Source organism: Shewanella saliphila, assembly GCF_014648295.1.
GTDB classification, from domain to species: Bacteria; Pseudomonadota; Gammaproteobacteria; order Enterobacterales; family Shewanellaceae; genus Shewanella; species Shewanella saliphila.
In genome coordinates this window covers 1-57671 of the sequence record NZ_BMQV01000021.1, presented here as the reverse complement: position 1 = coordinate 57671, position 57671 = coordinate 1, and the positions used below count along the sequence as shown (strand labels likewise).

Annotated in this window: 49 protein-coding genes (1 of these 49 running past the window's edge); 14 read left to right on the top strand and 35 right to left on the bottom strand. The window is 43.3% G+C overall.

What is annotated here, in order from left to right; all coding sequences use genetic code 11:
- The 20 genes from IEY48_RS11455 to yceD all read right to left on the bottom strand — a co-directional run.
- Positions 1-518, bottom strand: the 5' portion of a protein-coding gene (locus IEY48_RS11455) for a curlin (RefSeq protein WP_188920404.1). It extends 19 nt beyond the left edge of the window; 518 of the gene's 537 nt are visible here — the first part of the coding sequence; its start codon is at positions 516-518; its stop codon lies off the left edge, out of view.
- Between the two features lie 290 nt (positions 519-808).
- Positions 809-2596 carry a bifunctional protein-serine/threonine kinase/phosphatase gene (locus IEY48_RS11450; RefSeq protein ID WP_188920402.1) on the bottom strand — a complete coding sequence of 596 codons (1788 nt, stop codon included), beginning with the start codon at positions 2594-2596 and terminating at the stop codon, positions 809-811.
- A 41-nt stretch (positions 2597-2637) separates the two neighbouring features.
- Positions 2638-4104 (bottom strand): NarK family nitrate/nitrite MFS transporter, encoded by a 1467-nt coding sequence (locus IEY48_RS11445; protein ID WP_188920400.1) that lies wholly within the window; start codon positions 4102-4104, stop codon positions 2638-2640.
- Between the two features lie 11 nt (positions 4105-4115).
- Positions 4116-4442: a nitrite reductase small subunit NirD gene (nirD, locus tag IEY48_RS11440; protein WP_188920398.1), complete on the bottom strand. Its 327-nt coding sequence runs from the start codon at positions 4440-4442 to the stop codon at positions 4116-4118.
- Positions 4439-7039: a nitrite reductase large subunit NirB gene (gene nirB, locus IEY48_RS11435; RefSeq protein ID WP_188920396.1), complete on the bottom strand. Its 2601-nt coding sequence runs from the start codon at positions 7037-7039 to the stop codon at positions 4439-4441. The genes nirD and nirB overlap by 4 nt, the downstream gene beginning before the upstream one ends.
- 218 nt (positions 7040-7257) lie before the next feature.
- On the bottom strand, positions 7258-7971 hold the full coding sequence (locus tag IEY48_RS11430) for an ANTAR domain-containing response regulator (protein ID WP_188920394.1): 714 nt from the start codon (positions 7969-7971) through the stop codon (positions 7258-7260).
- The gene (locus IEY48_RS11425) at positions 7959-9122 is read right to left on the bottom strand and encodes a glycosyl transferase (protein WP_188920393.1); all 1164 of its coding nucleotides are present in this window, start codon (positions 9120-9122) and stop codon (positions 7959-7961) included. Before IEY48_RS11425 ends, IEY48_RS11430 begins: the two co-directional genes overlap by 13 nt.
- A complete protein-coding gene (gene cobA / locus IEY48_RS11420) occupies positions 9115-9972 on the bottom strand; it encodes a uroporphyrinogen-III C-methyltransferase (protein WP_188920391.1) in 858 nt (285 codons plus the stop codon). Before cobA ends, IEY48_RS11425 begins: the two co-directional genes overlap by 8 nt.
- A complete protein-coding gene (locus IEY48_RS11415; RefSeq protein WP_188920388.1) occupies positions 9972-12779 on the bottom strand; it encodes a nitrate reductase in 2808 nt (935 codons plus the stop codon). The genes cobA and IEY48_RS11415 overlap by 1 nt, the downstream gene beginning before the upstream one ends.
- 289 nt (positions 12780-13068) lie before the next feature.
- Positions 13069-13401, bottom strand: coding sequence for a tetraheme c-type cytochrome CctA (gene cctA / locus IEY48_RS11410; protein ID WP_188920440.1), 333 nt, complete (start codon positions 13399-13401; stop codon positions 13069-13071).
- Between the two features lie 421 nt (positions 13402-13822).
- Positions 13823-14698, bottom strand: coding sequence for an NAD(P)-dependent oxidoreductase (locus IEY48_RS11405; RefSeq protein ID WP_188920386.1), 876 nt, complete (start codon positions 14696-14698; stop codon positions 13823-13825).
- Between the two features lie 14 nt (positions 14699-14712).
- Positions 14713-15201, bottom strand: coding sequence for an acyl-CoA thioesterase (locus tag IEY48_RS11400; RefSeq protein ID WP_188920384.1), 489 nt, complete (start codon positions 15199-15201; stop codon positions 14713-14715).
- Positions 15202-15311: 110 nt separating this feature from the next.
- Positions 15312-16553, bottom strand: coding sequence for a beta-ketoacyl-ACP synthase II (fabF, locus tag IEY48_RS11395; protein WP_188920382.1), 1242 nt, complete (start codon positions 16551-16553; stop codon positions 15312-15314).
- 163 nt (positions 16554-16716) lie between these two features.
- On the bottom strand, positions 16717-16950 hold the full coding sequence (gene acpP / locus IEY48_RS11390) for an acyl carrier protein (RefSeq protein WP_011496723.1): 234 nt from the start codon (positions 16948-16950) through the stop codon (positions 16717-16719).
- Between the two features lie 163 nt (positions 16951-17113).
- Positions 17114-17860 carry a 3-oxoacyl-ACP reductase FabG gene (gene fabG / locus IEY48_RS11385; RefSeq protein ID WP_188920380.1) on the bottom strand — a complete coding sequence of 249 codons (747 nt, stop codon included), beginning with the start codon at positions 17858-17860 and terminating at the stop codon, positions 17114-17116.
- Positions 17861-17870: 10 nt separating this feature from the next.
- On the bottom strand, positions 17871-18797 hold the full coding sequence (gene fabD / locus IEY48_RS11380; protein WP_188920378.1) for an ACP S-malonyltransferase: 927 nt from the start codon (positions 18795-18797) through the stop codon (positions 17871-17873).
- A 30-nt stretch (positions 18798-18827) separates the two neighbouring features.
- Positions 18828-19787 (bottom strand): beta-ketoacyl-ACP synthase III, encoded by a 960-nt coding sequence (locus IEY48_RS11375; protein ID WP_188920376.1) that lies wholly within the window; start codon positions 19785-19787, stop codon positions 18828-18830.
- Positions 19788-19795: 8 nt separating this feature from the next.
- The gene (gene plsX / locus IEY48_RS11370; protein ID WP_188920374.1) at positions 19796-20824 is read right to left on the bottom strand and encodes a phosphate acyltransferase PlsX; all 1029 of its coding nucleotides are present in this window, start codon (positions 20822-20824) and stop codon (positions 19796-19798) included.
- A 15-nt stretch (positions 20825-20839) separates the two neighbouring features.
- Positions 20840-21010, bottom strand: a complete 171-nt coding sequence (gene rpmF / locus IEY48_RS11365; RefSeq protein WP_011496728.1) for a 50S ribosomal protein L32 — start codon at positions 21008-21010, stop codon at positions 20840-20842.
- Between the two features lie 18 nt (positions 21011-21028).
- The gene (yceD, locus tag IEY48_RS11360; RefSeq protein ID WP_188920372.1) at positions 21029-21553 is read right to left on the bottom strand and encodes a 23S rRNA accumulation protein YceD; all 525 of its coding nucleotides are present in this window, start codon (positions 21551-21553) and stop codon (positions 21029-21031) included.
- 249 nt (positions 21554-21802) lie between these two features.
- Between yceD and IEY48_RS11355 the strand changes: the two genes are divergently transcribed.
- Positions 21803-22405 carry a Maf family protein gene (locus IEY48_RS11355; protein ID WP_188920370.1) on the top strand — a complete coding sequence of 201 codons (603 nt, stop codon included), beginning with the start codon at positions 21803-21805 and terminating at the stop codon, positions 22403-22405.
- 51 nt (positions 22406-22456) lie between these two features.
- Here the strand turns inward: IEY48_RS11355 and IEY48_RS11350 are convergent, their stop codons facing one another.
- Both IEY48_RS11350 and rluC read right to left on the bottom strand, forming a co-directional pair.
- Positions 22457-23110 (bottom strand): HAD-IA family hydrolase, encoded by a 654-nt coding sequence (locus tag IEY48_RS11350; RefSeq protein WP_188920368.1) that lies wholly within the window; start codon positions 23108-23110, stop codon positions 22457-22459.
- 57 nt (positions 23111-23167) lie between these two features.
- A complete protein-coding gene (rluC, locus tag IEY48_RS11345; RefSeq protein ID WP_188920366.1) occupies positions 23168-24124 on the bottom strand; it encodes a 23S rRNA pseudouridine(955/2504/2580) synthase RluC in 957 nt (318 codons plus the stop codon).
- 626 nt (positions 24125-24750) lie between these two features.
- Between rluC and rne the strand changes: the two genes are divergently transcribed.
- A complete protein-coding gene (gene rne, locus IEY48_RS11340; protein WP_188920364.1) occupies positions 24751-28128 on the top strand; it encodes a ribonuclease E in 3378 nt (1125 codons plus the stop codon).
- 254 nt (positions 28129-28382) lie between these two features.
- On the opposite strand, the gene IEY48_RS11335 is transcribed toward rne, so the two are convergent.
- A complete protein-coding gene (locus tag IEY48_RS11335) occupies positions 28383-29294 on the bottom strand; it encodes a bifunctional methionine sulfoxide reductase B/A protein (RefSeq protein ID WP_188920362.1) in 912 nt (303 codons plus the stop codon).
- Positions 29295-29450: 156 nt separating this feature from the next.
- Here IEY48_RS11335 and IEY48_RS11330 point away from each other — a divergent pair, with 156 nt between their 5' ends.
- Both IEY48_RS11330 and ylqF read left to right on the top strand, forming a co-directional pair.
- A complete protein-coding gene (locus tag IEY48_RS11330; RefSeq protein WP_188920360.1) occupies positions 29451-30290 on the top strand; it encodes an isopenicillin N synthase family dioxygenase in 840 nt (279 codons plus the stop codon).
- A 140-nt stretch (positions 30291-30430) separates the two neighbouring features.
- A complete protein-coding gene (gene ylqF / locus IEY48_RS11325; protein WP_188920358.1) occupies positions 30431-31372 on the top strand; it encodes a ribosome biogenesis GTPase YlqF in 942 nt (313 codons plus the stop codon).
- Between the two features lie 41 nt (positions 31373-31413).
- Here the strand turns inward: ylqF and IEY48_RS11320 are convergent, their stop codons facing one another.
- From IEY48_RS11320 to hdfR, 3 genes are all read right to left on the bottom strand, one after another.
- The gene (locus tag IEY48_RS11320) at positions 31414-31908 is read right to left on the bottom strand and encodes a low molecular weight protein-tyrosine-phosphatase (protein ID WP_188920357.1); all 495 of its coding nucleotides are present in this window, start codon (positions 31906-31908) and stop codon (positions 31414-31416) included.
- Between the two features lie 59 nt (positions 31909-31967).
- On the bottom strand, positions 31968-32816 hold the full coding sequence (locus tag IEY48_RS11315; protein ID WP_188920354.1) for a DNA ligase: 849 nt from the start codon (positions 32814-32816) through the stop codon (positions 31968-31970).
- A gap of 602 nt (positions 32817-33418) precedes the next feature.
- On the bottom strand, positions 33419-34279 hold the full coding sequence (gene hdfR / locus IEY48_RS11310; protein WP_188920351.1) for an HTH-type transcriptional regulator HdfR: 861 nt from the start codon (positions 34277-34279) through the stop codon (positions 33419-33421).
- Between the two features lie 108 nt (positions 34280-34387).
- On the opposite strand from hdfR, the gene IEY48_RS11305 reads away from it, so the two are divergent.
- The 3 genes from IEY48_RS11305 (at position 34388) to IEY48_RS11295 (ending at position 37333) form a co-directional block, all read left to right on the top strand.
- Positions 34388-34816, top strand: a complete 429-nt coding sequence (locus IEY48_RS11305) for a MaoP family protein (RefSeq protein ID WP_188920349.1) — start codon at positions 34388-34390, stop codon at positions 34814-34816.
- Between the two features lie 444 nt (positions 34817-35260).
- Positions 35261-36172: a DUF481 domain-containing protein gene (locus IEY48_RS11300; protein WP_188920347.1), complete on the top strand. Its 912-nt coding sequence runs from the start codon at positions 35261-35263 to the stop codon at positions 36170-36172.
- A gap of 135 nt (positions 36173-36307) precedes the next feature.
- A complete protein-coding gene (locus tag IEY48_RS11295) occupies positions 36308-37333 on the top strand; it encodes a GGDEF domain-containing protein (RefSeq protein WP_188920345.1) in 1026 nt (341 codons plus the stop codon).
- A 91-nt stretch (positions 37334-37424) separates the two neighbouring features.
- Here the strand turns inward: IEY48_RS11295 and bioD are convergent, their stop codons facing one another.
- Genes bioD through bioB form a run of 4 tightly spaced genes read right to left on the bottom strand, consistent with a single transcriptional unit; the run spans position 37425 to position 41199 of the window.
- A complete protein-coding gene (bioD, locus tag IEY48_RS11290) occupies positions 37425-38156 on the bottom strand; it encodes a dethiobiotin synthase (protein WP_373293725.1) in 732 nt (243 codons plus the stop codon).
- Between the two features lie 7 nt (positions 38157-38163).
- Entirely contained in the window at positions 38164-38922 is a 759-nt protein-coding gene (locus IEY48_RS11285) for a methyltransferase domain-containing protein (protein ID WP_229786413.1), read from the bottom strand.
- A 30-nt stretch (positions 38923-38952) separates the two neighbouring features.
- Complete coding sequence (locus IEY48_RS11280; protein ID WP_188920339.1) at positions 38953-40140, bottom strand: aminotransferase class I/II-fold pyridoxal phosphate-dependent enzyme; 1188 nt, start codon at positions 40138-40140, stop codon at positions 38953-38955.
- Between the two features lie 6 nt (positions 40141-40146).
- Positions 40147-41199, bottom strand: a complete 1053-nt coding sequence (bioB, locus tag IEY48_RS11275; protein WP_188920337.1) for a biotin synthase BioB — start codon at positions 41197-41199, stop codon at positions 40147-40149.
- Positions 41200-41313: 114 nt separating this feature from the next.
- On the opposite strand from bioB, the gene bioA reads away from it, so the two are divergent.
- Complete coding sequence (gene bioA, locus IEY48_RS11270; RefSeq protein ID WP_188920335.1) at positions 41314-42648, top strand: adenosylmethionine--8-amino-7-oxononanoate transaminase; 1335 nt, start codon at positions 41314-41316, stop codon at positions 42646-42648.
- Here bioA and IEY48_RS20550 read toward each other — a convergent pair.
- Positions 42635-42769: a hypothetical protein gene (locus IEY48_RS20550; protein ID WP_268244301.1), complete on the bottom strand. Its 135-nt coding sequence runs from the start codon at positions 42767-42769 to the stop codon at positions 42635-42637. The genes bioA and IEY48_RS20550 overlap by 14 nt on opposite strands.
- A gap of 145 nt (positions 42770-42914) precedes the next feature.
- A complete protein-coding gene (locus IEY48_RS11265; RefSeq protein ID WP_188920333.1) occupies positions 42915-43454 on the bottom strand; it encodes an Lrp/AsnC family transcriptional regulator in 540 nt (179 codons plus the stop codon).
- A gap of 221 nt (positions 43455-43675) precedes the next feature.
- Here IEY48_RS11265 and IEY48_RS11260 point away from each other — a divergent pair, with 221 nt between their 5' ends.
- From IEY48_RS11260 to IEY48_RS11250, 3 genes are all read left to right on the top strand, one after another.
- Complete coding sequence (locus IEY48_RS11260; RefSeq protein ID WP_188920331.1) at positions 43676-45835, top strand: TonB-dependent receptor; 2160 nt, start codon at positions 43676-43678, stop codon at positions 45833-45835.
- A 77-nt stretch (positions 45836-45912) separates the two neighbouring features.
- Positions 45913-47229 (top strand): cytosine permease, encoded by a 1317-nt coding sequence (locus tag IEY48_RS11255; RefSeq protein WP_188920329.1) that lies wholly within the window; start codon positions 45913-45915, stop codon positions 47227-47229.
- Between the two features lie 61 nt (positions 47230-47290).
- Complete coding sequence (locus IEY48_RS11250) at positions 47291-48427, top strand: S-methyl thiohydantoin desulfurase family protein (RefSeq protein WP_188920327.1); 1137 nt, start codon at positions 47291-47293, stop codon at positions 48425-48427.
- A gap of 3 nt (positions 48428-48430) precedes the next feature.
- Here IEY48_RS11250 and IEY48_RS11245 read toward each other — a convergent pair whose 3' ends face one another.
- Together IEY48_RS11245 and IEY48_RS11240 are read right to left on the bottom strand one after the other, a co-directional pair.
- Positions 48431-49030, bottom strand: a complete 600-nt coding sequence (locus IEY48_RS11245; protein WP_188920438.1) for a glutathione S-transferase family protein — start codon at positions 49028-49030, stop codon at positions 48431-48433.
- Positions 49031-49058: 28 nt separating this feature from the next.
- Positions 49059-52478, bottom strand: a complete 3420-nt coding sequence (locus tag IEY48_RS11240; RefSeq protein ID WP_188920325.1) for a hybrid sensor histidine kinase/response regulator — start codon at positions 52476-52478, stop codon at positions 49059-49061.
- A gap of 256 nt (positions 52479-52734) precedes the next feature.
- Between IEY48_RS11240 and acs the strand changes: the two genes are divergently transcribed.
- Positions 52735-54687: an acetate--CoA ligase gene (acs, locus tag IEY48_RS11235; protein WP_188920324.1), complete on the top strand. Its 1953-nt coding sequence runs from the start codon at positions 52735-52737 to the stop codon at positions 54685-54687.
- A gap of 108 nt (positions 54688-54795) precedes the next feature.
- Here the strand turns inward: acs and IEY48_RS11230 are convergent, their stop codons facing one another.
- Positions 54796-55191, bottom strand: coding sequence for a hypothetical protein (locus IEY48_RS11230; protein WP_188920322.1), 396 nt, complete (start codon positions 55189-55191; stop codon positions 54796-54798).
- 268 nt (positions 55192-55459) lie between these two features.
- On the opposite strand from IEY48_RS11230, the gene radD reads away from it, so the two are divergent.
- Entirely contained in the window at positions 55460-57187 is a 1728-nt protein-coding gene (radD, locus tag IEY48_RS11225; RefSeq protein ID WP_188920320.1) for a DNA repair helicase RadD, read from the top strand.
- Positions 57188-57266: 79 nt separating this feature from the next.
- Complete coding sequence (locus IEY48_RS11220; protein ID WP_188920318.1) at positions 57267-57527, top strand: GrxA family glutaredoxin; 261 nt, start codon at positions 57267-57269, stop codon at positions 57525-57527.
- Positions 57528-57671: the final 144 nt, after the last annotated feature.

Genomic DNA, 57671 nt, shown 5'->3' with positions numbered 1-57671 from the left:
TGGGTTACAACAACATGTTGTGATACTCCCCATTGGGTCACGCCTACAGCATTTCCGGAACCGTACTGCTGGATCCAAATCGCATTTTCATTACCGGTTTGATTTACAACAGCTAGGTTATCCGCTCCAATTTGATCAACATCAACCATCAAACTTGAACCAAATTGATTAAGTAACAGAACATTATTAAAACCAGCTTGAAGAATATGAGCTTCAATATCACTTCCCGATTGATTAGCAATGGCATAATTATTTGTACCCTGCTGTAGCGCGAGAATTTGATTATTAAAACCTGATTGAGTCGATATATAACGATTATTAACACCTTGTTGAGTTAAACTAAGGCCAAGCTCATCACCCACTTGATTGATATTAGCAATATTCCCAATAGTCATTAATTCATCAATTTCACTTATATCTTGGCTCAAGCTTGGAAAGGATAAAGCGCACACTGTTAATGCAATTGTGGCTGCCATAACCGTAAAATGATTTTGCTTTGTACGCTTTTTGAAGGTCATGCTTAAACCCCTTGTGTTTTGGAATCACTATCATCAATAGTTTTTCAAAACCTTTTTCCTTTGATAGTGTCAAAACTATGACACTTCAACGACAATAAAACATCACTCCACAGTATTAAACGATAATAGACATTTTGGCTAAAAGCTTAGGCACCCCCTACCTTTTTACTACGACTATAAAAATAGATAATATTAACAAAGAATTAAATAGTGCTAACAATGTAAACTCTTAATAGTTTGGGGTTTACAGACAAAATAAACGATTTTAATCTTGGCTTATATGAGATTGCTTAAACCAATAAGCTGGTCATTAATGCCAAGAATAGGACTATCGAGGTGACTTGCCAAAACCTGACGGGGTTACGGCTAATAAGAGGGACAAAATGTTGCGGGCGTTGATGAGCGCTGGCGGTAGTTAATTGGTGGATAAGTTCGCACGTGTCAGCTTGGCGAAGATTAGGTTCAATGTTTAAGGCTTTTTTTAAAGCATCATCAATCCAGGTGGGCACCATGGGATTAAGTTTATGAGCATTAACATATTCTAGGCGTAAAAAAGCTTGTCTGGTATTACATTTAGCCAATTTACCATTAAAAGGTAACTCACCGGCTAACATTTCATAGGCAATCACCGCTAATGAAAATAAGTCGGCTCTACCGTCTGCTTGATAACCTAATATGACCTCGGGAGCGGTGTAATCGGCGGTACCTAAAATATGGTCTCGGGTTAATGGGGTACTGATTTCAGCAACACCTTTGATAAAGCATGAACCAAAATCGATAATTTTAACCACGCCATCACGGGTAATAAAAATATTATCGGGTTTTAAATCTTGATGTAGTGTTTCTCGGCGATGAAATGCCCTTACACCTAATTCGATTTGTTTTAGCAGTAATAGAACCTCTTCTACCGGGGCTCTTTTATGCTGAACCAACCATTGCGCCAAGCTCACCCCAGGAAGGAATTCAGTCAAATAATACAATGCCGATTTAGGTTTATGTTGTTCAACCACGTTAACCACATGGGCACTGTTGATCCGTTGACCAATCCAGCTTTCAAGCATAAAACGTTCAATGTAGGCCGCGTCATCAATGTAATTAACTGATGGGGTTTTCATGCAAAATGCTTGTTGCTGATCATTCTCAACACGATACACCTGGCTACGTTGCGATTGATGAATAATGTGGGTGACTCGATAACCATCAAGCTTCATCCCTACACCCAGGGGAGGCGGAAATGGCCGTTTAGATAAGCTTAGATATACATCATCAATGGCTTGTTTCGGTAAGTGACTAACACACAAAAGTTGCGCGCTGAGGTTGTCTTTACTGCCTAAATCATAGGCTTTTTTTATTAATAATTGGCAAAACTGTTCGCACAGTTCATCTGATAATTGAGGGTGCTGCTGACAAAAAGCGGCTAATTTTTGTTGTAATTCAAACTCTGTCAATTGATCGTGTATACCGTCTGTGGTTAATAAATACAGATCATCTTGCTCGACACTCAGCGCTTTGTAATCAACATCGAGTTTAACGTCCATCCCCAATGCGCGGGTTAGATATTGATGTGATGCGTTTATTTTTGTGCTGTGGTCATGGGTTAATTGGCTTAATTCTGCGCGGCGAAAACGATAAATACGTGAATCACCCACATGTAACATGTGCACAGTGCATGACTTAAATACTAATGTACTAAAGGTACACACATAACCTCGCCGAGCATCACGATAATCTTGCCCTAACCCATAAAGCCAACGGTTTAATGCAGTTAATACTTTGGCGCTCGAAGTTTGCACACTCCAGCTATCAGGGGTGGAATAATAATCAGCTAAAAAATTACTCACGCTAATGGCTGAAGCTTGTGCGCCTCCCTCTGCCGTACTGACACCGTCGCTGATAACACTCACAATCCCTTTAGTCATCAGGGAAACGCCACTGGGGATGCGGATCCCTATCGCATCTTCGTTTTGCGATTTACGACCTTTTTCAGAGGCTTGCCCCACTACCAATTGCAAGCTGGTTGCAAAAGGCAGCGTGTCATCTATCACAGGGCTGGCATGTGTATCTAACTTAAGAGGCATAGGTTTCCTGCTGTAATAACGATCCCACTCGAACGGTTCGCCTAACTGACGCTTATTAAGGTGACTTCGCCGTCTTCATTCACTTCGGCGATATGACCTTTAGGCTCATTCATAAAAAATAAGGTAATAAAACCAAATACGGCACTCACTGCAATCACATAGAAGAACGTTTGCGTCGATACCATTGAATATACCGTTAAGAAAAACACTGCGCCAACATTTCCGTACGCGCCTGTCATACCGGCAATTTGGCCCGTCAAACGGCGCTTAATGAGTGGCACGGCCGCAAATACTGCACCCTCACCGCCTTGAACAAAGAAAGAACATGCCATCACCACAACTACCGCAAGGGGAAGTGACCAGCTTGAGTCTATTTGAGCGACGGATAAATACCCAATTGCTAAGCCTGCAGTTAAAATCAATAGCGTGGTCTTACGGCCAAACTTATCACTTAACCAACCACCGCCAGGGCGAGACATCAGGTTCATAAAGGCATAGCTTGATGCCACCATACCTGCTTGCGCCATGCCTAAGGCAAAGGTTTCGGCAAAAAATAGCGGCAGCATAGACACCACAGCCAGCTCAGAACCAAAGGTGGTAAAGTACAGCACATTTAATACAGCCACCTGTTTAAACTCGTAGCGCTCAAACTCTGGTACTTCAACAGAAAAAAGATGCTTATTAACTTGATAGGTTTGATAAAAATCAATTAAAAATACAAACACTAAACCGGCGTAAATCAAGTTTGTGACATCTTGGGTAAACATGCTGACACCCGCTGGCGACAACTTCCAGCCCAATAGGGCTAGCGTTGCGTACATGGGCACTTTCATGACAATCAGTAACACTAAATCACTTTTACTGGTGACTTCTAAACCACCGCCTTTTTTAGGCTTAAAATAGGTCGACCCCTTTGGAGTATCTGTTACGTTAAAATAATATACAAAGGCAAATAGTAAACTCATTAAACCTGTTAACCCAATGGCATAACGCCAGCCATCAGGGCCACCAAATGTCAATGCAATTGCCGGTAATGAAAAGGCCGCGGCGGCAGAGCCAAAGTTACCCCAACCACCGTAAATGCCCTCTGCGGTGCCTAACTCTTTGGCTGGAAACCATTCACTGACCATACGGATACCAATCACAAAGCCTGCACCAATAAAACCAATTAAAAAGCGGGCTAATGCGAGCTGCTCAAATGAGTCGGCAACGGCAAACATAAAGCACGGGATTGAACAAATCGCCAAGAGTGCAGAATACGTAATACGCGGACCATATTTATCGGTCACCATCCCAATGATGATTCGCGCCGGAATCGTTAATGCCACATTGAGGATCAACAAAGTTTTAATTTGCGCGGTGGTCAGCCCCAAGCTGTCAGCAATCACACTCACCAACGGTGCGGCGTTAAACCACACAACGAAGGTGATAAAAAAGGCCATCCAGCTTAAATGCATAACTTTCATTTTGCCGCTAAAAGAAAACAGCTTAAATTTTTCAGCACTCATAGCAATACTCCCTATGCCTTAGCCAATACAAGGACCTGGCCTTGTTCGGTTTTAATATCAAATGGACTGGCTATTAAGGTATTGTCTTCAATACATACACCTGTCGTTAAACGATAATGTTGTTTATACAATGGCGAAGCCACACACAACTCCCCTTCCATTTCACAAATTAACCCACGCGCCAATAACCCTACCCCAGTTGCAGGATCAATATTATCGATGGCATACAAACCGTCTCTACCCAGATTAAAAATAGCAACGGGATTGCCCGCAACCCACGCGGCTATACCTGTACCTAATGGTAAATTGGCTTCATTACACACATTTATCCAGCTCATGCTAGTACCTCATCTTTCGTGGTTTGTTGCTCGGTAATATCTTTTATTGCAATGGTGCCTGCACCTGCATCTTTAATATTAGGAAAGCGCTGTTCGCGTACACGTTGGTATGCATTAGCGTCAGCGACTGGCGCATCACTCGGATTAACAAATTCATTAAAACGCGCTAAGAATGCGGGTTGTTCGAGGCTGGTTTTCCATTCACATTGATAGGTTGCAGCAATCAAATCCATTTGTTGTTCTAGGGTTGAGTTGATCCCTAATGCATCATCAATCACCACCGATTTTAAATACGCCAAGCCGCCTTCTAATGAATCCATCCAGGTAGAGGTGCGCTGCAGTTTGTCTGCGGTTTTGACGTAAAACATCAAAATGCGGTCGATGTATTGATAAAGCGCTTCAGAAGATAAGTCGGTAGCAAATAAGTCGCCATGACGTGGGCGCATGCCGCCATTACCGGCAACATAGAGGTTCCACCCTTTGTCGGTTGCGATTACGCCGATGTCTTTACTTTGTGCTTCGGCGCATTCACGGGTACAACCCGATACGGCAAACTTCAATTTATGCGGGCTGCGTAAGCCCTTGTAACGATTTTCTAAATCGATGGCAAAACCCACCGCATCTTGCACGCCATATCGGCACCAGGTACTGCCCACACAAGACTTAACGGTACGCAGAGATTTGCCATAGGCATGGCCGGTTTCAAAGCCTGCATCAATGAGCTTTTTCCAAATTTCAGGTAATTGTGACAAGGTTGCACCAAACATATCGATACGTTGGCCACCAGTAATCTTGGTATACAAATCATAGTCCTGAGCAATTTGCCCCATTGCGATTAACTTGGCAGGAGTAATTTCGCCACCAGCAACCCGTGGCACAATAGAATAAGTGCCGTCTTTTTGAATATTGCCTAAATACGCATCATTGGTGTCTTGCAGTTGCACATGGCCGCTGTCTTGATTTAATACATATTGGTTTTGTAAGCTGGCAAAAATAGAGGCCGCTGCGGGTTTGCAAATATCGCAACCATACGTGTGGCCACTGGCGGAAGGCTTGCCGTGTTGACGCATTAGCGAGTCAAAATCATTAATACCTTCCACTTGGCATAGGTGGTACAAGGCTTGTCTGTCGTGCTCAAAGTGGGCACAAATCCCGGCATTAAAATCCACACCTTCAGCTTGCAAAGTCTGATCAATAATTTTTTGCACGACAGGCGCACAACCACCACATCCCGATGCTGCACGAGTACAGGATTTAATCTCAGCCATTTTGTGGCTGCCCGCTTTAACCGCATCAACAATGTCGCCTTTCGTCACTTGGTGACAAGAACACACAATAGAAGTGTCTTTTAAATCAGCCTCATCTTCAGCACCAGCAAGCAATAGTTCAACTGCCGAGCCTGCAATTTCATCCTGCGATAAGTACAAATCAAGTAGGCGGCTGTAATCACTGTTGTCGCCAATCAGCACCGCCCCCTTTAATAACGTGCCGCTTTCATCTAACCAGAGTTTTTTGTAAATGCCGGCCTGATTATCAGACAGTTCAACGAATTGGGCATTGTCAAAACCTCTGCTTGCGCCAATCGCGGCTACATCGACACCCAGTAGCTTTAATTTGGTGCTCATGTCTGCACCAGTAAATGTTTGGGCTTTGGTATCAGACACGCTTGATGCAATATGAGAGGCAGCAACTCGAGCCATTTGATACCCCGGCGCCACTAAACCAAAGATTTTTTGTTCCCATAACGCACATTCACCAATGGCATAGACATCCGGTGCAGAGGTTAAACACCAATTATCAATTTCAATCCCCCCTCGTTCGCCGATGCTGATATTTGACACTCTTGCAAGCTGATCTTGTGGGCGAATACCGGCGGAAAAGACAATCATGTCAGTTTCAAGAAACGACTCATCATTAAATGTCATGCGGTGCAATGCGGCTTCGCCATCAATAATTGCCGTTGTGGCTTTAGATGTATGAACACTGACACCTAATTCTTCGATTTTACTGCACAGCAATTCACCGGCTTTATCATTTAGCTGAACGGGCATCAATTGTGGCGCAAACTCAACAACATGGGTTTTAACACCCAGTTGTTTCATCGCATTGGCGGCTTCTAGCCCCAGCAATCCACCACCCACAACGACTCCAACTTTACTGTTTGCTGCAGCAGCTTGAATGGCCTGTAAATCTTCAATGGTACGATAAACCAAACATTGATCGCGTTCGTTGCCGTTAATCGGCGGCACAAAAGGAAATGAACCCGTTGCCAACACCAATTGTTCGTATACGTAACTTTGCCCTTTTGCACTGGTGAGGGTTTTATTCGCCGTATCAATCGCAGTGATCTGCGTATTTAAATGCAGGGAAATCCCCCAATCTTGATAATCCTGCGCACTGGTTAGCATTAACGGATCAGCACTGCCAGTCTCAAAGTATTTAGATAACTGTACCCGGTCATATGCAGGACGAGGCTCTTCACCAAACACATGTACATCAAATATTTTATTAAGCCCTAAACTACACACCTGCTCAATAAAGTGATGACCTACCATGCCATTACCAACAACCATTAATTTGGGTTTTGAGACTGCCATATCTAACTCCTTCACGCCTTATTCTGTAAAAAACAAAAGGCGCCAACTCCACTTAAAGAGTTGGCGCCATTGCCAGTTACAATCCGAATGTAAAATGTTACTGCTTAAGAATATACGGCTGTAAACCCTTATCCTCACTCAGTATCTTAATAAGCTGTTGCAGGCTCCATGCCAACAACAGGTAAAACATAAAATCTTGATTTCTATATAAAAACCAATCAACAACCTTTGTGTGACATGACCGACATGTCCACCTTAGACGCAGCCGCACCATAATGAGGCGCACCACTTTTGCTCACTGCTGAATGAGCTTGTTTTTCTTGGGTTGTTGAGTGTGTTGTTGAATGTGTCGTGCGACTCACAACGGCAATAATTTGTGCTGACATTTGCGCCAATGTAACGCCTTTTTGCATTGCTTGTTGCTGAATAATTTGATGTGCTTTTGTTTCATCAAAACCTTGTTGCATTACAATTAACTTTGCTTGGCTAAGCAATTTTATGCCGCGAATTTCTTCATCTAGTTTTTTGAATTCGGCAATCGTTTTGCTTGCCGCACTGAAACGGGCTTGCGCTAAACTCACCACGCTGGTTAACCGGTTAACCGTTAACATTTCAGGTATAAATGTGATGCGACCACAGTCAAGTAAATGAGTCAGTTCGGTTTGTTGCCATGTTTTAGCGTTAACAATTATCACTAAGGGCTTACTGGCTAAAATACGTTGGATTAGCCCCAAAATATGACCTTGTAAAGAATCCGTTAGCACCAATAAGGTATCAAAATGTTGCTGCTGCAAACGCTGTTCAATTTTGGTAACTGAAGTTAATATAGTGACAGGACCAAAGGCGGTTAAACAGGCTTGATATTGTGCTATGTCGCAATCAGCAACCGGTACCGCCGAAAAGCTAGTGTCACAAAAAATTAAACTGCGCATAACCACTCCTTATTAACCATTGAATCCGTTTTATCTGTGACGATTAATCGCGCAGACCAATATTGTAGACTCAATTTTTTTAATTGTTCTGCTGTTAAACCAGATATGTAATCTTCTGATTTGTAATGTAATAAATATAAAATAGCCATCAAAGTCGCTTGTACGCTGCTCAATGCTTGCTCAATCATCGAACATGACATCAATGCCTTCATCGCTTTGCTGTCAAAAGGCGTCATTTCGTGCCACAACAGTGCAAGTGCTTGCGAAGACAGCTCTGCCTGGCCGACTTTTGCACCAGAAAAAGCCGTTAATAATGTGGCAATATCGACATTCGACATTGCGATATCACTTTGTAAACCATTAACGATACTCATTGAGGTTTCTACGCGTGGATTCAGTTCGGTTTCGCCTTGCAAACCTTTAAAAATGGCGACTACACCCGGTTGATAACTGTGTTGTTTAAATAACATTTGGCTCACGCCTTGATGAATTTTATCGATGCCTGGATGAAAATAACTGCGTAAGCTCAGTGGCGCATTGCTCGGGTTAATACAACGAACAGCGATTTGAATTAAACTGCGTAATCCTAGCTCTTGGTGTAATTGACGACATTCATCGAGCACTGGTGCTATATCACCGGCTCGCACATACACTATGCCTGAACGGTCTAATTCAGATTTAGCGGTTAATGGATCTTTACAGCGCACAATATCAAGTGCATCAATACATGACTCAACATGTCGACGATGCGGTAACGCTTGGCTATCTCCGTGCAGTAAGACTCGGACACCATGATTAGCCAGTAATTTTGCCACCAATAATAACCAGGGTAATTGCTCACGTTTACCGGCATATACTGGCCAGTCAATTTCAACGTTTAATTGGCTCCACCCCATATCAATGGTGTGACGTAACCCAGCGACCACACCCGCAACTTCTGCCACCGTTTCGCCGCGAACCCGCATTAACATCATCGCACTGGCCATTTGCACCGGCGTCACTTTAGCTTGCGCAAAGCCTTGTATCAGCAAACTTGCCTCGGCGAACGTTAAACTGCGTGAACCTTTTTCACCTTTACCTAAGGCTTTGATCAGTAATCTAAAGTCAAATTCAGCCACTGAGGTTAAGGTTAACTCACCTATTTTAGGCATACATGGCCTCATACTGAGTTGAGTTATCAATATCTGTTAATAACGTGGCTAATTGTTGTCCGACGCTGACAACCTCACCGATAATAATCAATGTTGGCCCCGCATCGCGTATCGACATTGCTGCATGTGCCATTGAAGATACCGTTGCATACGTGATGATTTGATTCGTGCGGCCGCCGTTAGTGATAAATGCCACCGGCAATGAGCCCTGACAATTGGCTTCGAGCAACCCTGTTGCAATGCGATTGGCTTGCTCTTTGCCCATATAAAACACCAGGGTCGATTGAGCGGCTAATAATGCTTGCCATTGCGTTGGAGCGCCAGCATTGTCGGCATCCGTCATTTTTGTGCCAGTAATTAAAGTGACGCTGCGCGCCATACCGCGAAATGTCAGTGGGATCCCAGTACTCGATGCACTCCCAAGCGCCGCTGTAACGCCGGCAATAAATTGCGATCTGACATTGTGCTCGGCTAAATAAAGCGCCTCTTCAGCTCCGCGGCCAAAAATATGCGGGTCACCACCTTTTAGGCGCACCACTTTACGGCCTTGTTTAGCAAGCTTAAGTAATAATGCGTTAATGTCTTCTTGTTTAATGCTCGGCTGGCCGCAACGTTTGCCGACAAAATGACGCTGACAATGACTACTGACTAAAGTCAAAATGTCACTGCTGACTAAGCTGTCGTACACTAATGCATCAGCTTGGGCGACAATGCGCGCCGCTTTAATCGTCATTAAATCAAGCTGGCCACATCCAGCACCTACAATGGCAACTTCACCAGGGTGTAACGCGGTAACAGAGTCGCCGCCAATAGGCTCAACACGTTGGATTAATCCATCAAGGGTATTCATTAGGCGACATCCTCTTCTGTTACATTAGGGTATTGATAATCGGTATACGATAAAGCCTCTTGCCAATGTGACTGCGCGCACTGCTTTACTTCACTGTTGCAGCTGCCGCATTGACGACCACAACCCAGTGTGGATTGAGTAATATCCAAGGCGTTGGCAAAGCTCAGCTTTTGCAGGCCGTCATTAAACATTTGTTGATCAAATTGCGCGTTAATCTCATCTGCGATTTGTGCTTGAGTCACCCCAGTACAAGCACAGACGAGTGGACTATTACCCGCTTGAATTTGTTGGTGTAACTGCTTTATAAATGCAGAGTCTAGTTGTTTACCAATAAATCCATTTAGCGGCTCTAGAGCCAATGCGATTTGGCTTGAAGAGAGGATTTTAAGCGCGGTAACACTGTTTTTAACCATGTTACATTGAATATAAAAACATTGATTATTGTAGGTAAATGACCATGACAATGAGTGAGGCGTTGCCTGATATGTAAAGCTTTTTTCAGAGTAACTAAAGCCCACATGATGACAAACTCCGCTAGACAAGGTTTGTGCAACTTGCCAGCATAGGCCGTCTGCGGCGGGATCATGCAACCCAAATACCACGCCCTGCAATGCCAGTTCGATGCGCGTTAAGTTCACCGGTTGGCATTTAAACCCAGGTTGTTGTGATAAAGGATCGACACGGTTATCAATAGCCTGGTTAACTCCTTTACCCAATGAAAACTGGGCCGACCAATGCATTGACATAAAAGCGATATTCGCAGGCATATCTTCATCGGCGACGACTCTGGCTGTTGCCTTATTCTGCTCAGTATTTTTTTGTGCTGTACAATTTTGTGCAGAACGATTGGCTTGCATATCATTGATAGCGTCAATACGGACTAAATCACCGTCTGATAATAATAACGAGGCGAGCTTGTTTGGGTTAAGTTGAATGATTGGTTCTGGGATACTCGCGCGTAAGCTGGCAATATGACCAGTGCGCGTCATGGTATGCCATTGATCGCGACTGCGGCCACTATTGAGTAATACGGTCGTTTCTGCTGTGTCAGTTGTTTCTGCTGTATTGAGGCCCCTAGGTACGATAAATTGCGCTTTAGCGCTTGGCGTGGCAAACATACCTTGGCTAAATAAACGTAAACCGGTTTGGCCAATATGCTCTGCTGAAGCGATGGGCCATTGAGTCGGAGCTAAATGATCATATTCTTGCTGGGTTAAATTCGCTAATCCACTGATGTCGAATACTTTACCGGCAAAAGTTTGCTTAACTTGAGCAGACAAACGGGCAAATTCATTAAACACACTGGCATTAGTTTTAAATTCAAATCCCTGAAAACCCATTTTTTGTGCAACCTGGCTTATCGCCCACCAATCAGGTTTACTTTGGCCTTTTGGCACGATAAAACCACGTTGGCGGCTTATTGTGCGTTCACTATTGGTTACTGTGCCACACTTTTCCGACCACCCTTGTGCAGGTAATAAAACATCTGCCAGTTTTGCGGTATCTGAATCTGGAGTGATTTCTGACACCACCACAAAGGGGCAATCAGCCAATGCTTGAGCAATCTTATTACTGTTTGGCAATGACACCACAGGATTAGTCCCCATGATCCAAATGGCTTTTATTTTACCTTCAGCAAGCGCATCAAACATATCAACGGCGGCTAAGCCTTTTTTGTCTGCTACGGCATCGACTTGCCAGAAGTTAGCTAATAATTGTTGTTCTGGCGTAGAAAATCCCATATGACACGCCAATTGTGTTGCTAAGCCTCCCACCTCACGACCACCCATTGCATTGGGTTGCCCTGTCAGTGAGAAAAAACCGCATCCCGCCTGGCCGATGTGGCCTAGCGCAAGATGACAATGAATAATCGCTTGGGTTATTTCAGTACCAATGACCGACTGATTAACGCCTTGGCATGAAGCAGTAAGCACTTTATTGTCATTAATAAACAGCTGATAAAATAGAGTTAATGCAGCTAAAGACACGCCAACTTGTTTAGCAAGGCTAGCTAGATTGCAACTTAATTGCTGGGCGCTTTCAATAATCTCGTTATAACCCTGAGTGTGAGCAGCAATAAAGTCATGATTGACACTGTTACTGTCGGCTAAAAAGCCGAGCAAGCCATGAAACAAGGCTAAATCTGCACCTGGTTTAATGGCTAAATGAATATCCGCTTGTTTGGCTGTTGCTGTTGCAATGGGGTCGATAACCACTAACTGGCTGTGATTAGCCTTTTGGGCCGCTAAAATGCGTTGAAACAATACTGGGTGGGTCCAGGCTGTATTTGCACCAATCAATACTATAACGTCTGCGTGCTCAATATCATCGTAACAACCTGGCACTACATCCTCACCAAAGCTGCCCTGCATCGCACTCACCGCAGATGACATACAAAGGCGTGAATTAGTGTCAACGTTAGCTGTCTTTAAATAGCCTTTGGCAAATTTGTTTGCGACATAATAATCTTCAGTAAGTAGCTGTCCAGAAAGGTACAGTGCGACTGAATCTGGGCCAAATTCGGCAATGGTATTGGCAAACTTATCGGCAATTAAGCTGCTTGCGTCATCCCAATTTATCGGCTTTCCAGAGCGTAACATCGGATACCGAAGCACATTAGGTTGGGCTAAACTATCGAGGAGTCGCTCACCTTTAGCACATAAATGTCCATGGTTGGCAGGATGGTTAATGTCACCTGTAAGCGTTAAATTTGCGCGTCCAACATTTTCCCAATCAGCTTGAGTTGAGGACACACTAACCCCGCATCCGACACCACAATAAGCACAAGTTGATTGGATAACTGACATACTTTGACCCTTTCGCATTCATCATTTATTGATGTTAGTACTGCGAAAGCTGTGCCAAAAAATTAACTTACTGATTTAACGTAGAATTAGAAAATATAATATTGAGTTTGCCCCAACATTTGCGCAACAAAAGTGCAAGGCAGCACAACTAAAGTGCGTATCTACTTGAAAATAATGGCATTTATATACCTACAAAGAGGTATACCAGTACTGAGGAGAGACTATTTTTAACTCGTTAAAAATAAAAATACCGACGCTAAGGTCGGTATTTTCTACTTAATCTTGTAGATTATTCTGCGGTACGACCATCATCATGACAAGTGTCACAAGTTGGCTTTTCGCCTACAACGGCATCGTGAGGTGCGTGACAATCTGCACACATTAGCATGCCGTCATGCGCTTGGTGAGTAGCGTCCATTTCCTCAAGAGAGCCGTGACAACTTTGACATTGTTCGAACTCAAATTCTCCATCAGCTGATGGCTCGCCGTCAGCGTGACAGCTTTCACAGCCACCCATTTCAACGTGAAAATCAGCAAGATTTTCATCAGCAGCGAATGATGCTGAAGACATCATTACAGCAAATCCAGCGGCAAACAAAGCACTAAGTAGTTTATTGCTCATCATTTATTCCTCCATTATGTGTGTATGTTCGCATTCTTTTTAACCGATGCGGAACAGGCACAGCAGCACGATACTTTACTTAAAAATAGCTCAACTTTTATAGATAGTATTAATCAATATCAATAGAGTTATAAAAGTAGTTAACCAATTAACTTTAAGCAAAATTAATTTAGATTTGGTAATAATAGCAGTCTTATCCACCCAAATATGTGCGCTACATCATGTAACTCGATGGTTTTTCGTCAATAAATTCAAGTTAACCGCAACCAATTTGCAGTGTTGAATTGTTAACGTTGCAATCAAACACAACGACGATGAGTAAAATATGCTCGTTTAGTGTAGTATTTCACGCAGCAAAATTAGCATAATAAAAAGCCCCAACATATTGGGGCTAAAGTAGTGATGACAAATATAACTAGTATTAATCGCGTGTCTTTTCGAGGCGTGCGAGTAGGCTCGATGTGTCCCAGCGGTTACCTTTCATCGATTGTACTTCAGAATAAAACTGATCAACTAATGCGGCCACTGGCAAATGACTGCCATTTCGACGCGCTTCATCTAATGCAATACCTAAATCTTTGCGCATCCAATCAATAGCAAAACCAAAATCATATTTACCTTGCCACATAGTTTGATAACGATTTTCCATTTGCCAGCTTTGCGCTGCACCTTTACTGATAACTTCAATCACTTTAAGGCCATCTAAACCGGCACTTTTGGCAAAGTGAAGCCCTTCTGCTAAACCTTGAACCACGCCAGCAATACAAATTTGATTAACCATTTTGGTCAGTTGCCCTGAGCCCACCGGCCCTAGAAGCTCGGCGCAGCGGCTGTACGCAGCAATCACAGGTTTAACGCCATCAAAGTCGGCAGGCTCGCCGCCCATCATCACCGTTAACACACCATTTTCGGCCCCGGCTTGACCACCCGACACTGGCGCATCTAGAAAGGCAATATTAAGTGGCTTAATATGCGCAGCTATCTCACGAGCAACATCCGCAGAAGCCGTTGTGTGATCGACCAACACTGAACCTGCATGCATGCCGTGAATCACACCTTGTTCACCCAACACCACTTGGCGAAGGTCATCATCATTACCGACACAGGTAAACACAATATCCTGGCCTTTCGCAGCATCTTTTGGTGTCGCGGCAGATTGACCACCATATTGCTCAACCCACTTAGCGGCTTTTGCGGCGGTACGATTGTAGACGGTGACCTCATGGCCACTGTTAACTAAATGCCCTGCCATCGGGTACCCCATAACGCCTAAACCAATAAATGCGACTTTGGCCATGATGTTTTCCTTATTTATTCAACTGAAGGTTTAACGTGAGCTTCCATTTCTGCGCCAATACGCTTGCGCATATCCATCAAGCGTAATGCACTATCGCGTAAGCGAATGTCATCGGCATTAGCTGGGATCCATTCAGGTACTGACGTCGGTTTACCATCATCATCGACAGCGACCATAATCACAATACAATGCGTGGTTAAATGACGCTCTGAATCTTTAGGATCGCCCGCTTTAACATCGATGCCAATATGCATTGATGTTGTACCGGTATAAATCACTTTACCCGTCACTTCAACAATATTACCCACATGGATGGGTTTAACAAAACGAATGCCGCCCGCATAAACAGTAATACAATACTTACCACTCCATCCGGCTGCCGCTGCATAAGCCGCTAAATCGATCCATTTCATTACCGCACCACCGTGCACCTTACCGCCGAAATTAACATCTGCAGGTTCGGCCAAAAAACGCAATGTAAGCTGTCTATCTTTACCGGCCATAAAGCCTCCAATTCATTCGATGGTGTACCGCACGTCATTAAAATCGACAACGATACACTGAGTACTTTTACAAAAAAAGCGCACTAGGCGCTTTTTTTAAATGATGTACATTAATCAGCTTTTTTGAACAACAACGAGCCGTTTGTGCCACCAAATCCAAATGAGTTACATAAGGCGTAATCAAATTGATGACGACGAGAGGTGTGCGCAACAAAGTCTAAGTCGCAACCTTCATCAGGGTTATCTAAGTTAATAGTTGGCGGCACATGTTGGTCGCGCAGTGCAAGCAAGGTAATGATGGCTTCAATAGCACCTGCTGCGCCGAGTAAATGCCCGGTCATTGACTTAGTTGAGCTCACTAACAAATCATAAGCGTGAGGACCAAAGACCGCTTTAACCGCGGCAGCTTCCGCTTTATCACCGGCATTAGTTGAAGTGCCATGGGCATTAATATAACCCACTTGCTCTTTTTGAATTTGTGCATCGTTAATCGCGTTAACCATTGCAGCGGCAGCACCTGCGCCATCACTTGGCGGTGATGTCATGTGAAATGCATCGCCACTCATGCCAAAGCCCACTAATTCGCCGTAAATTTTGGCACCACGTGCTTTAGCACGTTCGTACTCTTCCATCACAATCACACCTGCGCCATCGCCAATCACAAAGCCGTCACGGTCTTTGTCCCATGGACGGCTTGCTGCAGTGGGATCATCATTGCGTGTCGACAATGCTTTAGCGGCACTAAAACCGGCTACGCCTAATGGGCTGGTCACATCTTCTGCACCGCCAGCAACCATCACATCGGCATCGCCGTAAGCAATTGTGCGGGCAGCAAAACCAATATTATGCACCCCAGTAGTACAAGCAGTGGTCACAGCAAAGTTAGGGCCAGTCATGCCATACATAATCGATAAATGTCCGGCAATCATGTTAATAATGGTGCTTGGTACAAAAAATGGTGACACTTTACGTGGTCCACCATTAAGTAATGCTGAATGGCCTTGTTCAATTAACCACATACCGCCCATGCCTGCACCAATTGCAGTGCCAACACGCGATGGGTTTTCTTGACTCATATCAAGACCTGAGTCTTTAACGGCTTGAATGCCAGCAGCCATGCCGTATTGGATAAATAAATCCATTTTACGCGCATCTTTTTTTGATAAATATTGTTCGACGTCAAAATCTTTTACCGAACCACTGAAACGAGTACCAAATTCGCTGGCATCAAACTTAGTGATTGGCGCAATACCACTCTGACCTGCCAATAAGGCATTCCAAGAAGACTCGACATCATTACCTACTGGAGTCACAAGCCCAAGACCTGTGATGACGACACGACGTTTAGACATGATATTCACCTTTAAATAAAATCTGCCACGATGCCATTATTGCGATAACGCTAAAAAGAGATATAAGGGGGGTATTCTAGTGCAATTAAATGGAACGAGCGTTTACAAATGCTTTAAACATTAACAGGCGGCATAAATGCCGCCTGTTAATGTGAATTCTTGATTACTGATTCTTAGAAACGTAATCGATCGCTGCTTGAACAGTAGTGATCTTTTCAGCTTCTTCGTCAGGGATCTCGGTATCAAACTCTTCTTCTAGAGCCATAACCAATTCAACCGTGTCTAGAGAATCAGCGCCTAAATCGTCTACAAAAGAAGCAGCTGATTTAACGTCTTCTTCTTTAACGCCAAGTTGTTCGATGATGATTTTCTTTACACGTTCTTCGATGTTGCTCATTAGTTTTCTTTCCTATTCAAATTACGCACTTGCGTAAGATTGCGAGTAGTTTATTCGAATTAGATAACAATGCAAGCATAGATTTTGTGGTCTAACCACAAAAATTAACATTGAATTATCACTAACCCTGACTCAAATGAAGGTAGTTTCCTACCTATCGCCCTTAAACCATGTACATACCGCCATTCACATGCAATGTTTCGCCTGTGATGTAAGCGGCTGAATCTGAGGCCAAAAACAATACTGCATTGGCAATTTCTTGTGCTTGCCCTAAACGTTCCATCGGAACTTGCGACATAATAGCTTGTTGCTGCTCCGGTGTCAGCTCATCTGTCATATCTGTCTGAATAAATCCAGGCGCAATAGCATTCACTGTTATTTGACGAGATGCAACCTCTCTTGCAAGAGATTTTGTAAATCCAATCAAACCAGCTTTTGCTGCCGAGTAATTTACTTGGCCAGCATTACCCATTGTACCTACTACTGAACCGATACTGATAATACGTCCGAAACGTTTTTTCATCATAGATCGCATTACTGGTTTAGACAATTTAAATAACGACGTCAAGTTTGTGTCGATAATGTCTTGCCATTCATCGTCTTTCATTCGCATCATTAAATTGTCGCGGGTAATACCTGCGTTGTTGATGAGAATATCAACTTCACCCGTTTTTTCTTTGATCTGGCTATATAAATCGGCAACCGATTGAGTATCAGTGACATTTAACACCATCCCAAAGCCTTTGTCACCTAAGTATTGTTGAATTGCTGCTGCGCCCTTTTCACTGGTAGCGGTACCAATGACGACTGCGCCAGCTTGTTGTAGCGATTCAGCAATTGCACGGCCAATGCCACGACTGGCGCCGGTAACAAGCGCTACCTTACCGTCTAAACTGATGCTAAAGCTCATAAAAACTCCTTTATTCGGTTAATGCTGCAAATGAGGCAACATCATTGACTGCTTGAGCGGATATTGATTTATTAATTCTTTTTGTTAAACCCGTTAACACTTTACCCGGGCCGCACTCAACTAAATTTGTAACACCTTGTGTCGCCATGAACTCAACCGTCTCACTCCAGCGCACAGGACAATATAATTGGCGTACTAATGCGTCTTTAATCGCCTCGCCTTCAGTGGGCATTGCCACATCAACATTATTAATTACGTTAATGTTAGGCACTGAGAAGGTCACTTCAATTAACGCTTTGGCTAATTCATCAGCAGCGGGCTTCATTAACGCACAGTGAGACGGCACACTAACAGGCAAGGCAACAGCCATTTTAGCGCCAGCGGCTTTACACGCTGCGGCAGCACGTTCTACTGCGGCTTTTTCACCGGCAATCACGACTTGTCCAGGGCTGTTGTAATTTACAGGGCTCACAACGGCACCTTCAGCAGCTTCTTCACATGCAGTTGCTATAGCATCATCCGCAAGACCAATAATGGCAAACATTGCGCCAGAACCCGCTGGCACAGCTTGTTGCATTAATTTACCGCGCAGTTCAACTAATTTAACCGCGTCAGTAAACTCAATCACACCCGCACACACTAACGCTGAGTATTCACCTAAGCTGTGACCTGCAAGTAATGAAGGCATTGGCTTATTTGATGCTTGATAAGCGCGCCAAATAGCCACACTTGCGGTTAATAACGCTGGTTGAGTTTTGTCTGTTTCATTTAAGGTTTCTGCAGGGCCATTTGCCACAAGATCCCATAAATTGTAGCCTAGTGCGTCACTCGCCTCGGCAAAAGTTTGCCCAATAATCTCATGAGATTGTGCCAGTTCAGCTAACATTCCTACGGCCTGAGAACCTTGACCAGGAAATACAAAAGCAACATTTTCCATAAACGCTTACCTGTATAAATAAATGAATAATTAAAAACGAATTAACGCACTGCCCCAGGCAAAACCGCCACCAAAGGCTTCGAGTAATAATAGGTGTCCGCGTTGAATACGACCATCTCGTACGGCTTCATCAAGCGCGATAGGCACTGAAGCTGCAGAGGTATTACCGTGTTTGGCAAGAGTAAGCACCACTTTATCTAAACTCATGCTGAGTTTTTTAGCGGTGGCATTAATAATGCGGAAGTTGGCTTGATGCGGCACTAACCAATCAATTTCAGATTTATCGACATTATTGAGGCGTAAGGTTTCAGTGACCACATTCGATAATTGCGTCACCGCAACTTTAAATACGTCATTGCCTTTCATGGTCATAAAACTGACTGCTTCAGAGCTTTCACTTGAGCGAGGAGGAAAAGCGCACTTTAATAAGTCGCCTTGACTGCCGTCGGCATAAATATGGGTTGCAATAATACCTGGGCTATCGCTTGCACCAATCACGGCTGCGCCAGCACCATCACCAAATAGAATAACGGTTGTTCGATCGGCAGGATCGCACATGCGCGACAGCACATCTGCGCCTATGACTAATACTTTTTTAGCTGCACCGTTTTTCACAAACTGGTCTGCAACTGACAACGCATAGACAAAACCAGAACACGCAGCTGCAATATCAAAGGCAGGAATATTCTTAACGCCTAGTAAAGCTTGGATTTCGCAGGCAGCTGCGGGGAATGCATTGGTTGCACTGGTTGTGCCGCAAACAATCATATCGAGCTCGCTCGCGTCAATGCCGGCCATTTCAAGTGCTTTTAATGCCGCTTGATGGCCCATGGTTGCAACCGACTCATCTATAGCAGCGATTCGCCGCTCAGAGATACCCGTTCTATCAACAATCCATTGGTCATTGGTTTCAACCATTTTTTCGAGATCTTGATTGCTACGTACTTGCACAGGCAGATAGCTGCCCGTTCCGAGAATTTTTGTGTGCATATATGAGATCAGCTATTGATGTCTAAAAGAATCGACTCCAAACGATCTTTAATCATTTCAGGAAGACGACGTTTTGCTTCTGTTGCTGCTAAATTTAATGCTTGTAAAAATGCAGCTTCATCCGCGTTACCATGACTCTTTACTACTATTCCGCGCAATCCTATCAGACTTGCACCATTATAGTGGTCGGGGTTCATCTTACTGAGAACAGCTTGTATGTGTGGAGCGATGAGTTTGGAGAGTAAACGAACAAAAAAGCCGTCTTTTAAACCGCGCTTTAATTGATGCACTAATAACTTGGCAATGCCTTCAGAGGTTTTTAGGGTAATGTTGCCCACAAAACCATCACAGACAATCACATCCACGTTACCGGTATATATTTCATCGCCTTCAACAAAACCAATGTAATTGATTTGATCAGTATGCTGAAGCAACTGACCTGCTTGTTGAACTTGATCGTTACCTTTAACCTCTTCAATGCCCACATTCAATAATGCCACTTTCGGGCGTGCTTTTTTATGGACAGCTTCACATAACACTGATCCCATAATGGCAAATTGAAATAAGGCTTCTGAATCGCAAGACACATTTGCGCCTAAATCGAGTAAATAAACCGGCTTGCCCGTCATTGCGGGTAAACAAGACACTAACGCAGGTCTATCAATGCCTGGTAAGGTTTTTAATAACACCTTAGCCATTGCCATTAACGCGCCAGTGTTCCCTGCACTCACACAGGCGGCCGCTTTTCCGTCACGTACTAATTCAAGCGCAAGTCTCATTGAGCTGTTTTTACGCGAACGCAAAGCATGAACGGGCCTATCACACATGGTGACAACTTCAGTAGTGTGGATTATTTCGATGCGATCAAGATAAGTAGAAGGAGTTTCAGGTAGATATTTTTGTATTTCGGTTTGATTACCAACCAAAATAATTTTGAGGGTGCTATGAAATTTCAATGCCTGCATTGCTGCAGGCACTGTCACGTGGGGACCATGATCGCCCCCCATCGCATCTAACGCAAGCGTCAGATTTGTCATCAGATAGTCAACAAATTACTTGTTGATTACCTTTTTACCGCGGTAGAAACCATCAGCAGTCACGTTGTGACGTAGATGTAATTCACCGCTAGTTGCGTCAACTGATAATTGAGCAGTGCTCAATGCATCATGTGAACGACGCATGCCGCGCTTTGAACGTGATTTTTTATTCTGTTGTACAGCCATTTGACCTGTCTCCTACGATTACTTGCTCTTCAGTTTTTCTAACACTGCAAACGGATTTGGACGCTCCTCTTGAGCGGGGTCGATCTCGCCTACAACTACATCTTTCGATCCCTGGCTGCAATCAGTATCTTCATGCATAGGGATGATAGGCATAGCGACTATCAATTCATCTTCAATCAATTGATGCAGACGTACTTCACCAATCTCATTACACTCAATTGGATCATACGCATCCGGGAGCTCATCGATTTCTGCCTCAGTCCGACAAGGACTAAAACAAAAGTCGACCGTAACCTCAGTAGTAAATTGTGTCATGCAACGTTGACATAGCAGAGTGAGCTCCGTCACAGCCTTCCCGCGAAGGTAGACTATCCCCTGTAAATCGACGCCACATTCCAACGACACAACTACGTCGGAACAGTCGCCGGCACATAACTCGCTTAATCGCTTTAGTTGCTTACCTGGCACATAACCTTCATAACGAAGGCCGCTTGAGGCAGCGCGTATAGGATCAATTGAAACCGGTATCTTTACTGTTTGCATAAGGCGCGCATATTATAGTTTGAAAACGCTGGAGTCAAAGAAAATTTCCGTAAAAATACGGCAACCTCACCTAACATTGAAAATTTAGGTACTCTTTTATCCGGCATTGAATTTGAAAGTTGGCAAATTTTACCGAACCAAACCCCATCACACAAGCATTACTCGGTGAAAAATACTCCATTTGATTCACTGATTACAGTAAACTGACAGATAATCGCTCATGACAAACAGTAAAAATAAATAAACCTGATGAAATACAAACTTATACTCGCTTCGACATCGCCTTTTCGACAACAATTAATGCAAAAATTAATGTGCCCTTTTGACTGCGTCAGTCCCGATATTGATGAATCGCCACTCAACAATGAAAGCGCTCAACAATTAGTACGACGTTTAGCTGAGCAAAAAGCATTAGCTGGGGCTAAATTAACTGCTGACACAAAGACAAGCCAACTGATTATAGGCTCAGATCAGGTAGCAATGATCAATGGTGCAATAATAGGTAAACCTCACACAGTAGATAACGCCATTGCACAACTCACCGAAGCATCGGGTCAAGCCATTACTTTTTATACTGGCCTTGCGGTTTACAACAGCGAAAATCAACAAATGCTGTCGTGTGTTGAGCCCTTTACTGTCCATTTTAAAACCTTGTCGCAAGCGCAGATCCGCAGTTACATCGACAAAGAGCAACCTTTATATTGTGCAGGCAGTTTTAAAAGCGAAGGATTAGGCATAGCCCTGTTTAGCCGTTTAGAAGGTGATGATCCCAATACACTGATTGGATTACCGCTAATTAAGCTGATTGATTTATTGCAGCAACATGGAGTGGATGTGTTAGAGATAACATAATCTCAAGGTAAATAAGCGCCTTCAAGTTATATAGAGAAGGCTCAGAATGTTTTACAAATAATGACGAATTGCGCTAGGTTGATCAACAACAGCTAAAGGCTTTAAACCGAGTAAGCGCGATTCATCATGGGCGCCATAACTCACCCCAATACTGGCCATTTGCGCATTATTAGCCATGGTTAAGTCATGAATCGAATCACCAATCATTATCGCCTTATCGGCACTCACATCAAAATGACTTAGCAAAGCATGGAGCATTTCAGGGTGTGGCTTACTTTGTGCGTCACTGGCACAACGAGAAGCATGAAAATACTGGTCCAATCCAGTCAGCTCAAGCACTTTATCTAACCCTTCACGAGCTTTACCTGTAGCAATGGCTAATAGATAGCCAGCCTCATGAAGTTGTTTAACCAATAACTCCACACCATCAAAAAGCGGTGTTGGGTGTTCGCTGGCTAAATGATGGCGGCGATAACAATCAATAATCTGTTGCGGGTTTTGATGCTCGCTAAACAAAATAGGCATGATGTTAGGCAAAGATAACCCAATGACATCGCGAACCTGCTGCTCTGTTGGCACAGGTAAATTGAGTTCCTGAGCGACACCTTGCATACAAGAGACAATTTTGCCTACGGTATCCATTAAGGTGCCATCCCAATCAAAAATGACTAACTCAAATGCTTTATCGTTTGTGTTCACGCTCATGCCCTAATTTATCAAATCAATCACATCTAACTTAAATCAATATCACGATGCGCAAACCTACGTTCTTTTTAGCTTATCTAATGTATTGAGTAATACTTCGTCCAATGGTGCTTTAACTTGCATGGTTTCATTGTTTTCAGGGTGGCTAAATTTCAGCTCCGCTGCGTGTAAAAACAGACGGTCTAACCCTAATGCCCGCATACTGTCATCAAATTGTTGTTCGCTATATTTGTCATCGCATGCAATCGCATGGCCTGCATATTGACAATGCACCCGAATTTGATGGGTACGTCCTGTTACCGGGCTGGCTTTAACTAAGGTGCAACCTTGATAGCGTTGCATGATTTTATAGCGAGTCTCAGACTCTTTGCCTTCTTTATTAACGCGTACCATGCGCTCACCCGACTTTAGGGTAATTTTAAGTAAAGGTGCTTTAACCACTTTATCGCTGGCTTGCCAATCACCACGCACTAAAGCTAAATAATCTTTTTGCATGGTTTTGTTGCGTAATTGCTCATGTAAATGTTTTAGAGCACTGCGCTTTTTGGCCACCAACAACACACCCGAGGTGTCTTTATCGAGACGATGTACTAGCTCTAAAAACTTTTGTTGAGGACGTAAAGAGCGTAATCCTTCAATCACACCGTAATCAACACCACTGCCACCATGCACAGCAATACCTGCAGGTTTATTCAATACGATAAGATGAGTGTCTTCATGGATAATCCGATCTTCGAGCTGTGATACTCGCGATAAATTTGCCGATGGCGCTGTGCGATAGTCTTTTTCAGCGATACGTACCGGTGGCACACGCACAATGTCACCGATTTGTAATTTGTATTCAGGCTTAATGCGTTTTTTATTAACCCGCACTTCTCCCTTACGTACGATCCTGTAGATCATACTTTTAGGTACACCTTTTAATTTTGTCAGCAAAAAATTATCGATTCGTTGTTCAAAATGATCTTCGTCGATAGTCACGTATTCAACTTGGGGGGTAGTTTCAGTTTTCATGATGCGCCATATAGTAGTAACCGCAATAGTGTACCTTATCTTGCAAATGATTGGCTATTGTCATCACTGACTTGAAATAAATACAATAAAGATTGTGGGCTTTTGATTGATGAAAATAGCGTTTGTTGCTATATTTGCGCTCAGGATGAGAGTAAACAGTGGATAAAGTGTTCACAACTTTCACCAAAAGCGAATAAACTGCAATTAAGAAAATGAGCTTTATCGGTAGCAAACCATTGATTTGCAAATTGTATTTAAATAAAAAACGACAAAAAACGTTTCGACAATTAAACCGTAAGTTTTCAGTAAAGATTTCAATTTAACTGCAGTAAATCGCCCCAAATTCGAACAATATTTTAGCTTGTTATCAAACAAACCGATTCGACTTGGGCATTAACGGATTAAATACCATAATTTATGGGGTTGGTTGTAATTCAACGAATTCCTTGTTTTTGTAAATATTAGAAAATAAGCCATAAATAGGATGCGACACGCAGCGACTGCGTTTTACAGCAATGAGCACCTAATTGCCTGGATCTAGCCGTGAGGTTATACCGATTAATTCAGGCCCGTAATGCAAAAAGATCGTGTTGTTTGATGACCTCATTTAGAAGAATCACGTCATCATGAAACGTATGTTAATTAATGCAACTCAATCAGAAGAGTTGCGTGTTGCCCTAGTAGATGGGCAACAATTGTATGATCTAGATATCGAAAGTCCTGGTCATGAACAAAAAAAATCAAACATCTATAAAGGTAAAATCACTCGCGTAGAACCCTCACTCGAAGCGGCCTTTGTTGATTATGGCGCTGATCGCCATGGTTTTTTACCCCTCAAAGAAATCGCCCGTGAATACTTCCCTAAAGGATATTCATTCCAAGGTCGCCCTAACATCAAAGAAGTGGTGCAGGAAGGCCAAGAAGTTATCGTACAGATTGATAAAGAAGAGCGTGGCAACAAAGGTGCTGCACTAACAACCTTTATCAGCCTTGCCGGTTCTTACCTAGTTTTAATGCCTAACAACCCTCGTGCAGGTGGTATTTCTCGCCGTATCGAAGGTGATGAGCGTACTGAACTCAAAGAAGCAATGTCTGAGCTTCAAGTGCCAAATGGCATGGGATTAATCGTACGTACTGCTGGTGTAGGTAAAGAATCTGCAGAGTTAAAGTGGGACTTAAAAGTTCTACAACACCACTGGGACGCCATTCAAGAAGCGGCTCAAAGTAAAGCAGCACCTTTCCTAATTCACCAAGAAAGCAACGTGATTGTACGTGCTATCCGTGATTACTTACGCCGTGATGTGGGTGAAATTCTTATCGACCACCCACGTATTTACGAAGATGCTAAGCAACACATTGGCCTCGTTCGTCCAGATTTTGTTGAACGTGTAAAACAATACGAATCTGAAGTACCACTCTTTACTCACTTCCAAATCGAATCACAAATCGAATCGGCATTCCAACGTGAAGTGCGCTTACCTTCTGGTGGCTCAATTGTTATCGACCCTACAGAAGCATTAACCTCTATTGATATTAACTCGGCGCGCGCCACAAAAGGCGGCGATATCGAGGAAACCGCATTAAACACTAACCTAGAAGCCGCTGATGAAATTGCCCGTCAATTACGTCTTCGCGATTTAGGTGGTTTAGTGGTTATCGACTTTATCGATATGACGCCAGTTCGTCATCAACGTGAAGTTGAAAACCGTATGCGTGATGCAGTACATCATGATCGTGCACGTGTGCAATTAGGCCGTATTTCTCGTTTTGGCTTAATGGAAATGTCACGTCAACGTCTGCGTCCTTCATTAGAAGAATCGGCTGCGCATTTATGCCCACGCTGTCATGGTCAAGGCACCATCCGTAGTACCGAATCTTTAGCATTATCAATTTTGCGTTTAATTGAAGAAGAATCGATTAAAGAAAATACCACCCAAATCGAAGCGATTGTACCGGTCGATGTTGCGGCATTCTTATTAAACGAAAAACGTAAAGCTATCCGTATTACTGAAGAACGTCATGACGTTGAAGTCTACATCATTCCTGACGCTCACATGCAAACGCCTGAGTATCGTGTTGTTCGTCGTAAGAGCGATGATGAAGTCAGCGAGTCAAGCTACAAGCGCGTTGAAAAGCCATCGTCAAAGTTATACGAGCCTCGTAAACTTGAACGTGCTGCCGCTCCAGAGCCAGCATTAAAAGGCTTTGCAGCACCACAAAAAGCCACACCTGCTGAAGCCGCCCCAACTCAGGCTCCTGCTGCTAAAGCTCCTGTTGCGGCGACGCCGTCTCAACCAGGATTTTTTGCCCGTATCGTGTCGGCAATTAGTGCATTATTTTCATCTAGCGATAGCGAAACGAAAGACACTAAACCTGCTGCACCAGCCAAACAGACGTCACAGGCTAATAATCGTCGTCCTCGTCGTAATGACAACCGCAACGAAAACAACAATCGTAATTCAAGCCGTAACGACAACCGTCGTCAGCGTAATGACAGCGACAAAGTGAAAGACAGCAACGAGCCGCGTACTCGTAATAAGCGTAACGATCGTAACAGCAAAAACAATGCACAAGACGACAACGCTAAAAACAAGCCACGTAATGAGAAGACTGACAAAGCGCTACAACAGACCAATGAGCCAAAAGCTACAGAGGCCAAAACAAGCACTGAGAAGTCTCCAAAGCAAGAAGCTGCTCGTGAGCGTCGTCAACGCCGCAATTTACGTCGTAAAGTCCGTATTGAAAACGAGCAAACCGAAGCGGTTGCCGCTAAAGCTGCAGACACAGATGCAACCAATAACACTGCAACTGACAAACCAGCAGTAGTTGATGTGCCTGAAGTTAAAACAGCTGAAGCTAAAGCCACTGAAGAAAAAGTAGATACGAGACCTGCACGTGGTCGTCGCCAGCCACGTAAAGACAAAAGTGAACAAACAGACAAGCAAGTGAAGAAATCTGCTGTTGACTCTGAAAGCACTGCACCAGCTAAAGCGGTTGAAGAAGCCACTGACGCTGTAACTAAAGATGTTAAAGTTGAAACTGAAGCAGAAACAAAAACCGTTAACGCCGAGCAAGCAAGCTCAACGCCAAGCGAAGCCGCGACAGAAACAACAGATGAAGCAGTGATAGCGACACAAGATGTCGTGAATGATGAATCAGCAGAAAGCAGCGACAGCGAAGCTTCTGATGACGCAAAAGGTGAAGGCCGTGAAGGTCAACGTCGTAGTCGTCGCAGCCCGCGTCACCTTCGTGCTGCGGGTCAACGTCGTCGCCGTGATGACAATGACACGACTCAACAAGCAGTATTTACCTCTGTTGATGAGTTAGAGAAGCAGTTAAATGCTGAGCAGTCTAAAGATGATGCATCTGTTACAACAACTGAAGCAAAATCAGAACAACAAGCTATTGAAGCACCTAAAGCTGCTGAACCTGTTGCAGAACAAGCTGTTGAAACGCCTAAAGTTGCTGAGCCTGTTGTTGAACAAGCTGTTGAAGCGCCTAAAGCGGCTGAGCCGGTAGTTGCTGAACAAGCTGTTGAAGCGCCTAAAGTTGCTGAGCCGGCGGTTGCTGAACAAGCTGTTGAAGCGCCTAAAGCGGCTGAGCCGGTAGTTGCTGAACAAGCTGTTGAAGCGCCTAAAGTTGCTGAGCCGGCGGTTGCTGAACAAGCTGTTGAAGCACCTAAAGCTGCAGGCTCAAATGCTTCTGCGCCAATGGCAAAGCCAGCACCCATTGCACGCCAAGTTAAAACTGAAGCTGTAGTTCAAAGCTCAGTTGAAACGACAGCCGATACTGTTACCCCTGTTGAGCCGGCTCCTAAAGCGCCAGCTAAAACCAGTCGTTTTGGTTCAATGGTGTCATCTGATATGACTAAACCAACAGTAGAAGTTCGTGAGCAGCAAGCAGTACCGCAAGGTAGAGCTTATGAAGCACAAGCTGAAACCAGTGCGCCAAAATCAGTGATGTCAAACAGCGCATCATCAGGTATGGCTCGACCAGGTAAGTAATATCACTAAAAGTGATTACACTTGTTGATTTTAAAAGCCATGCTTAGCATGGCTTTTTTATGGGTTCTTTATGAGGTGTTTTCGCAAAATGTCACACGCAGACATTATCGCTGTATAAAAAAGGGGCAATTGATATTCAATCGCCCCTTTTTGTGTCATCTAATGATATGTATTACTGCTTAACCTGAACTCAGGATAAGGGATGAGCTTATACTACTTAAAATCAAACGATTAGCTATTATCCCGAGCTCAGGTTACTTACGTTTATCTGCAAACTTCGCCATCACTTTGTCAAACTTGGGTTTAACCACTAACTGACAATAAGGCTGTTCACCATGTTTAGCAAAGTAATCATCATGATAACTTTCAGCAGCATAAAAAGTATCAAAAGCTGTTATTTGAGTCACGATCGGATTAGGCCAAATACGCTGGGCAGTTAAGTATTCAATAAACGTATTTGCCGCATCGACTTGCTGACTATTATGAGCAAAAATCACTGAACGATATTGTGGACCTTTGTCATTGCCTTGCTGGTTTAATGTGGTCGGATCGTGGCTTTCAAACAGTACCGTTAATAATGTCTCGTAATTGATGATATTCGGGTCAAATGTGATATGTACAACTTCGGCATGAGCCGTTTTACCAGAGCATACTGCATCGTAATTTGCATCACAGGCATTACCGCCACAATAACCAGACTGAACACTCAACACGCCGTTTAGCTGAGTAAAAATAGCTTCAACACACCAAAAACATCCAGCCCCAAAAGTGGCTTTTTGGGTACTTTTCTGACTCGCTAGTTGATTTAGTTCTTCCACGGGTTTAAACACCATAGACACAGAATTAACACAGTGACGGATATTTTTATCGGTTAACATCTCCCCTTCAAACACATGACCTAAATGGCCACCGCATTGATGACAGGTGATCTCGACTCGACGTCCGTCTGCATCAGGGGTGCGTTTTACCGCGCCAGCGATTTCGTCGTCAAAGGCAGGCCAACCGCAATGTGCATTAAATTTATGTTCACTTTTATATAAAGGTGCAAGGCACTTTTTACAGCAATACACGCCTTGAGCATCGTAGTCGACATACTCACCACTAAATGGTCGCTCGGTGCCTTTTTGCTCAATCACGTATTTTTCAAATTCGGTTAAGTTATTCATTACTCGCTCTCACTGATTTTTGCCTCATAAATAAACAATACGCGTGATAAATGGCACAAGTTCACCTCGCACCATTTGAACACGCGCAAACAATTGCGACAAAGTGTGACTAAGGTTACCATTAGCGCGGGTCAACACACTAATAAGAAATATATAATGAAACTAAATACAATTGATTACTTAGCACCCGATAGTGCTGAACGTTTTGTAGAGTCACTGCGTGAAACCGGCTTTGGGGTATTATCTAACCACCCTATCCAGAAACAACTTGTCGAGGACATTTACCAAGAATGGTACGCGTTCTTTCAATCTGAACAAAAGCATGACTTTTTGTTTAAAGCTGAAACTCATGATGGCTTTTTCCCTGCATCAGTATCAGAAACCGCCAAAGGCAACACAGTAAAAGATATCAAAGAATATTATCATGTGTATCCTTGGGGTCGAATTCCTGACTCTCTGCGCGCGAATATCCTAGCGTATTATGAGCACGCTAATGCATTAGCCTCAGAACTACTAAGCTGGATTGAGCAATACACACCAGCAGACGTAGCAGCAAAATATTCAATCCCGCTGCCAGATATGATTGCTCAAAGTGAAAAAACCTTACTGCGTATTTTGCATTACCCACCAATGAAGGGTGATGAAGAAATGGGCGCTATTCGCGCAGCTGCTCATGAAGATATTAACTTAATCACCTTATTGCCGGCCGCCAATGAACCAGGCTTACAAGTGAAAACTAAAACAGGTGAATGGATTGATGTGCCAAGTGATTTCGGCAGCATTATTATTAATATCGGGGATATGCTCCAGGAAGCCTCAGGCGGTTATTTCCCATCAACCTCTCATCGGGTTATTAATCCTGAAGGTACCGACAAAACCAAGTCGCGTATCTCATTGCCATTATTTTTACACCCTAACCCTGAAGTAGTCTTGTCTGAACGTTATACCGCTGACAGCTACTTGATGGAAAGACTACGTGAGTTAGGTGTTATCTAACCCTTTAGCTTTTGATAAGCGCCTTAGGGCGCTTTTTTTATGCTTTTAGTAAACTAACAAGGTACAATAGCGCTTTTGATCACATTCGATTGTTTATTCAGTTAATCAATCGAATAGGCATTCGGTTATAAGGCAACATCATGGCAATTCAGTGGTATCCAGGACACATGCATAAAGCACGCAAAGAGATTGAAGAGGCAATGCCTCAGGTCGATTTGGTTATTGAAGTGCTCGATGCGCGCATTCCCTACAGCAGTGAAAACCCAATGGTGTCACAACTTCGTGGCGATAAACCTTGTATTAAATTACTGAATAAATCTGATTTAGCCGATCCTGCGGTTACTGAGCGTTGGATTGAGTACCTTGAACGTGAGCAAGGCGTCAAGGCTTCTGCAATTACCACCTTACAGCCAGGCATGGTCAAAAGCATTCCTGATATTTGCCGTAAATTAGTGCCTCATCGTGATGTGATGGAAAAAGACATTCGTACCATGATTATGGGGATCCCTAACGTGGGTAAATCGACCATCATCAACACCCTTGCTGGGCGCACCATTGCCAAAACCGGCAACGAACCGGCGGTGACTAAAACCCAACAACGAATTAATTTACGTAATGGTATTGTGCTTTCGGACACGCCAGGTATTTTGTGGCCAAAAGTCGACAACGAAGCCAGTAGCTACCGCCTAGCCGTTACTGGCGCAATTAAAGACACCGCAATGGAATATGAAGATGTTGCAATGTTTGCCGCCGAATACTTTTTAAATGCCTACCCAGAAGCCATGCTTGAACGTTATAAACTGAGTTCATTACCCGATACCGACATTGGTTTGCTTGAAGCTATCGCAGGCTCTCGCGGTGCACTTCGTCCTGGCGGACGTATTGATTACCACAAAGTATCAGAGTTGTTGTTACACGATTACCGCTCAGGACGCATTGGCTTATTAAGCCTAGAAACCCCAGAAATGGCAGAAATTGAAAAAGTTGAAGTCGCGCGACTCCTTGCTGAAAAAGAAGCCCTTAAACAGCAAAAAATCGCCCAGGAAAAACTCAAACGCTCTGGTAAACGTCACAACGACTAACCCATTTAAGGTTAATCGTTTCGCTGAGCAAAGCTCAATAATTAACTGACTCTGGCTGAAACCAGTTGGGTTGCTAATGCAGCAAGACTGGTTTCAAGCAAATCAATCACCTGTTCAAATCCTCGTTCTCCGCCATAATAGGGATCGGGTACTTCTGCCACATCACCAGGTGTAAAATCGAGAATTAAATGTATTTTATAACGATATTGGGCTGGGCAACGCTCACGTAAATCGTGCACATTATCGTTATCAGCTGCCAATATAAGATCAAACTGTTCGAAATCGTCTTCTCGCACTTGTCTTGCTTTCATCCCTGAAAAATCCAAGCCTCGCTTAGTACCTGCTGCAACACTACGACTGTCTGGCGGATTACCTTTGTGATAAGCAATAGTGCCAGCTGAATCGACCCTTAACGACAACCCGTGCAGCTTAACTTGTTGTTTAAATACGGCCTCAGCCGTAGGTGAACGGCAAATATTGCCCATACACACAAATAATACCGAAGAAACCTTAGCTAAATATGCATTATCAATCATGTCACTTACCTATTATGAGATGTTAAACGAATTGCTGTTTGAGTTAATCGCGACCTAATTTATTGCGGCGGGCGCTCACGTAAAAATGTCGCAAATCGTGGCGTGCCTTTCTGGGTATATCCCAAATATTGATAAGTGATAATAGCGCCAATGACTGGCGGATCCTGTCTTTGTTTATAGGTTAAACCACTGCCAATCTTAAAAATAATCCCTTGTTGATTTTTTACCGTTAACGCCCCCACCATACCATGATACTTGCCTTTACCGGCACTATGGCCAATAACCACCGCCTCAGCATCATATTTAGGCTTAAGTTTTACAATATGTGGGCTTCGCCCTACCGTATAAAACGCTTGTCGATAATGTAACATTAGCCCCTCACCGCCGGCGGCAACCACCTTATCTCGCTCGGAAAATAATGCCTCGGTACTGGTTATCGTTTGTTGCTTAATCACCTGTAACTGCTTTACGTTTACCTGTGCAACAAGTTGTTGCATGGCATGATAACGAGCTTCAAACGTCCCTTTGTGTGAAGGTAAATCGAACAACATGTATTTCACCTGCTGCCATTCATCATCTTCAGTATGTTTGGTGCGAACGAGTGCCGAAATTTGTTCAAATAAACCCTGGCCCATCCACAATTCACCGTCTAGGGCATAACGCGGAAAATGTTGAGTAAACCATACAGGTAAATCGATTTTACGGCCGCTACGAGTCAGCATTTGTTGACCGTCCCAATAGCCTCTTACGCCATCGAGCTTTTCACTGACTAAATAATCAGCGACTATCAATTCATCAGAATACTGACTGGCGAGTTGTATTTCGGGGATCGGTAGGCGCTCACTAACACAGGGAAAACTGTAGAGCGTGAAAAAAAGTAAAAAAACAACACAGGGTAAACGTAACATAGTCAATCCTTGGCAATAGCTTGTGCCTCATGGCAAAGATAAGCCTAGTACAACGTTACCACTCGTGCATTGCGACCAATACCATTGCGCATTAATAAGTGACCACTCAGAATGCGTCCAGCGTTTTTTGATTAAGGCGTCGCTATGTAGTAATGGTTGTTCCCTTTCAAATAGCGAGAACGCAGAACAAAAGCAGCTGGGACATTCCTTTCAGGCGAGTTTAAAAAGGGCTTACACTGCGTTGCATGACTTCGAAAGAGAACAACTATTCATTCAGTCATACGCCTTGTTTAAGCCCTTTTAAACTCTCGCTGAGAGATCATTTACTAACGCGGAATGGTATAAAATAACTGCAAGTCAAAAGGTGAATGTTACGATCAGCTTGTCATTAATACAGATAAATAATTTTCATGAAACCAACAAATAATCATGGTCTTAAACGCATATTTAGAGCCACTGACTTCTCAATTTAAGGCTTATAAGCCGCCTGAAAGAACGAAGCGGCATTAAAGCAAGAAGCGGTTTAACCTTGTTAATGTTGCCCATTGCGAAACTGGTGAATGTCATTTAATTGTCGTTATCGTCCGCGCGGCCACAAGGTGTTACTCAACGGCGTTGGCAAATCCTGCAGATAAAATGGCTATGGCTTGTTCTACATTGGCAAGCCTCTCATTCTCGGCCCAATATGCGCCATACACATTACGCGTGATTACCCCTGCATTGTCGACATAATGTAATGTGCCATTAGCAATGTACTCTTCAATCAATACTTCAGGTAAAAAAGCACACCCTCCATTATTGAGCAAAAAATCCAACGCCATTCTTGCTGAACTAGTATGCAATATTGGCACAGGCAACATGGTAAATGCTTGGGCATGGGTAATGTTAAACGCCGTGCCCCAATCAACTTTAATGTAAGCCTGATTTGATGCTTGTTCTATGTTAAGCCCTTGTTGCTTGCTGACTAAAAATAATCTAATTTGCGCCAATTTAACTAACTCAATTTCGTCTAGTTTTGGCGGATCAAAGGTAATGGCAATATCTAAACTGCGTTCAATCAATTGCCTGGTCATCACAGACTCAGATAAAACTTCGGTCCTTAATGACACGCCATCCAGCCCCAAATGCAGCGGCTGTAGATAAGGTTGTAAGTACGCATCCCAAATGTTGTGACCCGCTGAAATAGTCAACTGAGTACTGTGCTGTTGGTTTAAAATAATATCTTGTTTTGCCCTTTCCCATGCATTCAGTACTGCCTCAGCATGACCTAACATCCTTTCACCTGCGGGAGTAGGTTGAATATTGTTGCGTAATCTTTCAAATAGCTCGACGCCCAAAATACCCTCTAGCTGCTTTATTCGAAAGCTAACGGCGCTGCGGGTGAGATAGAGATTTTCTGCCGCTTTGCCAAAGTGGCGCGTACGGGAGACTTCTAAAAAAGTTTTTAATAAATCCGTATCCATAAAAATTGTTCACCATTAAGGGCAAAATATTTTGATTTAAAAAATGATAATACTAGCCAATACTCCAGTTGAAAATCTTTATATCTCATAATCTAGAAGGTATTAGCCATGTCTCAGCAATCATTTGTCAATGCGAAACAAGCTATTGAAGCTCACGCCAATGGATCAAGCGACAGTTTCCGCTCTACTAAACGCTTCTATGATGACGCTAATTTCCCTAAAGGATTTAAGCGTTGCGGTGATTTTACCAGTAAGGAAGCCGACCTGCTCGAACAACACGGTCAAGCAATGAAAAATTTAGCTGACGGTACTCAGCTGCCTTGTAATGTAGATGAAGACCAATTTGTACAGGTTTTACAAGGTAAAATGACACCATCAACGCCGATGGAATTGCTATGGGCTAAATACTGCCGCCTAGCCAAAGGTAAGCCCTTTTATGCTGTAGTCGGGACCATCCACACGCCAACAAGCCCAAAGGTTGAAATTGAATTTGACGATGTTGAAGACGATTCAGCAGACAACGATGAATCAGAATAAATCGGCTTTCATTGGCCAAAACAACCGCTTACAACAAGCAGCATAAATTTAACATTTCATATTTAAAAGTAGAGTCAATTTTGCTCTACTTTTTTGTTTTTGTCATAAAATTGCCTACTATATTAAATCCGCCAATGCTCTGACGCCCTTACTGCCTCTAGCCTCATTAGAAAAAGTTATTTTTAAGTCTTTAAGGTCAAACTATTCAGGAAAAGTTGATTTAACGCAACAATCAGACACAAATACTTCACATTTAGTTACAGAATGCTAATATATCCGCTGAAAAGTTAGCCAGATTGATTTATTTAATGTAAATGACTACACAATTAATAGTTATCTACTTGGCTATTGTTGTTAATCGATAAAAACCATCTCGAATACGCTAACAGCATCATATGAAGACGCATATCTTGTGACACTAAAAAAATTAAATGCGGAGTTTCAATGATTAGACCTTTTTTTTATTTTGTTATGTTGGTTTTGTGGACTCCGGTTGCATACGCAGCCAGTAACTACAATAATCATACATCAACACAAATCGATACATACACCTTCGACATAGGTGTATTTTATGCTAACTCCGATTCAAACATTATTGTCACTAACCCTCAAAATGGCGGCACCTTCCCCATTGATTTTGAAGATGAGTTTTTACTCGCAGAAGAGCAATACCTCCCTTACTTTGAATTCAAATACGCCTTTAACCAACGCCATAATTTATACATTGATTGGAAATCGTTAGATCGCCAAGCAGATAACAACTCCATCAGCCAAGATTTTATTCTTGAAGATATTGATGGCAAAGACTATCTCATAGAGGTAGGAGCCAAATTAAATACCGAATTAAACATCGATATTTTACGTATTGGCTATGGCTATGATGTCTGGCAAGGAACCAACTACTCTGTAGGGTTTTCGGTTGGGTTACACACCATGTTCATCGAAACCTCGTTTAAAGGCACGATTGGTACATGTATTCCTGGCACCGACTTAACCAGCTTATGCAGTAATGTTGTTGACACCCCTGAGGTCGTTGATGACAGCTTTACCGCCCCGCTTCCCAATATTGGGATGTATGCTACCTATGAGTTATATTCTGGGTGGGAGCTTTATGCCCATACACAATATTTTGCCATTGAATATGATGATGTAGACGGTTCATTGCTTGACGTACGTTTAGGGGTACAAGCTAAATTTTGTGAAAATTGGTCACTCAAGTTTGCTTATAATTATTATGATGTCGACATTACCATTGAAAAAAAACGTAAACTGAACGACACCGAATTAAGAACCTTTGATCATAATATCAACTACAGTTTCACCGGTCCTATGTTTGCGGTCTCTTACGCATTCTAATCACCCACTTTTAGCACTAATGAGCATCTTGTGATGCTTTTTTTGTGATCCGTTAAATGATAATGTCCTACTATACACTTTATTATACCCCCATCACTTTAATGTCTGTTCATAGCCCTGCTCATGAGGCACTTAATGTCTAATACGTTATTACAAACCGCTGCTGCCAATCTTAAAAGAGCGGTTCCGTTAATGCTCAAGTATAAAATCCCAACCACGCCAACAAACTACGCACTTTGGTATGCATATGTTGGCGAGCAAAACCCATTGTTAAATCAAGAACTCGATACCGCAATAAAACAGAATCAAACCTGCTCGCCTGTTACCAGTGAGTTACTTTATCGAAAACATGTGGCCGATCCGGTCGAATTAGATGTGCGCGAAATGCGTAAAAATTTAGATGCCATGGTATGTGAATTGTCACAATCTCTCAGAGACACCAATTTAGACACTGAAACATTTCAAACTCAAATAGACAAAGATTTTAAAAAGTTAAGTGACTTGGAAACCAAAGGGTTTTCGCTTGAGCAAGTCATTGGTGTTGTTAGAAGTATTGTAAAAGAGTCCTCTAGCATTCGCTCAAGCACTGTGAGCTTTACTGAGCAATTGCAAAAAGCCCAATCTGAAATTGATACTTTAAAAACACGATTAGCTGAATCTGAAAAAGACATGCTATTTGATGCCTTAACCAATGTGTTAAACCGACGCGCTTTCAATCATGATATTGAAGCACAAATTGATTTATCGCCAACAGGTACATGTCTGATTTTAATCGACATTGATCACTTTAAAAACTTTAATGACACCTTTGGCCATCAATTGGGCGACCTCGTGTTAAAAACCGTTGCTAAACGTATCCAGGAAGCGTGTCGTGATGGAATAAAACTGTACCGATATGGTGGTGAAGAATTTGCCATTATTGTGCCAAGTAGCCAATTGAGAGTGGCAAGACAGCTAGCAGAAGGGATCCGTAGAGCACTGGAAAAACTCAGTGTGAAAGACCGTCGTAGCGACAAAGTGATTGATTCGATTACGGCTTCATTTGGTGTGGCAGAGTGGAAACCCAAACAAAATGTGGGTCAATTAATTGAAGCGACTGACAAGTTATTGTATGAGGCAAAACGCCTTGGCCGTAATCGTGTCATGCCAATCTCAAGTTAAACGATAAAGCTGTTATTGAACGCTAAAAAGCTCAGCGTTGTTATCAATCATTATGATGAAAACAGCGCTGAGCTTTTTGTTAATTTAATCATTATTGAGGTAATTGCAGATATCCTGCTGCATTTTCGGCGCTCGGATTAGCAAGGTGTGGCACATAACCTAAAAATGGCGCTTGCATCATCTGTTGCAAACTTTGCAAGTTGTCGTCAATAAACGCCATGTCGGCATCTACCTGATTTGCTACCCAACCTGCAATACTCAAACCATCGGCTAGCAGCGCTTCTTGCGTTAACAACGCATGATTTAAGCAGCCGAGTTTCATCCCCACTACCAGAATCACTTCAATTTTAATGTTTTTCGTTACAGTATGAGTAAACTGAACACTATTGCCATAAGTGGATGTCTCTTGTTGAAGCGTAGTCTGCAATAATTTAACCGTATCAGATAGGTACTCGCCATTACCTAACGGTAAACGCCAGCCACCAGCCCCTTCAATCAAAGCAAAGTCGGCATTGACCATTGCCGGATGAAACATCGAATCAAGCACACCTTGTGCACTTAACGCGATATTAACCTGCGAGGCGGCTATATGAGGCGCAATTGCAGGTGCAAAACTGATAGGGTTAATCTCATGATACGCGTGCCCCATATTAGATTGCGCCATTAACATCAGCGCATCGCTGTTGCGTAAACCATTTTTACTCATCTCACAGCCGGATGCGATGGGTTTAAAGCCACATTTATGCCCCGTTGCTTTTGCTAACAATGCGGCGGAGATTAAGGTTTTACCGCTATCGGTGTCGGTTCCGGTGACAAAATACAACATACTGTTAGCCCCGTTTGGCGCGGATAAACGCGATTTGATACGTTAAAGGAATGCCTTTTTCTGTACGCAGCGTGTTGGCAAATTCAACTCGTTGTTGCCATTGCTGCTTTTTTAACACTGGTCTGTTCGGGTTATGTTGATGCTGAGCAAATGATGCCCCAACCCCTTTAATGGAATACAACAGGCTACGTAAATCATCAAAATAGACTTGAATGCTTTCAATTTTAATATCAATACTTTGCCATGTATCGCCCTGAATTTGGGATGCCATAAATGCTTGTTTTAACGCCGAAACGGAGTTGAATTGATTGACATGAAAACCTAAGGTTGTTAACTCGGCTAAACTGCCATCTGCCACAATACTCAAATGACACTCACCATTTGGGCGTAACACGCGCTGAAACTCACAAAACGCTTGAGGCAATTTGGGACACCACTGCAATGCCAAATTAGAATAAATGCTGTCAACAGACGCAGTCTGTAACCCCAAGGCTTGGGCATCACTACACAAAGGCAAATAATCTGTAAATTGTTGGGTTAACTCAGTGAGCATCCCATGGGCAATATCGACTGCAACAACCTGATTAATGGCATTAAATGCGCCAAAATCAGTACCAGGCCCAGCACCCACATCCAATAACGTGCCGGTTAAATTTGCTTGCTGTAACAATTTTTGCGCACTTAAGCGTTGCAATACATCATGCTGTTTGTATTGGCTTGCCGCGGTTGAAAACTTATTGGCCAGTGGATTATCTAACGTCATGAGGTTGCTCATTGATCCAAATTGATGTCGTTACAATGTCTGTAAAGGTGCTGATGTGTTTGTGTCTGCATCATTGTCATTCATCAGTGATGCGAGTGCAGCAACCAAGGCGCGAATATCGTCAGCCTGGTGCTGAGCATTTAGGGTGATCCGTAATCGCGCTTGCCCCTTAGGCACAGTAGGCGAACGTATTGCCCCCACCAAAAAACCTTGCTGAGTTAACTGCTTTGCAATGGCAATCACACGTTGATTATCACCAACCATAATCGGTTGGATAGCCGTTAACGACTCAGTTAACGGTAATTGATGTTGTGTAGCGACCTGTCTAAACAGCGCGATATTGGCCAATAGTTGGGTTAACAATTGCGGATGCGAATATTGCCAATTAATCGCCGCTAATGCTAAATGAGCATTGGCAGGAGATAACGCCGTTGAGTAGATATATTCCCGCGTTGTCGCCACCAGATAATCAATGACATCTTGAGAGGCTAAAATCGCCGCTCCCTGGCAACCTAATGCTTTGCCAAAGGTGACCACTTGAATATCGACTTTGTCTGCATTAACCCAGTCATTCGGTAACACACCAAAGCCGTGAGCATCATCAACAATCAACCAGCAATGATGCTCGCGACATAAATGCGAAAGTTCAGCGATTGGCGCAGTATCACCGTCCATGCTAAATACGCTTTCAGTCACCACTGCGCAGCCTGGGTTGCGCTCAATCGCCCGCGCAGCGCTACTAAGATCATTATGTAAAAAACGGCTAACTTTACATTGGCAGTCTTTCAAACCATCAATCACAGATGCATGCACTAATTTGTCTGCAATCACTGTGTCATCAGCATTAAAGAGTGTTTTCATCAAAGCGCTATTGGCGCTAAAACCTGAGCTAAACAGCATGCACGCCTGGTGACCCGTTAGCTCACACAAACGTTGTTCAAGCTGTTGATGGGCAACACTGTAACCACTGACTAACGGCGATGCCCTACTGCCGACACCGTATTGCTGCGCCCCTTGATAAAGAGCCTGAGCTAAAGCGGGTTCTTGAGATAAGCCAAGGTAATCATTATGGCTAAAATCAATCATCTTGGTTTGCGAAACAAGCCCGTTAACTCGCCTTTGACGTAAAAGGCCCGTCGTGTGTAATTGCGCAAGCGTATTATTGATCCGCTGAGCGAATGGATGGTTATCCTTTACTGACAGGTCTGATTTTGCCATGGCTAATTACAGTGCGGCTGCATCATAAAATTGCTTGGTAGACTTATCTTGCTTAGCACTAGCCTGAGCAAGCAATGCACTGTCAGATTCAATATTAGCTTGTGGCCCCTGCTCTGGGTGTAAACCCAAACGACGGAACAACGTCATGTCATCGTTTTCTTCTGGGTTTGGCGTAGTCAGTAACTTACAGCCGTAGAAAATCGAATTCGCACCAGCAAAGAAACACATCGATTGCAGTTCATCACTCATGTTTTCACGCCCAGCAGATAAACGTACCCGCGACTTAGGCATCAAAATACGTGCAACCGCAATGGTGCGCACAAATTCAAGTGGGTCAAGATCATCTAACTTTTCAAACGGTGTACCTGCAACTTTCACTAACATATTGATAGGCACTGAATCTGGATGATGCTCTAAATTGGCTAACTGTTGTAGTAAACCGGCGCGGTCTGTGGCTTGTTCGCCCATACCGACAATACCACCAGAACAGACTTTCATACCTGAGGCACGTACATTCGATAAGGTATCTAGGCGGCTTTGATAGGTTCGCGTGGTAATCACATCGCCATAGTATTCAGGCGAGGTATCGAGGTTGTGGTTGTAATAGTCTAAACCCGCATCGGCCAGTTGATCGGCCTGTTCAGGTGACAACATGCCTAAGGTCATGCAGGTTTCCATGCCTAAGGCACGCACATCTTTAACCATTTGGGTTAAATACGGCATGTCTTTATCGCGAGGGTTACGCCAGGCGGCACCCATGCAAAAACGTGATGCACCAGCGGCTTTAGCACTTTTGGCTTCGGTTAATACTTTTTCAATTTCAAGTAGACGTTCTTTCTCAAGCCCGGTGTCATAACGCGCGCTTTGAGGACAGTATTTACAATCCTCAGGGCATGCACCGGTTTTAATCGATAAAAGACGACTGATCTGCACTTCGTTAGGATCAAACGTTTCACGATGAATACTGTGGGCTTTAAACAATAAATCATTCATCGGCAATGCAAACAATGCTTCGATTTCTGCTTTTTGCCAATCGTGACGAACTTCAGCTAACGACATGGATCTTTCCTTTATTTTGATTTTCTGTTGGCTAGGATACCCTGAGCCCGTAAACTGTCAACGCAGCGAACACTTCGCCCTTTACAAGCGGTTAAAAAGCGAGCACTTATAATTATGACACTTTCAAACACAAATACCACTATCGATTATACTTTTGATCAGCAACATATTTGGCATCCTTATACCTCTATGACCCAGTCACTGCCTGTGTATGGTGTGGTTTCTGCTCAAGGTTGCGAGTTGACGTTAGACAGTGGCGAAGTGTTAATTGATGGCACCAGTTCATGGTGGTCATGTGTGCATGGTTATAGTCATCCGACCATTTTAGCGGCCATGCAACAGCAACTTTTAAGCCTAAGCCATGTGATGTTTGGCGGCATTACCCACCAGCCAGCTATTGAAGTGTCAAAACGCCTAGTGCAAATGACCAGCGCCAATTTAACCAAAGTATTTTTGGCCGACTCTGGCTCTATTGCCGTTGAAGTGGCCCTAAAGATGGCGCTGCAATATTGGCAAGGGCGCAATAAACCGCAAAAACAACGAATCATGACGGTTAAAAGTGGTTATCACGGCGACACTTTTGCCGCCATGAGCGTGTGCGACCCAGACGGCGGCATGCACACCATGTTTGGCAATAATGTCGCTAAACAAGTGTTTATCCCTGCGCCAACATCGAAATTTAATGAACCACTCAATCAAACCGATAGTAATGCCTTAGAGCATGCATTTAGCCAACATCATCAAAACATTGCCGCGGTGATTATCGAACCGATTATGCAAGGTGCAGGCGCAATGCGTTTTTACTCGCCAGCCTACTTAACTAAGCTGCGAGCCTTATGCGATGAATACCAAGTGCTATTAATACTTGATGAAATTGCCACCGGTTTTGGCCGCACCGGAACATGCTTTGCTTATGAACATGCCAACATTGAAGCAGATATTTTATGTGTAGGTAAGGCGCTTACTGGCGGTTACATCAGTTTAGCCGCAACCCTGTGCAGTGACGAAGTCGCCAGCGGCATTAGTGACTCACCAGCAGGCGTGTTTATGCACGGCCCAACATTTATGGGCAATCCATTAGCCTGCGCCGCAGCTACTGCCAGTTTAGATTTATTGCTTCAAGGTGACTGGCAACAACAAGTCAGCGCCATTGAAGCCCAACTTAAACAAGAGCTCGCCAGTGCCACTGATTTAGCCCAAGTACAAGATGTACGCGTATTAGGCGCCGTTGGGGTGATTGAAATGGTGAGCAGCGTCAATACCGCACAATTACAACAAGCGTTTGTCGACCTTGGGGTATGGGTAAGGCCGTTTAATAAATACATTTATATTATGCCGCCTTACACGATTAGTGCTGCGCAACTGACGCAACTCACCTCAGCAATGGTAAGCGTTGCAGGCAGCATTGCAGATAGCGGCAACAAACAGCAATTTATTAGCCATGGCTAGCCAATACTTGCTGGGCATGGGATATGATCGCGTCAGAGACTTCTTTATAAATTCCCTTGAGTAAAATCCAATGGTGCCAATACAGTGTCTCTTCAATGACTTTATCTGGCAGGATCTGCACTAATTATCCACTGGCGAGCTCATTGCTAACTTGTAATTGTGGTGCTAAACAATATGTGATGCCATGCGAAGTTCTATTGACGAAAACGTTGATAAACTTACTATGATATTTCTATTGTTCCATTCCATTTTAGCGCAGATTGTAATCACATCCCTACTCGCTCTGACACCATCTCCCCTGAAAAATGTTCATCATCTAACCATTTTAATTTGGCTAATGGGTAACCTAAAAACCATTTAGTTCGCTCAAGTACAATCCGGGTGTTAATGCGTTTGATTCTTAAATCTGGTTGATCGCTTAAATATGCGCATACTTCATTTAATGCTTTAATGTTAGGAAAGCAACTTAACGAAATATAATCCACATCACCACTTAACTGCATGCAGTCCATTATCTCGGGGATATCATTAATCCGATTAACAAAACGACGCTGAGAAGGTGCGCTGTTATCCTCTAAAGTGAACTCAATATAAGCCAGTACATGCTCACACAACTGATCTAAATTGATATCGGCATGTAAATTACGAAAGTAACCCGCTTCTTTTAATGCTTTGACCCGTTGAAAGCAGGCACTGGGCGACAAGTTCACTTTTTCAGCTAATTCGATATTGGTGACCGCGCCCTCTAGGTGCAATGTGGATAATATTTTTTTATTGTAACTGTCAATCTTCAATTTCTTCTTCATTGCCTCTACCCACCGTGCTTATGCAGCTTTCTATATTGAATCATCGTTAGTTAATTTGCAAAAACAAGGCAATTTTGTGTAAAAGCGCTACAAATTTTTCGAATTTGACCCTAATTACAAAATATTATTTTGCAGGTAAAACCGCAAAATGACTACAAGCGATTTATTTAACAAATTGATTACGATTACATACTACTAATATAACTTCGAGAGGGAACGCCATGACCCCATATACCCAGACTCTATTTACAAAAAAATCTTTTGTTGCTGCAGCGATTTCGATGGCGATAAGTTCCCCATTATTAGCAGAGGAAAACCAAAGCCAAGCAGAAGCAATTGATACTAGTGGCGTAGAAAGGATCTCTATTACCGCCCGTGGTCGTGTCGAAACCTTACAAAACGTGCCCGATTCTGTTACCGCTTTTAGTGCAGACATGATTGAAACCCAGCGCATTACTAATTTTCGTGATGTAGCTGATATGACGCCTAACTTGAGTCAATTAGATAACTTTCGCCCAGGACTTGCTCGTATTACGATCCGAGGATTAATTACCCCTCAAGTGGGTGATGCCCCGCTTGCATTTGTCGTCGATGGCGTTACCGCCCCAGATTTAGAATTTATCAATCAAGACTTGGTCGACATTGAACGTATTGAAGTGATGCGAGGTGCTCAAGGTGCGCTATACGGTAAAGGGGCGATTGGTGGTGCGGTGATTGTCACCACTAAAAAGCCGACTGAAGATATTGAAGGCTCAGTCAAAGGCTCTTATGGCAATGGCAACACCTATAATCTCAGTGGCGTGGTATCGGGTTCGTTAAATGAACAAGATAGCGCGTTTTTCCGTGTTGGCGGTTATACCAAAAATAGCGACGGATTAATTGATAACGTCTTTTTAGATGACGAAGCTGACTATATGTCAGAAGACTCAGCGTTTGCACAGCTTCAATTTGATTTGTTTGAAGAGACAAGCTTAAACCTCAAAGGACGTTATACCACCTCAGATGCGGGGTTTGCCTATTACCAGAACGTGTCAGAAGACAGCAAAGAAGACTATGATCTAGAGACTTCACAAAACATTGATAACAATGACCAACGTGATGTTTACGAGTTAAGTGCCAAATTAACCCAAGAGTACGACCTAGGTACATTTGACTTCATCACTGCATATAGCAATTCTGAAAACGAACATTTTTATGATGGTGATTACTCCGCTGATGCCACATTCATTGATGAAGACGGCTTTTTTAGAGCGCCATTTGCTACCGAAGGGCTTTATGACATTGAATCATTTACCATCGAGTCACGCTTTACCTCTCGTGGCGATCAAGCATTAAGATGGGCTGTTTCTGCTTTTTATCAAGATAAACAACGCGACAATACCATTAACTTCTTTGATGACTTTGCCGGTGATACGGCGCAATCTCGCTCAGATTTTAATGACGACAGCCTGTTTTTTACCATTGCGGATAAAAATAGCAGCAAAGCGTGGGCACTGTCTGGACAAACTAACTACGATATTACTGACAAACTCGAATTAACCACCGCATTACGCTACGACGAAGACAAGCGTGAATCCTATGACCCCGGTGCTCGTGAAGATACCTTCGCTAAAAAAACATTTAGCCAATGGCAACCTAAAGCCACGCTCGCCTATCAAGCAACCGAAGACTTATTGTTATATGCAGGGTATTCAAAAGGATTTCGAAGCGGCGGTTTTAATGAGCCAGCCGAAGGCATTAGCCGTTCATTCGACCAGGAAGTGTCAGACAGTTATGAAACTGGTTTTAAATCAACTTTATTTGATAACCGCTTAACCCTAAATGGCGCACTGTTTTGGATAGATCAGTCAAATGCCCAAATCACTCAATTTAATGTTGACACATTTACCCTAGAAAACCTGTCTATCGATAAAGTTGAAACTAAAGGTATTGAACTCGAAGCTGCGCTTGCAGTAACCGATGACTTAGATCTTCGTTTCAGTGCAGGCATTGTCGATTCTGAAATCAAAGAGTTTGACCGTCAGCCAGAACTGGTCGGCTACACGCAATTTTATGTCGCCGATTACAACTATGCATTGTCGATGAATCACCACTATCAACTCAATGGCGAGTGGGCGTTATTGTCTCGCGCTGATGTGCAAGTTGTTGGGCCGCAATCATTCTCAATTGACATAGCAGATATTCGTTCATCGTCTTCAACCACATTAAATGTCGGTATTGGGGTTAAATCTGAGCAATGGACAATTCAGGCTTATGTTGACAACCTAACTGATGAGCGAAGCATAGAAGATTTGTTTATGGTGGCTGATGGCGTGACCGATCTTGCGCGTCAACCCAATAAGCCTCGTAGCTTTGGTGTAGAAGCAATTTACAACTTCTAAGCAATCTAACTTGGTGTTTGGTGGCGCCGTTTTAGCGCCATTAAACACCAGCAACGGCGCCTTTACTAGGAATAAACATGGCTGAAACCCACACAATCGATGACCTGCTAGAAGACTATGCAACCACGCCGGTACCTCAAGATAAAACCCATAATGGTTGGCGTATTGGCATGGTCAATGGCGGCCTAGCCTTTGCCGTACCAGGACTCATTACTGGCCTAGAAATCGGCTCAGCATTAGGGTTAGAGCAAAGCATATATGCATTTTTAATCGGCGGATTTATTTTATCGGTGTTAGGCACGATTACTGGCTTTGTTGGCATGAAAAACCGCCTAAGCTCGTGTATGACGATGAAATTTGTCTTTGGCTTGCAAGGCGCCAACATTGTCAGTTTAGCATTTGTCTTATCATTACTCGGTTGGTACGGCGTTAACATTAATTTGTTTAGCGAGGTGGCGGCTCAGTTTTCAATGCAATTATTTGATTATGCGCCGCCTATTTGGACCTTTGATATTGCTGCCAGCATAGTGATCACCCTAACCACCTTGTGGGGCTTTAGGTTTATTGAGCGAGTCTCAAGTTTATTTGTACCCATTTTGTTTTTACTCGTGGCCTACATGCTTTATCAAAGCCTGGGATACGTCGTTAACGATACACCCTCTACCGGTAGCCTAACAGGGATAGATTTTACCTTTGGTGAAGCAGTATCAGCCGTTGTCGGCAGCTTTATTGTGAGCGTGGTATTAATGCCAGATTTTAGCCGTTTTGCGGCTAAGCCCAAAGACACGGTCATCGCCTCTTTTTTACCATTTATGTTCATCAGTAATTTTGTCTATATCGCGGCAGCAATCGCTGGTTTAGCGGTCGTGAATGCTGACATTCTTGTGGTGATGTTAACCCTCGGCTTAGGGATGTTTGCCTTTGTGTTATTAATTGCATCAAGTGCTGTGACCAATGTGGTCAACCTTTATAGCGCCGCATTAGGTTTTAATGCCATTAAACCGCATTGGTCAGAATGGAAAATCATCATTGCTGGCGGAGTATTAGGAGCCGTGGTGGCATCACTCAATTTACTCGATAACTTTACCGGATTCATTTTTAGTTTATCGATCCTTTTTAGCCCAGTAGCCTCAATATACATCGTCGATTTTTTCTTTATTCAACAGCAAAAAATCTACCAAATTGAGCATTTAAATCAAACAACAGCGTTTAATTTTCAAGCATTAGTCGCTTGGGTTGGCGGCATTGGTTTCGCCATGATGGCAAATAATGGCTGGCTCACACTCTCAGGTATTGAAGTGTGTGACGCCATGCTCATCACTGCCCCACTCTACTTTGTCATTAAAAAATTGATACCAAGTAAAAAGCCACAAAATTCAACACAAAGTCTGTAAACCCAATATTAATACACAACAAGTTAAATCCATGATTTAACAGTACATACCAGAGAGTTATATGAAGTCATTAACGCGTTTAGAACTAACCGACATTTTACACGGATGTGTTATTTTGGGCACCGGTGGCGGTGGCGAAATGGATGATGGTATTGCTTATATCGATGCAGCACTCGCCGCAGGCAAAACCTTTACCCTCGTAGATGTAGACGAAGTCCCTGCGGGGAGAAAAATCTGCACACCTTATATGCTTGGGGCATTATCGGCGTTATCTGAAGCCGAAGAAGCGGTTTACGCAAGGTTGCCTAAAAGTGAGCAATCATCCATGATGACCGCATTTAAACGCCTTGAACAATACACTGGGGAGAAGTTTTACGGCACCATTTGTTGTGAATTAGGCGGGTCAAATACGGCGGTTTCTTTTTATGTTGCCGCAATGGCCGATGGTTATATTATTGATGCCGACGTTGCAGGCCGTGCCGTACCAGAAATCACCCACTCAACCTATTACTTTAACGGCATCCCAGCTGCGCCAATTGTGGCTGCTAATGAGTTTGGCGAATGTTTTATTTGTGAAAATATTATTGATGATTTACGCGCCGAAACGGTTGTACGTGCTTTATCTGTGATCAGTCGAAATGATATTGCCGCTATCGATCACGCGATGCCAATTGAGCAAGTAAAAGATGCGGTGATTAAAGGCACTATTTCTAAGTCTCTGGCCATTGGTAAAGCTTACCGTCTTGCAAAAGAGCAAGGCGAAGACATTGCAGAGGCCATTGCAAGCCATGGCGAAGGTTATGTTGCATTTAGAGGTCAGGTTTCACAATCACAATTTAGCACTGAAAAAGGCTTTACCATTGGTACTGTGACCATTGATGGAAGCGGTGAGTACCAACAAGAGCAATACCAATTAGAAATCAAAAATGAGCACCTTTTAGCGCGCCGCAATGGTGAGGTTGATGTCACGATTCCAGACTTGATTTGTTGTATTGATATGGACAACCAAGTGGCAATCACAACCCCAAACCATCATGTTGGGTTGAATGTCGCTATTGTGATTTTACCGGCGCCAAAAGAGTTTGTTACCGAACGTGGCTTACAAGCATTTGGCCCAGCTTATGTTGGCTTATCAACGCCGTACGAGCCTGCTGTAGCAAAACATTTTGCCAAGCTTGGTAAACAAAACGCCTCTTAAGCATTAAGCCTGCATTGCAACAAAGCCTGGTATTTGTGTAATGCGGGTTAACCAACGTTTGATGTGCGGATATTCCCTTAATTCAAAACCACCTTGATGTGCCACATGGGTATAAGCATAAAGCGCAATATCCGCTAAGGTAAATTGCTCACCGCATAAGAATGGCTGCTGTGAAAGTGTAGACTCCATGACGCTAAGTGCTTTATAGCCTTTGGTATGTAAAGAGTGGTACTCGGTTAAACGGTCATCTGGTAAGCCTAAATACAGTTGAATATAACGGGCCACGGCAATATAGGGCTCATGACTGTATTGTTCAAAGAACAACCATTGATACATTTTTGCTTTGCTAAACTCATCCGTTGGGATAAGTGTAGAGCCCGCAGCTAAATAGCCCATAATCGCGTTTGATTCAGATAATACTCTGCCATCATCAAGTTCAATTAACGGTATTTTTCCTGCTGGGTTTTTAGCTAAATAAGCGTTGGTTTGTGTATCACCATTAGCAATACTCATCTCTTGCCATTGATGCTCAATATTGAGCATATGTAACACCAGTTGCACTTTGTAGCAGTTGCCAGAGACGCTATCGCCGTATGCTTTTATCATGTTCTGTCTGCTCCAATTCCAGCGATTATTTTTTAACTAAGCTCGAAATCAGGGCGCGCAATGCCGCTGGCTTAACCATTTTAGCCATATAGTGATAACCACGTCGTTCAATGTCATCAACAAGATCTTTATTGGTATTGGCGGTAATCAAAATCCCGGGCACGTGTGCACCATAGCGAGAACGAATATCATCCATGGCATCTACGCCATTTTTATCATCATCTAAATGGTAATCTGCCAAAATAATGTCTGGTGCAACACCTTTAAGCCCTAGCTTAATGCGTGCATCAGCGATATCGGTTGCACAAATGACCTCACATTGCCATCGGCTTAAAAGTGAATCAAGCCCTGCTAAAATAGCTTCTTCGTTGTCTATGCATAACACCTTAACACCAGCAAGAGGCTGCATTAGCGAAGGTATAGGTTTGGTCACTACTTGGCTGACGGTTTGCCCTAAAGGCACCATGATAGAAAACATAGAGCCTTGGCCTAACACAGACTGCACTTGAATAGGATGGTCGAGGACTTTACTTATTCTATCTGCAATCGCCAATCCAAGACCTAAACCACTTACATTGCGGCTACTGGGGTGGTTTAAGCGTTTAAACTCTTTAAAAATCTCTTGGGTTTCGTGCTCATCGATACCGCAGCCAGTATCGAGCACTTGAATCTCAATAAACTCCCCACGATGACGACAACCTAATAACACCCTGCCACCGCGGGCATAACGATACGCATTGGTTAAAAAGTTTTGCAATATGCGCCTCAGTAAAGACGGATCAGAATTTACCGTTGCTGAGCATGGCACCATCGCAAACGATATTTGGTTATCACCTGCCATTGCGTCAAATTCAATGGCCAATCCATTAATCACCTCTGAAATTGAAAAGTCGCGGCGATTAACATCCACCATGCCAGAATCAAGCTTAGAAATATCCAACAAATCGGTAAGCAGCTCACCGGCAGTTTTTAATGAGCTATTCACGTGGGTTAACGTGGTGCGCGCTTCTAAATCTAAATTTGGGTATTGTGATAATGACGCGGTAAATAACCTTGCGGCATTGAGCGGCTGCATTAAATCATGGCCAACGGCTGCAAGAAATCGGGTTTTAGAGGCATTAGCCAGCTCCTCTTGCGATTTGGCTTCCAGTAACTCGCTGTTGAGCATCGCCAATTCATAAGTACGCTCTTGCACTCGACTTTCTAGGGTTTCGTTGGCTTCAAGTAAGGCTTTTTCTTGTAAACGATATTGAGTGATATCAGTAAAGGTCATCACAAAACCGCCATCAGGCATTGGGTTACCCTGGATTTTAATCACTTTACCGTCACGACGTTCTCGCTCTGAAGTATGCGGCGTGCCATTGCGCATATGCTGCACCCTAATGGCCACTTTTTGCTCTATATCACCAGGGCCACAAAATCCACGCGATGCATTAAAGCGCACCACATCGGCAATCGGCATACCTTGCTGCAAAAAGCCGTCTGGGTATTGATATAAATCGGCATAACGATAATTCCATGCAACTAAATTAAGGTCTTTATCGACCACGCTCATCCCTTCATAGGCATGTTCAATGGCGCCGCGCAGCATGTCCTGACTTAAAATGATTTTGGATGATGCTTCATCAACCAGGCTGAACACTTCATCGAGCGCTAAATCTCGTCCTTGCAGTACCGAGTCCATCACTAATGACGCACTGGAGGCACCAAGTACACCAGACAACATATGCTCGGTGTGGGCGATGAGCTCCTCTGGCGCGGCTTTATACCAACTGTCACTTTTTACCGCCTCGGGTGAAAAACGACTAAAACTTTCATACGCACGAGTCGGGCTGACAAATCGACTGGCCAAGATTAATAAATCTTGTTGTGAAATGGGCCCCTGGCGCTTATTCGTGTCTTGCTTTAATGACCAGGGTTTAACAAAGTGGCTTGCCTGAATCCGCTCAGCAACCCCTGCCCTAAACCAAATAGACCCCAACACGTAACACACTACATTTGCCAGTAACGCGACTAACGTATCACTGACATTAGGCGTAATCGAGTTAAGCAAATCAAACTCACCGCCAATTAACCTTGCTCCAACCCCTTGAAGTAAAATAAAGCACCACAAGCTAAAGCCTACGGCAAGGCCGAGATAAACCCCAGTACGATTACCGTGTTTCCAATACAATCCTCCCACCAATGCTGGCGCCAATTGTGAAAACGCACCAAACGACAACATACCCAGTTGTGATAATGAATCGCTGTCTGCCAAAGTTAAATAACTTAAATAACCAAAGCCTAAAATCACTACAATCGCTAAGCGACGAACATTAAGTAATAACTGCGAGAATTGGCTAAAATTTTTCTCTCTGATCTGTCCGGTGCGCAACAAAAACGGCACGAGCCATTCGTTACTCACCATTACGCTGATGGTGACTACTGCAACAATCACCATACCTGTGGCTGCAGACAAAGTGCCCAGTAAAGCAATCACGGCTAGAAAGGGTTGGTCAAGTGCTAGTGGTAAGTTGATGACATAGGTATCAGCGGTAACAGAGTCGTCCAATAACACTTTACCGGCCAACGCTAAAGGGGCAACAAACATGCCGAATAAAGCCAAGTAAATAGGGAAAATCCAACGTGATTTTTTTAATATATGCTCGCCGCCGCATTCCACCACCATGACGTGAAACTGTCTTGGCATACATAAAAATGCCGCCATACCGACAAATAATTCAGGTAAAAATGATTCCAAACGCAAGTGGCTATTTTCTATTAACCCTTTCGCTGAGGCTTGCTGCCAAATATCGCCAAACCCATCAAAAAAACCAAAGCTAATCACAACCCCAACAACAATAAAGGCGGCTAATTTAACCAAAGACTCAAACGCAATAGCGACCATCATTCCGGGGTTATGTTCTGTGGCATCAAGTTTTCGAGTACCAAATAAAATGGCAAACACGGCCAATAACATAGTGATTAACAGCGGCACAGCAACGGGGCTTAACGGGTTGTCGTCGGGCTGAAATAGATTAAGGCTAAACACCATCGCTTTTAATTGCAGCGCGATGTACGGCATGATGCCAAAGAGTGCAATAAGGGTAACAATTGCGGCTAATAATTGTGACTTGCCATAACGGGCTGCAATAAAGTCAGCCACCGAGGTAATATTTTGCGCTTTAGACACCACCACCATTTTACGCAACATACCAAAACCAAGGGTAAACACTAAAATGGGGCCAACAAAAATAGGTAAAAAAGACCATAAATCAGTCGCAGATTGTCCAACAGTGCCCAAAAAGCTCCATGATGAGCAATACACCGCCAAACTTAAGCCGTAAATCCACACTTGCAGTTTTTGGCTGATTTTACTAAACCAGCGCTCAGCACCCCATGCCAAAATAAACAGAAGTGACACATAGAGCACCGCAATTACAGCAACAATAAGAGTTAAATTCATTAGGCGTCCGTTATCATTTTATTGTTATTTACAATCAATTTTATTCTTACTCCAACAAAGCGGGTTGAACATAAAACAATCGACTCTAGCTAAATTTGAGATTTTACTTGTTGTCAGCAGCACTTTTTAATCATATTAACACGTGCAACAGACTAAATATTAAGGATATTTTAAAACTAGACCAAGGTCTAATAGTTTTGGTAGTCGGTTGCAGATGATACTTTAGCCACGCCATTTTTTAGAAAGGGAAGCCCCTATGAGCTCGCAGTCTCTTTACAAAGTTCCTAGTGACATTGCAGACAACGCACTGGTTAATAACGATCAATATAAGAAAATGTACCAGGAGTCCATTGTTAATCCAGAAGGTTTTTGGAGAGAACACGGCAAACGTATCGATTGGATTAAACCTTACACTAAAATTAAAAAAACCTCATTTGATGATCACAATTTATCAATCAACTGGTTTTATGACGGCACATTAAATGCCTCAGCAAACTGTTTAGACCGTCATTTAGAACAGCACGGCGATAAACTGGCCATCATTTGGGAAGGTGATGACGCCAATGAACAGCGTAAAATTACCTATGCAGAATTACACGCTGACGTTTGTAAATTTGCCAATGCATTACGCGGCCAGGGTGTTGGCAAAGGCGATATCGTCACAATTTACATGCCTATGGTGCCAGAAGCTGCTGTAGCGATGCTTGCTTGTGCCCGAATTGGTGCCGTTCACTCTGTGGTATTTGGTGGTTTCTCACCAGATTCAATTGCAGCAAGAGTTATTGATGGTAAATCTAAAGTACTAATTACCTCAGATGAAGGCGTACGTGGTGGCCGTAAAATTCCGTTAAAACGCAGTGTTGATGAAGCGATTGCCAACCCTGATGTCACCTCGGTTGAAAAAGTCATTGTATTAAAACGTACCGGTGGCGATATTGATTGGGTTGAAGGCCGTGATGTGTGGTGGCATTCGTTAATGGAAGTCGCATCTGAGTATTGCCAACCCGTTGAAATGAATGCTGAAGACCCATTATTTTTACTCTATACCTCAGGCTCAACCGGTAATCCTAAAGGCGTGCTGCATACCACTGGCGGATACATGGTTTACGCCTCGATGACACATGAGTATGTATTTGATTATAAAGCCGATGAAGTTTACTGGTGTACTGCTGATGTTGGTTGGATTACCGGCCACTCGTACATGGTGTATGGCCCATTTGCTAACGCTGCTACGGTATTAATACATGAAGGCGTGCCAAATCATCCGTCGCCTGCGCGTCTTGGCGAAATGATTGACCGTCATAATGTCAATATTCTTTATACTGCGCCAACATTAATCCGCGCATTAATGGCTGAAGGTAAAGAGCAATTTAGCAGCTATAAAGGCGACTCACTGCGCATTATGGGCTCAGTGGGCGAACCCATTAACCCTGAGGCTTGGCGTTGGTACCATGAGGTGATCGGTCATGAAAACTGCCCGATTGTCGATACTTGGTGGCAAACCGAAACCGGCGGTATTCTCATTAGCCCATTACCGGGCGCAACAGACACTAAACCCGGTTCTGCTACCCGTCCATTTTTTGGGGTACAACCTGCATTAGTCGACAACATGGGCAATATCGTTGACGGCGCCACAGAAGGTAATCTGGTGATTCTTGACTCTTGGCCAGGCCAAATGCGAACGGTATACGGCGACCATGACAGGTTTGCCCTAACCTACTTTAAAACGTTCCGTGGCATGTACTTTACCGGTGACGGTGCCCGTCGTGATGAAGATGGTTATTACTGGATTACAGGTCGAGTCGATGATGTGATTAACGTATCAGGTCACCGTTTAGGCACAGCAGAAGTAGAAAGTGCGTTAGTGTCGCATGATCTCGTCGCTGAAGCGGCTGTAGTGGGTTACCCTCATGATATTAAAGGACAAGGCATTTATGCTTATGTGACCTTAACTCGTGGAACAGAACCCACTGAAGAGTTACGCCTAGAATTACGCCAATGGGTACGTAAAGAAATTGGTGCGTTAGCGACACCAGATCTAATTCAATGGGCTAGCGGACTACCTAAAACGCGTTCGGGTAAAATTATGCGTCGTTTCTTGCGTAAAATTGCAGCCAATGAAGTGACCAACTTAGGGGATTCTTCAACGCTAGCAGATCCAGCGGTAATCGACACCTTAATCGAAACCCGTTTAAACAAAACGGAATAACGTGACTTAAGTTAGTGTTCTATCCACCCATGAGAAATCCTGACCAATTTCTCTTTCGGCCCCTCATTGAGGGGCTTTTTTTTGTCTTAATTAGTTTTCATCGTTAACCTAGTTAGCAGGCAGCTCACCATAGACGGTGTCGATACTCACTTGATAAACATGTTCTGCTTGGGCTAATTTATAACGGGTTGTCTGACCAACAGCTAATTTTAGCGTTCTGTCTTTGTCGACAACATTAGGTGCGCCGTTAGACAAATCACTCAAACTCACTGTGAGTTGAATATTTTCAGCCTGTAGCTGCTTTGACGTCATCGTCACAACATAATCACCTTCGACCTCAACGGAGACAGTTTCGTTTAACCCCATAAGGATATTCGACGTTGATGAGGTCGTATCTTGTGAGTCAGTGACATATTCTTCAATTGAAAACCCGACTACCAATCCTTGTTCTGCCATGGCAAAATGACTGACAACAAACAAAGCAAGTAATAATAAATACTTCATGGTTGATACTCCTAATATTACGTTTTTTTATTCTATTTTTAATGGCGAACCTGTCCTAGCAAAAACAAACTTTAACCCACTATTTTTGAGATTAAATCTACACTAAGTCAAAATAAAAAACAGTGTTTAGCTTGCGATTAACTATAAATGATACGGCTTTAGATAAAATGAGATAGTGATAACGCCCTATCAATAAATGCGACTGAATATAACCGAGCAACCAAACTCAGAACCCCATTGAAAACATTAAACTCCAACGGCCAATTGTATGCTCATTAACCTTCGCGACTACCAACAACAAGCCGTAGACGCCGCTGTAACGCATTTTAAACTCAGCCAGCAATCAGCAGTGCTAGTGCTTCCTACTGGCGCAGGCAAAAGCATTGTGATTGCAGAGCTTGCAAGGATCGCTAATGGTAATGTTTTAGTGCTCACCCATGTCAAAGAGTTAGTGGCACAAAATGCCGAAAAAGTCGGGTTGTTGACTCAAGAAGCCAATATTTATTCTGCTGGACTTAAGCAAAAAAAAGCCAATGGTAAAACCGTTGTCGCTAGTGTTCAATCGGCTTCTCGCGCGCTCAACCAATTTGCTCAAGCATTTTCACTGGTCATTATTGATGAGTGTCATCGCGTCAGTACTGAGTCAACCAGTCAGTATCAACAACTGCTGACTCATTTACGTACTAAGAACCCACAAATAAAACTATTGGGACTCACCGCTACGCCTTATCGGCTTGGATTAGGCTGGATATATCGCCATCATTATCACGGAAAAGTGGGCAATACAGATAAACCCATATTCGACAAATGCATTTTCGAGTTACCCATGCGGCCATTAATCAAAAAAGGCTATTTAACCCAACCCACTATTTTTGATGGACTGAGTGCGCAATATGATTTTAGCAACCTAGCGACACCACAAAGCGATGAATATTCGCAAGCTGAAGTTGACAGCTTACTCCATCATCAAGGCCGCGCGACCACAGCCATTATTAAACAAGTAAAACAGCTTGCTCAACATCGACAAGGTGTGCTCGTTTTTGCGGCTACCGTACGCCATGCCAATGAAATAATGGCATTAATGGGCGATGATGCCGCATTGATTACCGCACAAACGCCCCATGTTGAACGTGATGAAATTATTGACCATTTTAAAACAAAGCAACTTAAATTTATTGTTAACGTTGCGGTATTAACCACAGGCTTTGATGCACCCCATGTCGATTTAATCGCGATATTACGGCCCACAGCATCAGTCAGCCTATTTCAACAAATGATTGGCCGGGGCTTGCGGCTCTCTCCCAACAAAACCGATTGTTTAGTGATCGACTATGCTGCCAATGGTTACGACTTATTTTACCCCGAAGTTGGCCAGGCCAAACCAAACAGTAAATCAGTTCCTGTGCAAGTGCATTGCCCAATTTGCCAATTCGCCAACACCTTTTGGGGGCTGGTTGACGCTGATGGCGACATCATCGAACACTTTGGCAGACGCTGCCAAGGATTGATTGATGACACTAAACAATGTGATTTTCGATTTCGTTCAAAATCGTGCCCTGACTGTGGCGCTGAAAATGACATAGCCGCGCGTATTTGCCAAACCTGTCAGTCGACCTTAATTGATCCAGATAAACGTCTTAAACAAGTGTTAAATGCCCAGCATCACCATTTATTTAAATGCCAAGAAATGTTGTTACTTGACCAAGATGAAAAGCTGGTCATTCAATACATTGACATTGAAGGTAACGACTTCAAGCAAACTTTCCAATTTTCTACACCCGCTCAACGCCGAGCATTTTACGCCGTGTTTGTACTAAGTCACACTCGTACGCCCGGTTTATTACACCCACAATATAATCGAGCCAACGATGTACTAGTCGATAAAGCCCGCTTTAGGCAGCCCGATTTATTGCTGTTAAAGAAAAACAAACACCGCTGGGATTTAGTTGATTCATTTTTTGATTATCAAGGCAAATATAAAATCGATATGAGTTAAAACAAAATTAATCGCGATGCATTATGAAAAAAAAAGCGCATATGGTATAAATTGCCCATATCATTAAACAGGAGTCACCATGTTTGTAGTTATTTTTGGCCGCCCAGCTTGCCCATTTTGCGTTCGCGCTGTTGAATTGTCTGAAAAATTAGCCGCTCAAAGCGAAGATTTTAAATTTAAGTATATTGATATTCACGCAGAAGGGATAACTAAAGCAGACCTTTCTAAGAGTGTGGGTAAAACCGTAGAAACTGTGCCACAAATCTTTATTGATGAGCAGCCAATAGGTGGTTGTACTGAATTTGAAGCTTATGTTCGTCAAAACAATTTATTAAAGTAACTTGCTAAATTTGATGCTCACATCGAGTAGGGTGAGGCGTCACCGCCCCATCCCTCTCACAGAACCGTACGTACGGACCTCGTATACGGCTCATGCATACTTCCATTCAGCATAGTTGCTGAACACATACCCTGTCCTATCATG

Coding starts and splice junctions, on each gene's coding strand:
- IEY48_RS11450 (WP_188920402.1), bottom strand. CDS start 2,596: ATGCCTCTTAAGTTAGATACACATGCCAGCCCTGTGATAGATGACACG.
- IEY48_RS11445 (WP_188920400.1), bottom strand. CDS start 4,104: ATGAGTGCTGAAAAATTTAAGCTGTTTTCTTTTAGCGGCAAAATGAAA.
- nirD (WP_188920398.1), bottom strand. CDS start 4,442: ATGAGCTGGATAAATGTGTGTAATGAAGCCAATTTACCATTAGGTACA.
- nirB (WP_188920396.1), bottom strand. CDS start 7,039: ATGGCAGTCTCAAAACCCAAATTAATGGTTGTTGGTAATGGCATGGTA.
- IEY48_RS11430 (WP_188920394.1), bottom strand. CDS start 7,971: ATGCGCAGTTTAATTTTTTGTGACACTAGCTTTTCGGCGGTACCGGTT.
- IEY48_RS11425 (WP_188920393.1), bottom strand. CDS start 9,122: ATGCCTAAAATAGGTGAGTTAACCTTAACCTCAGTGGCTGAATTTGAC.
- cobA (WP_188920391.1), bottom strand. CDS start 9,972: ATGAATACCCTTGATGGATTAATCCAACGTGTTGAGCCTATTGGCGGC.
- IEY48_RS11415 (WP_188920388.1), bottom strand. CDS start 12,779: ATGTCAGTTATCCAATCAACTTGTGCTTATTGTGGTGTCGGATGCGGG.
- cctA (WP_188920440.1), bottom strand. CDS start 13,401: ATGAGCAATAAACTACTTAGTGCTTTGTTTGCCGCTGGATTTGCTGTA.
- IEY48_RS11405 (WP_188920386.1), bottom strand. CDS start 14,698: ATGGCCAAAGTCGCATTTATTGGTTTAGGCGTTATGGGGTACCCGATG.
- IEY48_RS11400 (WP_188920384.1), bottom strand. CDS start 15,201: ATGGCCGGTAAAGATAGACAGCTTACATTGCGTTTTTTGGCCGAACCT.
- fabF (WP_188920382.1), bottom strand. CDS start 16,553: ATGTCTAAACGTCGTGTCGTCATCACAGGTCTTGGGCTTGTGACTCCA.
- acpP (WP_011496723.1), bottom strand. CDS start 16,950: ATGAGCAACATCGAAGAACGTGTAAAGAAAATCATCATCGAACAACTT.
- fabG (WP_188920380.1), bottom strand. CDS start 17,860: ATGAGCTTTAGCATCAGTTTAGACGGTAAGGTAGCGCTTGTTACCGGC.
- fabD (WP_188920378.1), bottom strand. CDS start 18,797: ATGGAAAATGTTGCTTTTGTATTTCCTGGTCAAGGTTCTCAGGCCGTA.
- IEY48_RS11375 (WP_188920376.1), bottom strand. CDS start 19,787: ATGCACACAAAAATTCTCGGAACGGGCAGCTATCTGCCTGTGCAAGTA.
- plsX (WP_188920374.1), bottom strand. CDS start 20,824: ATGACAAATCTGACGCTTGCGTTAGATGCGATGGGGGGCGATCATGGT.
- rpmF (WP_011496728.1), bottom strand. CDS start 21,010: ATGGCTGTACAACAGAATAAAAAATCACGTTCAAAGCGCGGCATGCGT.
- yceD (WP_188920372.1), bottom strand. CDS start 21,553: ATGCAAACAGTAAAGATACCGGTTTCAATTGATCCTATACGCGCTGCC.
- IEY48_RS11355 (WP_188920370.1), top strand. CDS start 21,803: ATGAAATACAAACTTATACTCGCTTCGACATCGCCTTTTCGACAACAA.
- IEY48_RS11350 (WP_188920368.1), bottom strand. CDS start 23,110: ATGAGCGTGAACACAAACGATAAAGCATTTGAGTTAGTCATTTTTGAT.
- rluC (WP_188920366.1), bottom strand. CDS start 24,124: ATGAAAACTGAAACTACCCCCCAAGTTGAATACGTGACTATCGACGAA.
- rne (WP_188920364.1), top strand. CDS start 24,751: ATGAAACGTATGTTAATTAATGCAACTCAATCAGAAGAGTTGCGTGTT.
- IEY48_RS11335 (WP_188920362.1), bottom strand. CDS start 29,294: ATGAATAACTTAACCGAATTTGAAAAATACGTGATTGAGCAAAAAGGC.
- IEY48_RS11330 (WP_188920360.1), top strand. CDS start 29,451: ATGAAACTAAATACAATTGATTACTTAGCACCCGATAGTGCTGAACGT.
- ylqF (WP_188920358.1), top strand. CDS start 30,431: ATGGCAATTCAGTGGTATCCAGGACACATGCATAAAGCACGCAAAGAG.
- IEY48_RS11320 (WP_188920357.1), bottom strand. CDS start 31,908: ATGATTGATAATGCATATTTAGCTAAGGTTTCTTCGGTATTATTTGTG.
- IEY48_RS11315 (WP_188920354.1), bottom strand. CDS start 32,816: ATGTTACGTTTACCCTGTGTTGTTTTTTTACTTTTTTTCACGCTCTAC.
- hdfR (WP_188920351.1), bottom strand. CDS start 34,279: ATGGATACGGATTTATTAAAAACTTTTTTAGAAGTCTCCCGTACGCGC.
- IEY48_RS11305 (WP_188920349.1), top strand. CDS start 34,388: ATGTCTCAGCAATCATTTGTCAATGCGAAACAAGCTATTGAAGCTCAC.
- IEY48_RS11300 (WP_188920347.1), top strand. CDS start 35,261: ATGATTAGACCTTTTTTTTATTTTGTTATGTTGGTTTTGTGGACTCCG.
- IEY48_RS11295 (WP_188920345.1), top strand. CDS start 36,308: ATGTCTAATACGTTATTACAAACCGCTGCTGCCAATCTTAAAAGAGCG.
- IEY48_RS11285 (WP_229786413.1), bottom strand. CDS start 38,922: ATGACGTTAGATAATCCACTGGCCAATAAGTTTTCAACCGCGGCAAGC.
- IEY48_RS11280 (WP_188920339.1), bottom strand. CDS start 40,140: ATGGCAAAATCAGACCTGTCAGTAAAGGATAACCATCCATTCGCTCAG.
- bioB (WP_188920337.1), bottom strand. CDS start 41,199: ATGTCGTTAGCTGAAGTTCGTCACGATTGGCAAAAAGCAGAAATCGAA.
- bioA (WP_188920335.1), top strand. CDS start 41,314: ATGACACTTTCAAACACAAATACCACTATCGATTATACTTTTGATCAG.
- IEY48_RS11265 (WP_188920333.1), bottom strand. CDS start 43,454: ATGAAGAAGAAATTGAAGATTGACAGTTACAATAAAAAAATATTATCC.
- IEY48_RS11260 (WP_188920331.1), top strand. CDS start 43,676: ATGACCCCATATACCCAGACTCTATTTACAAAAAAATCTTTTGTTGCT.
- IEY48_RS11255 (WP_188920329.1), top strand. CDS start 45,913: ATGGCTGAAACCCACACAATCGATGACCTGCTAGAAGACTATGCAACC.
- IEY48_RS11250 (WP_188920327.1), top strand. CDS start 47,291: ATGAAGTCATTAACGCGTTTAGAACTAACCGACATTTTACACGGATGT.
- IEY48_RS11240 (WP_188920325.1), bottom strand. CDS start 52,478: ATGAATTTAACTCTTATTGTTGCTGTAATTGCGGTGCTCTATGTGTCA.
- acs (WP_188920324.1), top strand. CDS start 52,735: ATGAGCTCGCAGTCTCTTTACAAAGTTCCTAGTGACATTGCAGACAAC.
- IEY48_RS11230 (WP_188920322.1), bottom strand. CDS start 55,191: ATGAAGTATTTATTATTACTTGCTTTGTTTGTTGTCAGTCATTTTGCC.
- radD (WP_188920320.1), top strand. CDS start 55,460: ATGCTCATTAACCTTCGCGACTACCAACAACAAGCCGTAGACGCCGCT.
- IEY48_RS11220 (WP_188920318.1), top strand. CDS start 57,267: ATGTTTGTAGTTATTTTTGGCCGCCCAGCTTGCCCATTTTGCGTTCGC.